This is a genomic window from Nocardioides gilvus (assembly GCF_003194605.1).
In the GTDB taxonomy this organism is placed as follows: domain Bacteria; phylum Actinomycetota; class Actinomycetes; order Propionibacteriales; family Nocardioidaceae; genus Nocardioides; species Nocardioides gilvus.
Genome location: NZ_QHKY01000007.1, coordinates 55,528 through 112,407, shown reverse-complemented (window position 1 = coordinate 112,407; position 56,880 = coordinate 55,528). Strand labels below are relative to the sequence as shown.

The window sequence follows — 56,880 nt, the reverse complement described above, 5'->3', positions numbered from 1 at the left end:
GACTCCGCATCGTCAGTTGGCAGATCCTGTTCTGCGCGGTGGGGATCAATGTCTACGCTGCGTTCGGGCACGGTCCCTTCGCGTGGTCGCAGGGCACGGCCACCGACCCCGTCGTCGTCGGCAGCCTCACCCAGGGCTACCTCGTCGCCATGACTCTGCTGTGCCTGCCCGTGGCCCTCTCGATGCACCAGAGCGACCGTCTGGCGAGGGAGCTGCGGGCCTCCCGAGACCTCAGCGACATGACCCTCGCCACGACCGGGTGCATGATCATGGTCAGCGACATGGCCGGCACCGTGCTCCGGGCGAACCCCGCGGTCAGCCTGATCCTCGGTCATCGCACCGACGACGTGGTGGGACGTCCCATCTGGGAGACCATCGTCTCGCCTGAGCACCGCGCGCAGGCTGCCGCGATGTTCACCACGATGGACGGGTCACTGATCCCCACCAGCGTCGACGGACGGGTCCGCGACCTCGAAGGCTGTGAGCACCGCGTCCTGTGGACCTCCGGCGTCGTCTGCGACGACACCGGCACCCCGACGCACGTGGTGATGACCGGGCTGGACATGACGGCCGAACGCAACGCGGCGGGGCTGATGGAGCACGTCCTGGGCGCCGCTCTCGACACCGCGATCATCGGTACGGACACCAACGGCCGGATCACCCTCTTCAACGCCGGGGCCCAGGCCATGCTGGGTCAGAGCACGTACGACGCCGTGGGCAGGCCCTTCACCGACATCCTCGACCCCGCGGGTTTCAGCGCGTGGGCAGCCGCCCATGACGCCCCCGCAGACTTCTCGTCGCTGGTGCAGCACCAGGTCGACGCGCCGCCCACCGACTGGGAGTGGCGGACCAGCCTGAACCGGGACGGCGCCCCCACCCGTCGGGTGTCGACGACGTTGAGCGGGATCCACGACCACGGGGACACGCTCATCGGCTACCTGTGCGTGGGCTCCGACGTCACCGAACTCCACCAGACCGCAGAGCTCCTGGTCACTGCGCTCGAGAAGGAGCGGCAGATCGTCGGACGGCTCAAGGACCTCGACACCGCCAAGGATCAGTTCGTCTCGACCGTCAGCCACGAGCTGCGCACCCCGGTGAGCACGATCATCGGGTACGGGGAGATGCTCGTCGAGGGCGACCTGGGTGACCTCTCCGCGGGTCAGGTGAAGGCGCTGGAGGCCATCACCCGCAACGGGGAACGGTTGGTGACCCTGGTCGACAACCTGCTCGCCCTCAGCGGTCTGGCCTCCAACACCCTGAGTTGGGACCGGGACCCGGTCGATCTGCGCGATGTCCTGGCCAAGGCCCGCGACGCCACCTCCGGTCTCGTCGAGAATCGCTCCCTCACGGTCACCTTCGAGCCGCCGGCCGACGAGGTGAGCGTGATCGGCGACCTCCCCACCCTGACGCTCGCCCTGACCAACCTGCTGAGCAACGCAGTGAAGTTCACCGAGGACGGCGGACAGGTGCGCTGTGTGCTCGACGTGAGCGAGGGCCAGGGCCGCTTCCTGGTGCACGACGACGGCCTGGGCATCGCAGCCGACGAGCAGGTGCACCTCTTCACGCGCTTCTGGCGCAGCACCACGGCACAGCGCCGCGAGATACAGGGCACCGGCCTCGGGCTCTCGACGGTCCAGTCGATCATCCTGGCCCACGGAGGCACGATCACCATCGACTCCGCCCACCTCGCCGGCACGACCGTGACCGTCCTGCTGCCACTGACCGAGTCGTCGAGGCGCAAACGGGAGACGAACTCCGGCGTTGAGCGCGCCTGACCCGGCGAACTTCTCCGCGATCAGGCGCGGTTGACCGCGCTGACGACTGCCTTCAGCGAAGCCGTGACGATGTTGGCGTCCAGGCCAACCCCCCACAGCACCTGGTCGCCCACGGCGCACTCGACGTACGCAGCAGCGATGGCGTCACCGCCGGCTGACAGCGCGTGCTCGGCATAGTCCAGGACCCGGACGTCGCCGCGCTTGTCGTACGCCGGGTTGCCGGCTGCCTGCTCGGAGGCGACGAGCTCGTTGAGCGCGTGGCTGAACGCAGCGATCGGTCCGTTGCCCTCGCCGGTCAGGGTCCGGGCGACGCCGTCCACGTACACGTTGACGCTCAACTGGTCCTTCTCGCCGGCGGCCGAGGACGTGTGCACCGAGTTGAGGCGCAGCGGTGACTCGCGCTCCAGGTACTCGGAGCTGAAGACCTCCCAGATGCGCTCCGGGGTGATCTCCCCACCTTGGGAGTCGGTGTGTGCCTGGATCACCCGGCTGAACTCGATCTGTGCGCGACGGGGCAGGTCCAGGTTGTGCTCGGCCTTCAGGACGTACGCGACACCGCCCTTGCCGGACTGGCTGTTGACCCGGATCACGGCCTCGTAACTGCGGCCGACGTCCTTGGGGTCGATCGGCAGGTAGGGAGCCTCCCACTCGATGTCCCGCACCGAGATCCCCTGCTCCTCGGCGCGACGCTCCAGGTCCTCGAGGCCCTTCTTGATGGCGTCCTGGTGGGAGCCGGAGAACGCCGTGTAGACGAGGTCGCCGGCGTACGGGTGCCGCGGGTGCACCGGCAGGCCGGTGCAGTACTCGACGGTGCGGCGGATCTCGTCGATCCCGCCGTCGACGGCGAAGTCGATCTGCGGGTCGATCCCCTGGCTGAACAGATTCATCCCCAGGGTGACCAGGTCGACGTTGCCGGTGCGCTCGCCGTGTCCGAACAGGCATCCCTCGACCCGGTCGCCCCCAGCCATCAGGCCGAGTTCGGTCGCTGCGACGGCAGTGCCACGGTCGTTGTGCGGGTGCAGGCTGATCGCCGAGTGCTCACGGCGGGTCAGGCCACGGCTGAAGTACTCGATCTGGTCGGCATAGGTGTTCGGCGTGGACATCTCGACCGTCGCCGGCAGGTTGAGGATGATCTCGCGACCCGCCTCGGGCTGCCACACGTCCGAGACGGCCTCGCACACGCTCAGGGCGAAGTCGGTGTCGGACTGGGTGAAGATCTCGGGGCTGTACTGGTAACCGAAGTCTTCGCTGCCGACCAGTGCACCCACGTGCTTCTCGGCGTACTTCATCACCATCTCGGTGCCCCGGACCGCGATCTCGATGCACTCCTGGGGGGTGACCCCGAAGACGACCCGCTGGAAGAGCGGGGCGGTGGCGTTGTACATGTGGATCGTCGCTCGCGGCGCCCCGGCCAGGGATTCGGCGGTGCGCTCGATCAGGTCCTCGCGAGCCTGGGTCAGCACCGAGATCTGGACGTCGTCGGGGATCCGGTCCTCTTGGATCAACTGGCGCACGAAGTCGAAGTCGGTCTGACTGGCGCTGGGGAAACCGACCTCGATCTCCTTGTAGCCCATCTTCACCAGCAGGTCGAACATCGTCAGCTTGCGCGCGGGCGTCATCGGGTCGATCAGGGCCTGGTTGCCGTCACGCAGGTCGGTCGAGAGCCAGCGGGGGGCCCGCGTGATCTTCTTCGAGGGCCAAGTGCGGTCCGGCACCGTGACGGGCTCGAAGGGCCGGTAGCGGCCGTACGGCATCGGGCTGTGCTTCTGCTGGTTGCTGGTGTTGCTCAGGTTGGTCATGGAGACTCCTCGTTCATCGGCGTAGGGGCGGCCGGCGCGCAGCATTCACTCCGCAACGAGGGGGCCGGATGTGCTTCAGGCCTCGCTGCGGCGGCGAAGGAGGAGAAAGAATCGCTTCATGACACGAGCCACGATACGCCCATCACCGCACTGACGCGACTTGAGGTGGGCACAGATCGCGCGACTCGTAGGCTGGGAGGCATGTCCCGACTGCTGGTAGTCCATCACTCCCCCACTCCTGTCTCGCAGGCTCTGACCGAGGCCGTGCTGGCCGGCACCCGGGCCCCGGAGTTGGCGGAGGCCGGCTCGGGCGATCTGGAGATCGTGTCGTGCCACGCTCTCGAGGCCGGCATCGACGACCTCGCCGCCGCCGACGGCCTGCTGCTCGGGACCACCGCAAACTTCGGGTACATGAGCGGGGCGCTCAAGCACTTCTTCGACACCGTCTTCCTGGCGGCCGGCGGAGCACTTGCGCCCGACGGCGGCGGTGACGGCGGCGCTCTCGGGTCGTCGGCCACCAAGTTGCCGTACGGGCTCTGGGTGCACGGCCGCTACGACACGACCGGCGCGACCCGGTCCGTGCTCAGCATCGCCGGCGCGCTGCCGTGGCGCCAGATGGCGCCACCGCTGGAGATCCTGGGAGACGTGGGCGACGTCGAGCGCGAGGCCGCGTACGAACTGGGCGCCACTCTCGCGGCGTTGACCCTGGAGGAGCGGTGAGGCACGCCTCAGTCTCCGCCCTGGCGTGCCTGACGATGCTCTTCGGCCTCAGCGCCTGCACCGACGAGGGCAACAGGGACGACGCGCGCTCGACGTCGACACAGCAGACGCCGGAGCCGGCCGTGTCCGAGAAGCCGAAACCGCCACGGCGACCCAAGGTGGGCGACTGCCACCGACTCACCTGGAACGATGCCTTGGCTCCCACCGCACCGGTGAAGAAGCGCGTGGGATGTGCCAAGAAGCCCACCGCCGTGACCTTCTACGTGGGCCGGGTCAAGCGGGACTCCGACGGGACGCGGCTCGCTGTCGACGCGCCGAGCGTCCAGAAGCAGGTCGCGAGGGTCTGCCCCGATCGACTCCAGAAACATCTCGGCGGCAACAAGGACCTGCTGCGCCGCAGTCTCCTGACCACGGTCTGGTTCACCCCGACCATCGAGCAGGAGGAAGCCGGGGCGGACTGGTTCCGGTGCGACCTCGTTGCCCCGCTCACCGAACGGACCCTGTTGGTGCTCCAGACCCCGGTGCAGGGACTGCTCGATGACCCGGGCCGCCGGGAGCGCTACGCCCTCTGCGCGAGCGGAGACCCCGGCAGCAAGTCCTTCAAGCGGACGACGTGCCGCGGCGCCCACGCCTGGCGGGCGGTGAGCACCGTCGACATCTCCGGCGAAGCGTACCCGGGTGCTGGGTCCATCGAAACCACCATGGACGACGCGTGCAGCGACGTCGCCACCGAGGAGGCCACCAATCCCCTCGACGTGAGGTGGTCGCAGGAAGGACCGACCCGCAAGCAGTGGAAGGCCGGTCGCAGGTACGGGATCTGCTGGGTCCCGGCCTGACTCGGCCGCGGTCCCAGCATCAACCAGACCCTCAGAAACCGAGCTTGCGCAACTGACGGGGGTCGCGCTGCCAGTCCTTGGCGATCTTGATGTGCAGGTCCAGGTAGACCGGGGTGCCCAGCAGTGCCTCGATCTGGAGTCGAGCAGTCTTGCCGACCTCCTTGAGACGGGCACCCTTGTGGCCGATCATGATCCCCTTCTGGGAGTCACGCTCAACGTAGAGACTGGCGTAGATGTCGAGGAGCGGCTTGTCCTCGTCTCGACCCTCCCGCAGCCCCATCTCCTCGACCACCACGGCGATCGAGTGGGGGAGCTCGTCGCGTACGCCCTCGAGCGCCGCTTCACGGATCAGCTCGGCAGCCAGGACCTGCTCGGGGGCATCGGTCAGGTCGCCGTCGGGGTAGAGCTGCGGGCCCTCGGGCAGCAGGGCGACCAGGAGGTCGGAGAGCAGTCCGACCTGATCGCCCTCGAGCGCGGAGACCGGGATGATCTCTGCCCACTCGGTGTTGGTCTCGACACCCAGTCTGGCGATCGCCAGCAGGTGGTCGGCGATCTGCTCAGGGGTCGCAAGGTCGGTCTTGGTGGCGATCGCGACCTTGATCGTGCGGCGCACCTTGCCGACCTCGTTGACGATGAACTTGTCGCCGGGGCCGACCTTTTCGTTGGCCGGGAAACAGACCGCGACGACGTCGACCTCCGACAGGGTCGTCCGGACCAGGTCGTTGAGGCGCTCACCCAGGAGCGTGCGCGGCCGGTGCAGCCCGGGAGTGTCCACGAGGATCAACTGGGCGTCCGGGCGGTGCACGATGCCGCGCACCACGGTGCGGGTGGTCTGGGGCTTGTTCGAGGTGATGACCACCTTGGTGCCGACCAAGGCGTTGGTCAGCGTGGACTTGCCCGCGTTGGGCCGTCCCACGAAGGAGACGAAGCCGCTGCGGTGCGCGGGGAGAGAGGGAGCCGAGTTGGGCGTCGGGTCAGGCATGGGCGATTGGTTCATGATTCCTCCCGGGCAGCGTCGTAGTCCGCCCAGATCTGTTGGTCGGACTTGCCGGAGGCCTTGCCGGCGCGGTGGATCGGGGCTGGATCGACAGCACGCGGCTGCCGCCCGGCGGTGCTGCGCCAGTAGCCCATGACGTCGTAGTCCGAGGACGGCATCTGCCGTACCCGCATCAGGTGCTTGCGGATCGCCCGCATCTGCGCGGACTCCCCTGCCATCCAGAAGTAGCCGCTGCCCTGCGGCCAGTCGATGGTCTCGACCGTCTCGGCCAGGGCGGAGCCGCCGGGAGGGGTATCGAGCCAGGTGACGTCGCTGCCGACCGGCAGGTAACCCGCGAGGTCATCAGGGACCTCGGCCCAGATTCGCGTGGGCACCTTCACGGACTCCGTGATCCGGGCCATCGCAGGCAGCGCGGTGAGGTCGCCCACCAGCAGCACCCACTGCGCTTCGTCGGGCATGGCGAAGGACGCCTTCGCCTCGGTGATCGTCACGGTCTCGCCGACACAGTCGCCGCGAGCCCACTCGGTGACCAGGCCCGTCTCGTGCACCACCACGTCGAGGACCATCTCCGAACCGTCCCACGAGCGCACCGTGTAGTAGCGCACCTGGAACTGCCCGGGCACCACCAGACCGACCCATTCATCGGGCAGGTCGGTGCTCACGAAGTCGCCGAGCCCCTCACCGCCGAGGACCAGACGGACCAGGTGCTCGCTGAGTTGTTCACGTCGCAGCACCTCAGCGGGGTACTGCCTGGCTCTGGTGCTCACCGGACAAGGCTAGTCACCTCGGCACGGAACGGAGAATCTCACCACTCCTCGCGCAGGGGCCACCCGTTCTCGCCGGACGCGGAGGGTCGCACCGTCAGCACCTGGTGCAACTGCACGTCGTTGCGTTCGAACCCCAACCGCGAACCAGCCATGTAGAGCCCCCAGACCCGGGCGGTGCCCACTCCGACCTCCTCGACGCAGTCGTCCCAGTGCTCCACCAGGTTGCGGCACCAGTCGCGCAGGGTGAGGGCGTAGTGGTGCCGCAGGTTCTCGACGTGAAGGACCTCGAACCCGACGTCCTGGGCCTCGGTGATGATCCGCCCGACGCCAGTGAGCTCACCGTCGGGAAACACGTACCGGTCGATGAAGGCGCCCGTCTCCTGGCGCCGGTTGTGCGGCCGGGTGATGGAGTGGTTGAGCAGCCGGCCTCCCCTGCGCAGGCGGGAGAGCAGGAAGAAGAAGTACTCCGGGTACTTCCCCACCCCGATGTGCTCGGTCAGGCCGATCGAGCTCACCGCGTCGAAGCCTGTCTCGGTGACGTGACGATAGTCCTGGTGCCGGATCTCGACCGATGGCGACAGTCCGGCACGCTCGACCTCCGCGCGCGCCCATGCCGCCTGCTCCGCCGACAGCGTCACTCCGAGCACCTGGACCCCGTACTCGCGCGCGGCATGGATCGCCATGCCACCCCACCCACACCCGACGTCGAGGAGTCGTTGCCCGGGACGCAGCGCCAACTTGCGCGCCACGAGGTCGAACTTGGCGGCCTGAGCCTCCTCCAAGGTCGCCCCCGGGTAGGGATAGAGAGCACACGTGTAAGCCATCGAGGGACCGAGGACGTGCTCGTAGAAGGCGTTGGAGACGTCGTAGTGGTGCTCGATGACGTTGGCGTCCCGGGCGATCGAGTGCCGCACCCCTTCCACGGCGCGACGCCAGCGCGGGAGGTGTTCCTGGGGCGGCGGGGGTGGCGGGAACAGGTGAGCGATCCCCAGACCCCGGAGCGCCTGCACCAGCTCGACAGGCCCCGGCGCCCGGAACCTGGTGCGGTCCATGAGGTCGACGAGCAGGTCGTAGGGGTCTCCGGGGTGCACCCCGACCATGTCGAGGTCTCCGGAGACGTAGGCCCGCACCATTCCGAGGTCACCGGGAGCGGTGAGCAGGTAGGACAGCCCGCGCTCGCTCTTGAGCTCGAGCCCGGTGCGACTCTGCGGCGGACCGGCGGTGCTGCCGTCGTACGCGGAGAAGCGCACCGGCATCCCGTCGCGCAGCAGGGACGCCATTGCTCCGGCTATCGACGGGGACCGGGTCGATTCGTGGTTGCGGGTCTGTTTCGGGATCTTGATCTCACTCATCGTCGAAGCACCGCCTTGTCGTAGAGGTTGCTCAGTCGGTCCTGCGGGTCATGCATGGCCTTCACCCGGGCCAGGTGCGCGCCTCCGTAGAGTCGATGGAACTCCTCGGGTCCGTAGTAGGCGTCGGAGTAGAGCGACTTGTGACCGCCCAGGTCAGTGACCCGCGCCTCGACGGCCCGGTTGAGCGGTGCTCCACCCGCAGTGGGTCCCACCGCCACCGTCCCCCAGAAGCCGAGGTTGACGTACGTCTCCCCCGGCCGCAGCGGATAGGTCGGCCAGGTCCGCTCGCCCCGGAGCCGCAACGGGCAGAGCCACACCGGACGCATCGAGACGTGGCGGTCGAACCACGCCAGGAAGTCGCCCAACGCATCCAGCGGCACCTCGACGTCCTGGATCACGCGCTCGCGTGCCGGACGTCCCCGCAGCCGGTCCAGACGATCCACCACATGATGGCGGCGTTCGGTGGCGACGATGCGCTGGTAGATCTCGGAATGCCGCCAGCGGCGGGGCCAGAACCGCCGCACCAACGGGTGCTCCAGGCCGAGGGCCTGTGCACACCAGAACCAGTCGGTGTCCCAGCGCCAGAGGTAGTCGTGCGCGGTGAGCAGGTCGGACTCCTTCTCCCGCACCGACCGGTGGTAGATCTCGGAGCCGGTGTAGTCCGAGACCGGGCCGGGCTCCGCCTCGAAGGCAGCCAGGCTGAGTCGCAGGTCGGTGGGTGAGAAGGCCACCCCGTCCATCGCATCCACCCGTGTGCCGAGCCACTCACCGGACCGGACGATCTTCTCGACGGCCTCCCCGAGAGCCTCGGCGCTGGTGAAGGGGACGTGGCGCAGCGCGACGTACTCCCCCACCGGGGTCAGCTCGACACGCAACCGGATCGCGTACCCCAAGGAGCCGTAGGAGTTGGGAAAGGCATCGAACAGCTCATCGCCCGGGCGGCACGTCACCACCTCCCCGGCACCGGTGAGGACGTCCATCTCGAGCACCGACTCGTGCGGCAGGCCATGACGAAAGCTCGTGGACTCGATCCCGAGGCCGCTGACCGCTCCACCGAGGGTGATGGTGCGCAGCTGTGGCACGACCAGCGGCATCAACCCGTGTGGCAGCGTCGCCTCCACGAGACGCTGGTAGGTGCACATGCCCTGCACCACCGCCTCGCGTCCGTCGGGATCGACTGCCAGGACCCCGTCGAGACCGGAGACGTCGAGGCCAGTCGTCGGCACGGCCCGCGGCCGGAAGAGGTTGCTGGTCCTCTTGGCCAGCCGGACCGGGGCACCGACCGGTAGGGCCGCGTACGACGCCCGCAACCGGGCGACGGCGGCCTCGTGGCGTTGGCCCTCCGCACGAGCCACGTGCACGCTCATGCCATCAACCGTAAGGCAGGCCGAGGACCGGCGCGACCCTCAGAACTGGTGAAGTCTCCCGCTGAAGGTGAGGCTCCCGCGCGGGTCGCCGAGGTGGATGACCACGTCACGACCGGCGAAGTCACCCAGCACCCCGCGGTCCGTGACCGGGAGCTCAGCGGTGGCTGCCAGTCGTACGACCGCCTCCAGACCTCGTGACCCCGACGCGTACGCCATGGCCACGCAGACCTGGACCGCGCTCAGGGTGAGGGAGGGCAGAGCGACCGAGGCGGCGGCGTACGTCCGCCCGTCGGTGTCGCGCACGGCTGCCCCTTCCGCCGCGTCCACCCGAGCGCGGGTGGCCTTGGCCAGGGTGACCAACTTGGCGTCCTCGGGCGAGAGGTCTGCGGGTGGTGTCATCGTTCGTTCTCCTCCTTGAGTCCTGGGGCGACCGGGTCCGATCCCTTGGGCTCGACCGGTCCGACCAGCACCGTGCCCACCTTGTTGCGGCGACCTGACGGACCCTCCGCCTCGAAGCGCAGGCCATGGACCTCCACGACCGCGCCGGCCAGTGGGACCTTGCCGAGATGTTTGGCCATCAGTCCCCCCACGGTGTCGACCTCGTCATCGATCACGTTGATGCCGAACAGGTCGACCAGGTCGTCGACGGCGTAGCGGACCGAGACACGCGTGCCTGCCTCGGTGACCTCGGACTCCGGCACCTCTTCGTCATACTCGTCGGTGATCTCGCCGACGATCTCCTCGAGCACGTCCTCGATGGTCACCAACCCCGTCGTGCCGCCGTACTCGTCGACCACCACCGCCACGTGCTGGCGCCGTGACTGCATCTCGGTGAGCAGGTCCCCGGCCGCCTTCGTGTCGGGCACGAAGTAGGCATCACGCATGACCTCGTCGACCCGCAGAGTGGTCTCGATCTGCGGATCCTCGAAGTCCCGCCGTACGACGTCCTTGAAGTAGGCGACCCCGACGATGTCATCGAGGTTCTCGCCGATGACCGGGATCCGCGAGTATCCGGACCGCAGGAAGAGACTCGTCACCTGGCGCAGGTTCTTGTGGCGCTCGACGTAGACCATGTCGGGTCTCGGCACCATCACCTCGCGACAGATCGTGTCCCCGAGCTCGAAGACCGAGTGGATCATCTTCCGCTCACCCTCCTCGATCACGTCGGACGCCTCCGCCAGGTCGACCAGTTCACGCAGTTCGGTCTCGCTGGAGAACGGTCCACGACGGAAGCCACGGCCCGGAGTGATGGCGTTGCCCACCAGGATCAGCAGCTGCGGCAGCGGGCCCAACACCCTGGTCATCGCGATGACCGGTCCGGCCAGGAAGGTCGCGCAGGCCGCGTCGTGCTGACGGCCCAACGTGCGCGGCGCGACTCCGATGATCACGAACGAGATCAGCACCATCACCGCGACGCTGGTCAACGCCGTGGGCCACCAGGCGCCGTCGTAGAAGTCGTGCCACCACAGGGCGACGCCGACGGTCGCTGCCATCTCGCAGGACAGCCGCAGCAGAAGGACGGTGTTGAGATAGCGAGCCGGCTCACCGAGGATCAGCAGGAGATGCCGAGCACCGGCCTTGCGCTGGGCCACGAGCTCCTCGGCACGAGCCCGGGAGAACTGGCTGAGGGCGGCGTCCGCGGCCGAGAACACCCCGGCCAGCAGCACGAGCACGACGGTCGTGGCCAGCAGCCATCCCCCGCTCATGGTCGGGCCTGCCCACCCGGGCGCAACGCGGTCATCCGGCGGGCAGGGCTCGCCAGCGGGCGAGCAGGTCGTCCTGCAGGCCGAACATCTCCTTGTGCTCCTCAGGCTCCGCGTGGTCATAACCCAGCAGGTGGAGGATGCCGTGGGTGGTCAGGAGCTCGATCTCTGCCCAGGTCCCGTGCCCGGCGCTGTCACCCTGTCGCTCCGCGACCGCCGGACAGAGCACCAGGTCACCCAGGACGCCCTCCTCCGGCTCCTCGTTGACCAGCCCCGGGCGCAACTCGTCCATCGGGAAGGCCAGCACGTCGGTCGGTCCCTCCTTCTCCATCCACTGTGCGTTGAGCTCAGCGATGGTCTCCTCGTCGACCGCCTTGATGCAGAGCTCCGCCTGTGGGTGGACGCGCATCTGCTCCATCACGAACCGACTCAACGCCGACAGGGCGGTCACGTCGATCTCGTGGCCGGACTCGTTGAGGACCTCGATGCTCACGGACGCTTCTCCTTGACTGGCGGGGTGACCTCGGCGGCGGTGGCGGCTTCGCGGCGGGCGTCGTGCTCGTCGTACGCCGCGACGATCCTGCCCACCAGGCGGTGGCGCACGACGTCGTCGCTGTCGAGGCGGTGGAAGGAGAGGTCCTCCACTCCTTCGAGGATCTGCTCCACGACGCGCAGACCCGAGCGCATCCCCCCGGGGAGGTCGATCTGGGTGGTGTCGCCCGTGACCACCATCTTGGACCCGAATCCGAGTCGCGTGAGGAACATCTTCATCTGCTCGGGTGAGGTGTTCTGGGCCTCGTCCAGGATCACGAAGGCCTCGTTGAGCGTACGGCCGCGCATGTAGGCCAGCGGCGCCACCTCGATGGTCCCGGCCGTCATCAGCCTGGGGATCGTCTCCGGATCCATCATGTCGTGCAAAGCGTCGTACAGCGGGCGCAGGTAGGGGTCGATCTTCTCGGTGAGGGTGCCCGGCAGAAAACCGAGGCGTTCACCGGCCTCGACCGCGGGCCGGGTCAGGATGATCCGGCTGACCTCCTGACGCTGCAGCGCCTGCACCGCCTTCGCCATCGCCAAGTAGGTCTTGCCGGTACCGGCCGGACCGATGCCGAAGGTGATCGTGTGATTGTCGATCGCGTCGACGTACTTCTTCTGGTTCAGCGTCTTGGGCCGGATCGTGCGGCCACGGTTCGTCAGGATGTGGTGCCCCAGGACGTCGGCCGGGCGCGCGTCGTCCTCCGCCTTGACCATGGCGATGATGCGCTCGACGGTCTCGGGCGTGATCCCGTGACCGGACCGCACGATCGTGACGACTTCGGAAAGAGCCTTCTCGACCGCCGCGACCTGGTGGATCTCGCCGCTCATGCTGATGCGGTTGCCACGCACGTGGACAGCCACGTCGAAGAGGTCCTCGAGGAGATCGAGGTGGACGTCGGCCGGGCCGAGCACGGCGACCATGTCAACGCTGGAGGGCACCACCAGCGTGTGCTTCGTGGTGAGAGGTGTCTGGGACATGGGGGCCCGGTGTGGGCGGCCTTTCGACGGTGGCGACTGGACCCCCATGTTACGGGAGGCGCTCGATAGCACCCACGGGGTTCGGAATCAGCCGGGCGGCCAGGCCAGCGATCGTCCACCGAGCAGGTGGAGATGGGCGTGGAAGACCGTCTGGCCGGCCCCGGCTCCGGTGTTGAAGACGAGACGGTAGTCGCTGCCCAGGCCGTCCTCGTGGGCCACCGCTGCTGCGGCGGTCACCAGGTCGGACATGGTGCCGGGCTCGACGTCCGCGAGCTCGGCGGCGTTGGCCACGTGCGTACGCGGCACCACCAGGACGTGGGTGGGCGCCTGCGGGTTGGCGTCGCGGAAGGCGACGGTCGTTGCCGTGCGGTGGACGACGGTCGCAGGAATCTCTCCAGCCACGATCCGGCAGAAGATGCAGTCAGCCTCTGTAGTGCTCATGGTCACACCCTAGGCGTGGCACGAGGGGATCGGCTCTTCGACCTTGGAGTGAATCACCCACACGAGGAGCGACCCTTGACTACTCTCGGGTACATGATGAACCTCCCCTCCCAGTCGCGCCGACGTCGCGGGCTCGCTGCCGTGGTGACGGCCACCTTCGTCCTGGCCGGGTGTGGCACCCAAGGGTCCGCCGAGAACGACCCCACCGCGGAATCCACCCCCGCCAGCCAGAGCCCCTCGGAGCCGGAGGAGAGCGAGGAACCCACCGTCACGGTCGCCGCCCCGATCTACTTCGTGGGCGAGGCAGGTGGCAAGGACCGTCTCTTCCGTGAGTTCCGGGAGGTGCAGGGAGTCACTCTCACGGAGGCCGCCCGGCTCGTCGACGGCGGCATGCCTCTCGACACCGACTACCGCACCCTGTGGCCCGGGGGGACCGTGCTCTCCGCCGAGGCTGGACGCAAGGTCATCACGGTCCAGCTCAACGGTGACATCTCCACCGGGCTCGCCCGCGGCATGAAGGAAGGCGACGCACAACTGGCCATCCAGCAGATGGTGCGCACTCTCCAGGGCGTCGAGCAGAGCCAGGCGCCCGTGCGCTTCGTACGTCCCGCTGCGGAGCCTGCTGCCGATGAGGAGGGCGCACCCGAGACCCAGCCCGGCGCTGAGCCGTCCAACACCCTCTTCGGGATCGACATCACGGAGCCGTTCCGCGCCTCGAAGTGGAACCAGAGCCTCGCCATGGTCAACGTCACCGTCCCCACGCAGGGTCAGGCAGTGAGCGGCGACGTGCTCGACGCGGAAGGGGTGGCCAGCTCCCCCGAGGCCAACGTGCCGTGGCAGATCCTGCGCGAGGACGAGGTCGTGCTCGAGGGCTACGCCACCGCCGACGGCTGGATGGATGCTCTCCACCCGTGGGCGACCAGCATCGACGTCTCGGAGTTGGCCCCGGGTGACTACACCTTTGTGGCCTCCACCGACGACCCCTCGGACGGCGAACGAGGAGCCAGGGTGACGAGCGACAGCAAGGACTTCACGCTCGACTGAGCCAGCTGGAGCTGACCGGTGACGTCAGGGCTGTTGGCTGCCCCAGCGGGGGGTACGTGCCAGCAGCGCGCCGACCGCGACGACACCCGCTGTCGACGTGCGCAACACTTCTGCACCCAGACGTACGGAGACCGCGCCCGCCGCAGTGAATGCCTCGAGCTCCTCGGGCGCGACACCGCCCTCGGGGCCCACCACGACGAGCACCTCACCAGAGATCGGCAGGGTGATCGCCGAGAGCGGAGCAGTCGCGTCCTCGTGCAGCACCAGGGCAGTGTCAGCGCCCGCGACCAGTGCGCAGACCTCCGCCGTGCTCGCCAGCGCAGTCACCTCCGGGTGCCAGACCCGGCGTGACTGCTTGGCCGCCTCACGCGCGGTGGCGCTCCACTTCGCACGCGACTTCAGGGCGCGCTCACCCCGCCACACGGCCACCGACCTAGAGGCCGCCCACGGCACGATCCTGTCGACCCCGACCTCGGTGAGGACCTCGACAGCCAACTCACCGCGCTCACCCTTGGGCAGCGCCTGGACGACGGTGACGCGCGGCTCGGCGTGCGCGACGCGGGACACCTCTTCGACCCCGACGCCGAAGACCCGCTTGCCGGTGGTGGCAACCGTTCCGGTCACCGCGCTCCCGACGCCGTCGGTCAGGACCACTCGCTCCCCCACCGCCAGCCGTCGCACGGCCACGGCGTGGTGCGCCTCGTCCCCGGTCACCTCCACCAGGTCCCCCACGCGGACGGAACCGAGCTCATCGACGAGGTGGACGGGCAGCGACATCGGTGGCTCCTCGGCTCAGTTGGCGCCGAAGGCGTCGCGAAGACGCCCGAAGACCGACTTCGACGCACTGCGCACGGTGCCTTCGGGCGCCTCCTCGCCACGCAGAGCTGCCAATTCGCGCAGCAACTCCTCCTGGCGGGCGTCGAGCTTGGTCGGGGTCTCGACGACGACGGTGACGATGAGGTCGCCGCGTCCGCCGCGCAGGCCGGGCACACCCAGCCCGCGCAGGACCTGCTCGGTCCCGGACTGCGTACCGGGCTTGATGTCGAGCTCGTGCGTGGTGGTGGTCTCCGGGTCGGCAGACTCCAGGTCAGCCTCCAACAACGCCAAGGTCACCGACGTGCCCAACGCGGCTGCGGTCATCGGGACCGAGACGGTGCAGTGCAGGTCGTTGCCGTGACGGACGAAGGTGGCGTGCTCCGCGACCCGGATCTCGACGTACAGGTCGCCGGCCGGGCCGCCGCCGGGGCCGACCTCGCCCTGCTCGGAGAGCTGGACCCGGGTGCCGTCGTCGACGCCGGCAGGGATCTTGACGTTCAGGGTGCGGCGGGACCGGACGCGACCGTCACCGGCGCACTCGCGGCAGGGGTCGGGGATGGTCGAGCCGTAGCCACGGCAGGCAGCACAGGGGCGGAGCGTACGGACCTCACCGAGGAACGAACGCTGCACCTGTGCGACCTCGCCGGCGCCGTGGCACTGCGCACAGGTCACCGGCTCGGTGCCCGGGGCGGTCCCGGCCCCCTGACAGGTCGCGCAGTGGACCGCAGTGTCGACCTTGATCTCCCGGGTGACACCGAATGCCGCCTGTGCGAGGTCGATCTCGATCGCGATGAGGGCGTCCTGCCCACGTCGCATCCGCGGACGGGGACCGCGGCCACCACCGCCGCCGCCCGGGGCCGCACCGCCGAAGAAGGCGTCCATGATGTCGGTGAAGGAGAACCCCGCCCCCTGGCCGAAGCCGGCGGCGCCGCCACCGAAGGGGTCGCCACCCCGGTCGTAGTGGGCACGCTTCTGCGGGTCGGAGAGCACCTCGTAGGCGCTCGTCACCTGCTTGAACTTCTCCTGGCTCTCCGGGTCAGGGTTGACGTCGGGGTGGAGTTGGCGCGCCAGCTTGCGGTAGGCCTTCTTGATCTGGTCGGCGTCAGCGTCGCGGGCGACACCGAGCAGTTCGTACAGGTCGTGGCTCAACGTAGGTCCTCGTGGTCGTTCGGTGTGGTGCGGTGCGGTGGATCAGTGATGTCTGGCTCGACGCCGGATCAGGACTCGTCGAGGATGCGCGAGACGTACCGGGCCACGGCTCGCACCGTGGCCATCGTGCTCGGGTAGTCCATGCGGGTCGGGCCCAGGACCCCCAGGCTGGCCGGTGAGTCACGCCCGGGTCCGTATCCCGAGGAGACGACGCTGGTGGCCGCGAACTGGCTGAACGGGCCCTCGGTCCCGATACGTACGGTCAGCGCACCGTGAGTGCTCGCCTCACCCAACAACTTGAGCAGGGTGACATGTTCCTCCATCGCCTCGAGCAGGGGGCGCACCGAGGTCTCGAAGGTGTCGCCGTACCGAGCCAGGTGGGCAGTCCCGGAGACGGCGACGCGGTCGTCCCGGCTGTGGTCGGACATGGCCTCGACGAGGGTCTCGACGACCGGCCCGAAGAGCGGAGCGGAGTCGAGCGGGATCTCCTCGAGGAGCCCACCGAGGGCCGTCGAGGCGTCCGCGATCCGCTGACCGGCGGCGACCCGGTTGACGCCGGTCCGCAGGTCGGCAAGGCGCGAGTCGTCCAACGTCTCGGTGCCGAGCTCGACCGCGCGCTGCTCCACGCGACCGTTCGAGAGGATCAGGACCACCAACAACCGGCTCGGTGCCAGCGCCACGAACTCGACGTGTCGCACCGTGCTGCTCGACAGCGTCGGGTACTGCACGACGGCGACCTGCTGGGTCAGCTGCGAGAGCGTACGGACGGATCGCTGCACGACGTCGTCCAGGTCGACCGCGCCGTCGAGGAATGTGGAGATCGCGCGCTTCTCCGCCGCCGACATCGGTTTCAGCGTGGCCAGGCGGTCGACGAAGAGTCGGTAGCCCTTGTCGGTGGGCACCCTGCCGGCGCTGGTGTGGGGCTGGTGGATGAAGCCCTCCTCCTCCAGCGCCGCCATGTCGTTGCGCACCGTCGCCGGGGAGACCCCCAGCCCGTGGCGTTCGACCAGTGCCTTCGACCCCACCGGCTCCTCGGTGGCGACGTAGTCCTCGACGATCGCGCGGAGGACGGCGAGCTTTCGGTCCTGCGACATCGGCTCCTCCTGTCCTGATGGAACTCACGTGATCGGACGACGGCCTACCCAGCACCTTCTTTGGCACTCAGACCAGACGAGTGCCAGTCTAACCACCGACCCCGAAGCCTGCGCACCCCGCGCGACTAGGCTCACACCATGACTGGCGCCTTCCACGAAGTGTCCGACCGGGTCTGGGTCTCGCGGCGCGAGTGGTTGGACACCACCGCCGCCGTCATCGCAGGTCAGGACGGAGTCCTCCTCGTCGACACCCACGGCTCGACCCGGGCCGGCCGGGCGCTGGTCGACGACGTCCGGGCCCTCGGCATCGGTGAGGTCACGGGCGTGGTGAACACCCATTGGCACTTCGACCACACCTTCGGCAACCGGGCCGTGCTCGACGCGTACGGCCCCGTGCCTGTGTACGCCCACGAGGAGGCCTGCGCCGAGTTGGAGAAGTTCGGTCCCGGCGCGCTGGCGACGCGGGCGGTGGTCGGCCACCCGGAGAGCGAGGGTCACCACGAAGAGGTGGGCGAGACCGAGATCGCGCTTCCCACGCACACCTTCTCCTCGGTCCGGATCCTCGACCTCGGCGACCGGCAGGTCGAGCTCGTGCACCCGGGGCGTGGGCACACCGCAGGAGACCTCGTGGTCAACGTCCCTGACGCCGGTGTCCTGATCGCTGGCGACCTCGTCGAGCAGTCCGGCGCTCCGTGCTTCGGTGAGGACTCGTGGCCCCTGGACTGGCCCCTCGCCCTCGACTTCGTACTCGGGATGTTGCGACCCGAGACCGTGGTCGTCCCCGGACACGGCGGCTCCGTCGACCTCGCGTACGTCCAGGAGCAGCGCGGCGCGATCGGCGTGGTCGCAGAGACGATCCGCGACCTGGCCGGACGCGGGGTACGCGTCGAGGACGCCCTGGGAGCCGCCCAGTGGCCCTACCTGCCTGAAGGACTCGGCCACGCCGTGGCGCGCGGCTACCAGCACCTGCCCCGCAGCCAGAAGCGACTGCCGCTGATCTGACGTCGGAGGCCTCGCCCCGTCCGCGATGATCCGCGGCACGCCGTGGGGCCTGACGGGTCCGGTCGGCGCTGCGCCCTAGCGTTGGCACGTGTCTTCTCCCACTGATCGCTACGGTTCCGACGTCCTCTCCGGCGACTGGCGCGCACCCGTGCGTGGCCGCGCGAAGGAGCAGCCCGCCGAGATCGGCCTGGTGGTCGAGGAGGTGACCACCGAGTGGTGCGGAGAGATCGTCGGCATCGACCGGGACCTGCGGACGATCACCCTCGAGGACCGCAAGTACCGACGACGCACCTTCCCGATGGGGCCCGGCTACCTGATCGAGGGGTCGCCGGTGATCCTCACGGCGCCGGTGCAGGTTGCGGCCCCCGCGAGGGCAACGCGCACCGCCTCGGGTTCGGTGGCCGTGCACGACGTCAAGGCCCGGGTGGCGCGACAGAGCCGGATCTTCGTCGAGGGACGACATGACGCCGAACTGGTCGAGAAGGTGTGGGGCGACGACCTGCGCATCGAGGGCGTGGTGGTCGAGTTCCTCGGTGGTGTCGACGACCTCGCAGAGCACCTCCGAGCGTTCAAGCCCGGCCCTGACCGCCGCGTCGGTGTGCTGGTCGACCACCTCGTGCCCGGTTCCAAGGAGAGCCGCATCGCGCAGTCGGTGATGCGCTCGGACGTGGGCAAGCACGTGCTCATCGTCGGGCACCCTTTCATCGACGTGTGGCAGGCAGTCAAGCCGGAGCGACTGGGCTTCGACCGCTGGCCGGACGTGCCGCGGAGCATCGAGTGGAAGAAGGGGACCTGCCAACTGCTCGGCTGGCCGCATCGCGACCAGACCGACATCGCGCGTGCCTGGAAGCACATCCTCGGCGGCGTCCGTGGCTTCCAGGATCTCGACCCGACGCTGCTCGGTAGGGTGGAGGAACTGATCGACTTCGTCACTGCGCAGTGACAGTCAGAGTTCCTAGGAGGGAACCATGACCCACCCCGAACAACCCGGTGTCCCCGATCCTCAGCAGCCGCCCCAGTACGGCGCACCGCAGTACGGGCAGCAGCCAGCCTCAGGGCAGCAGCCGTACGGCGCCCCCCAGTACGGGCAGCAGCCGTACGGTCAGCAGCCCGCACCGGGGCAGTCCGCGGGTCAACTCACACCCAACGAGGAGCGCTTCTGGGCCAGCGCCGCCCACTGGGGCGCGTTGGTCGCGGGATTCGTCACCGGCATCTTCGCGTGGCTCGTGCCGCTCGTCGTGATGCTGCTCAAGGGGAACGACTCACCCTTCGTGCGTCGTCAGGCGGTCGAGTCGCTGAACTTCCAGATCTCGATGTTCATCTACATCGCCGTCTCGGCGGTGCTGCTGTTGGCGCTGGTCGGTTTCATCCTGCTCCCGATCGTCGGCATCTGGTGGCTCGTGGGCACGATCCTCGGCGCGATCAAGGCGAACAACGGCGAGGAGAACCACTTCAAGCTGATCTTCAGATTCGTGAGCTGACCTCCACCTCACTCCGCCGGACGACCCGGTCGCTGTCGCGGCTGGGTCGTGCGGCCCCGGTGGCGGTTCAGTCGACGAGCAGGTCGCGCACGACCCCGTCCGCCAGCAGGCGACCCTGCTGAGTGAGGACCAGGCGGTCGTCGACAACTTCGACCAGACCCTTGGCGACCTGATCCGGAACTGCTGCGCGCCCATGGGCGTCCAGCACGTCGATCGCCAGGCCGTCCACCAGCCGCAACTCCAGGAGTACCCGCTCGACGTGACGTTCTGAGTCACTGAGCACTTCGCGCCCCTGGGCGGGGCTGAGACCTTCGAGGAGTCGCTGTGCATAGGCAGCCGGATGCTTGACGTTCCAGAAGCGCACTCCCCCGACGTGGGAATGGGCTCCGGGACCGACGCCCCACCAGTCAGTGCCTCGCCAGTAGCCCATGTTGTGCTGGCACCGGCTCTGCTCGCCACGGGCCCAGTTCGACACCTCGTACCAGCTCAGGCCGGCCGCCGTGAGGCGCTCGTCGGCCAGGAGATACTTGTCCGCCAGGTCGTCCTCGTCCGGCATGGGGAGCTCGCCGCGACGCACCCGTCGGGCCAGGGCGGTGCCCTGCTCCACGATCAACGAGTAGGCAGATATGTGGTCGGGTTCACTGCTGAGCGCGGCCTCCAACGACGTCGCCCAGTCGGCGGTCGACTCTCCCGGCGTGCCGTAGATGAGATCGAGGCTGATCTCCTCGAAGCCGGCTGCGCGGGCCCACTCCACGGCCTGGGGCACCCGAAGGGGGTCATGGGTCCGGTCAAGGGTCGCCAGCACGTGAGGCACTGCAGACTGCATCCCGAAGGAGAGTCTGGTGAATCCGCCCTCGCGCAGGACAGCCAGGCTCTGCGGCGTCACGGAGTCCGGGTTCGCTTCAGTGGTGACCTCTGCGCCCGGCGCCAGACCGATCTCGAGGTCGATGGAGCGCAACACGGCGACCAGGTCCGGTGCAGGGAGCAGTGTCGGAGTGCCCCCACCGAAGAAGACGGTCGAGACACCACCTTCCCTCGTCCCCATGACCCTGCGGGCCAACCGCACCTCTTCGATGGCGGCACCGGCGTACGTGGCGATCGAGGCACCAGCGACGTCACCGAGCTCGGGGGCCGTGTAGGTGTTGAAGTCGCAGTAGCCGCAACGCACCCGGCAGAAGGGCACGTGGACGTAGAAGCCGAGTTTACGCTGCTCCGCACCGTCCAGCGCGAAGGACGGCAGGGAGCCGTCGCGGGGGGCTGGATCCGTGTCGGGCAGGGCTTGGGGCACAGCTCATCTGACCACAACGCGGAGCCCGGTCAGAAATGCCGACGGACGTCGACACCCGGTGACCTGCACCGGTGTGTCGACGCCCGCGGAGCGCCGATGGATCAGGCGTACATCTCGTCGATCATGCCCTGGTAGTTGGCCTGGACGACGTTGCGCTTGACCTTCATGGACGGGGTCAGCTCGCCCGACTCGATGGTCAGGTCGTGGTCGAGGAGACGCCACTTCTTGATGGTCTCCCAACGGTTGAGCTGGGAGTTGGTCTCCTGCACGTACCCCTCGACCATCTCCTGCACCTGGGGGCTGGAGACGATCTCGGTGTAGGACTTGCCGCTCATCCCGTTCTCCTCGGCCCAGGCGCCGATGGCGTCGGGGTCGAGCGTGACTAGTGCGACGCAGTACTGGTGGCCCTCACCGAAGACCATGAACTGGCTCGCGTACGGGCAGACAGCCTTGAACTTGGCCTCGATCGCCGGCGGGGCGACGTACTTGCCGCCGGAGGTCTTGAAGAGCTCCTTGATGCGGCCGGTGATGGTGAGCAGGCCGTCCTCGTCGAGGGAGCCCTTGTCGCCGGTGTGGAACCAGCCGTCGGCCGAAAGCGAGCGCGAGGTCTCCTCGGGAAGGTTGTGGTAACCCTCCATGACGCCGGGCCCCTTGATCTGGACCTCGTCGCCGTCTCCGAGACGGACCTCGGTGCCCGGGAACGGCCGACCGACAGTGCCGAACTTGTTGGTGTCGGGGTGGTTGACGAACGCACCGGCCGAGGTCTCGGTGAGGCCGTAACCCTCGAGGATCTGGATGCCCGCGACGTTGAAGAACTGGGCGATGTCGCTGTTGAGAGCGGCTGCGCCCGAGATGAAGAAGCGCACGCGGCCACCGAAGCGGGCCCGGATCTTGGAGTAGACCAACTTGTCGAAGAGGTTGCGCTGGAAGTTGAGCCCGGCGGGGATCTTCTCTCCGGCCTCCTTGCGACGCTCGACCTCGCGACCGACCTCGAAGGCCTTGTTGAAGATCTTCTCCTTGAGGCCACCCTCGGCCTCCTGCATGGTGACGATGCGGCCGTAGGCCTTCTCGAAGATGCGCGGGGCAGCACCCATGAAGGTCGGCTGCACGACTGCGAGGTTGTCGACGATCTTGTCGACCCGGCCGTCGATGGCGGTCGCGAAGCCGCAGGCCATCTGCGTCGACATGAGGACCTTGCCGAAGACGTGGGCCATCGGCAGCCACAGGAACTGCAGGTCGTCCTCACTGAGGATGTTCATCGACTGGATCGCGGAGCCCTCGTAGACCCACGAGGAGTGCTTCAGTCGGACGCCCTTGGGGCGGCCGGTCGTGCCCGAGGTGTAGACGAGGGTCGCCAGCTGGTCAGGGCTGATGCTCGCGGCCTTCTGCTCCAGCAGTCCCGGGTTCGCAGCGAGGTGCGCCTCGCCGAGAGCCGCGAGCTCGTCCAGGCTGATCACCCAGTCGCCGTCGGTGGCACCGTCGAAGGTGATGACCTTGGCGACGTAGGGCAGTTCGGACTTGCGGTTGCGCAGCTTGGCGATCTGCTCGTCGTCCTCGGCGAAGACCAGGCGGCACTCACTGTCGGCGAGGATGTAGGCCGTGTCCTCCTCGTTGGTCGTCGGGTAGACAGTCGTGGTCGCGCCGGCTGAGGCGCCGATCGCGAGGTCAGCGAGGAGCCACTCGTAGCGGGTGCCGGACGTGATGCCGACGCGCATCTCGGGCTGCAGGCCCAATGCCAGGAGACCGCCTGCCAGCTTGCTGACCACCTCACCCGCCTGGGCCCAGGTGACGGACTCCCAGGTCTCTGCCTTCGTCGGGTAGCGGAACGCCTCCCGGTCGGCTGACTTGGCGACCCGGTCCCAGAACTGCACGGCCGTGTTCGGCAGCATCGTGTCCAAGAAACTGGTGTCATACGTGATGGGCATGCGTCTCCCCTGCAATCGTTGGTGCCTTGGGCGCACTCGACGCCCGCGCTGACCTTGTGGGACGTAACCTAGATCACTCTCGAACTCATCGGTAGCCTTTCCACACTCTGAATAAAAAGTCCAGACCGAAACGACCTCTGGGGAGAGTTCACGGCGCCGGACGGCGGCATGACTCAGCGCACCGACGTCCCGGTGGGCACCAGGGACGTCGGTGCGAGTGATGACGCCTACTTCTTGGGGTCGGTGCCGCCCCCACTGGTGGACAGGGCAGCCACGAAGGCCTCCTGGGGCACCTCGACGCGACCGACCATCTTCATCCGCTTCTTGCCTTCCTTCTGCTTCTCGAGCAGTTTGCGCTTACGACTGATGTCGCCGCCGTAGCACTTGGCAAGCACGTCCTTGCGAATGGCGCGGATGTTCTCGCGGGCGATGACGCGTGCGCCGATCGCCGCCTGGATGGGAACCTCGAACTGCTGTCGCGGGATGAGTTCCTTCAACTTCGACGCCATCATCACGCCGTAGTTGTACGACGCGTCACGGTGGACGATCGCGGAGAACGCATCCACGGGCTCCCCCTGGAGCAGGATGTCGACCTTGACCAGGTCAGCAGCCTGGTCGCCCTTGCGCTCGTAGTCGAGCGAGGCGTAGCCCTTGGTGCGCGACTTCAACTGGTCGAAGAAGTCGAAGACGATGTCGCCCATCGGCAACGTGTACCGCATCTCGACGCGGTCCTCGGAGAGGTAGTCCATGCCCAGCAGCGTTCCGCGCTTGGTCTGGCACAGCTCCATGATCGTGCCGATGTAGTCCGACGGCGACAGGATGGTGGCCCGCACGACGGGCTCCCGGATCTCGTGGACCTTGCCATCGGGGAACTCGCTCGGGTTGGTCACCTCGATCTCGGTGCCGTCCTCCATGATCACGTCGTAGACCACGTTGGGGGCGGTCGAGATCAGGTCGAGGTTGAACTCACGCTCCAGACGATCCCGCGTGATCTCCATGTGCAGCAGACCGAGGAAGCCACACCGGAATCCGAATCCCAGGGCGCCGGAGGTCTCGGGCTCGTAGGTGAGCGCGGCGTCGTTGAGCTGGAGCTTCTCCAGGGCCTCACGCAGGTCGCCGAACTGGTCGCCGTCGAGGGGGTAGAGCCCTGAGTAGACCATCGGGTTCGGGTGCTTGTAACCACCCAGCGACTCGGTGGCGCCGTGGTGCTGGGTCGTGATCGTGTCACCGACCCGGGACTGTCGTACGTCCTTGACCCCGGTGATCACGTAGCCGACCTCGCCGACCCCGATCTTGTCGGACTTGACGGCCTCAGGGCTGATCACCCCGAGCTCGAGGAGCTCGTGGGTGGCATTGGTCGACATCATCCGGATGCGGTCCCGGTGGGTGAGCTCACCGTCGATGACCCGAACGTAGGTGATGACCCCCCGGTAGGTGTCATAGACGGAGTCGAAGATCAGGGCGCGGGCGGGATTGTCCTTCTCCCCGACCGGCGGCGGGGTCTGCTTGACGATCTCGTTCAGCAGCTCCTCGACGCCGACACCGCTCTTGGCGCTGACTCGCAGGACGTCCTCGGGCTCGCAGCCGACCAGGCCGGCCAGCTCAGCGGCGTACTTCTCGGGGTTGGCGCTCGGCAGGTCGATCTTGTTGAGCACCGGGATGATGTGGAGATCGGCTGCCATGGCCAGGTAGAGGTTGGCGAGTGTCTGCGCCTCGATGCCCTGCGCTGCGTCGACCAGCAGGACGGCCGCCTCACACGCCTCCAACGACCGCGACACCTCGTAGGTGAAGTCGACGTGCCCGGGGGTGTCGATCATGTTGAGCACATAGGTGCCCGGTCCGGCATCGATGTCGTGGAGCCCTGCGGCTTCCTCGGTGACGGTCCACGGCATCCGGACGGCCTGGCTCTTGATCGTGATGCCGCGCTCGCGCTCGATGTCCATCCGGTCGAGGTACTGGGCCCGGGCAGCTCGCGCGTCCACGACCCCGGTCAACTGGAGCATCCGGTCGGCCAACGTCGACTTGCCGTGGTCGATGTGGGCGATGATGCAGAAGTTCCGCAGGATCGACGCGGGAGTCTCTCCGGGCTTCGGGGCTGAAGATGCAGACACAGATGACTTTCGGGTACGACGTGCACGACGGGTCGCGCCATTCTCCCATGCGCGACGTACGTAGCCGAACCCCCGGACCCCAGCAGACGCGCCGACGACGCGGCGGAGCGCGCTCGTCCGTGCTCTGCGTCGGGCAGGATGAGCCGGTGGTCTCCCCTCCCTCGTATCCGGTCCCACCCCTGGGCAGCGCCTGTCGCCTCGAGTGGGCCCATCTACCTCCCATGCTGCGCGCCGACATCGAGGCCCGGTGTGGGGCTCCGGTCACCGCGGCGCGGTCGATCGAGGCCGGGTTCACCCCCGGAATGGCTGCCGTCCTCACCTGCGCGGACGGCTCTCACCACTTCGTCAAGGCGGCGTCACACCGAGCACAGCGATCGTTCGCGGCCTCGTACGTGGAGGAGGTGCGCCACCTGCGGACCCTGCCGCGCGCGACCCCCGCCCCAGCGCTGCTGTGGGCGCTGGAGGACAGCGAGTGGATCGTCTTCTCGACCGAGTACGTCGCTGCACCCCCGGTGGCCCGTCCCTGGGCGCGGGAGGATCTCGACGCCTGCCTCGACGCGTTGGCCGACGTCGCCGAGAAGTTCACTCCGGCTCCGGCAGGGATGGGCCTGCGTACGTTCGCCGCGGAGACCGCCTCCTGGAGCCAGGCGTGGCAGACCGTACGCCTGCCGAGCCACCCCGGGCGCCGTGCGGAGGCGGCTGCGCTCGCCTCCCGGGCCGACGAGCTGTTGCGCGGCCAGACCTTGGTGCACGGCGATCTGCGGGCCGACAACGCCATGGTGACCCCCGCCGGCACCGCGATCTTCTGCGACTGGAACTGGCCGGCGACCGGTCCGGCGTGGCTCGACTCCTGGATGCTCCTGGTCGGCCCCTACGGTGACGGCCTCGACGTGGAGGCCGTCATCACCAACCGCCCGCTGCTGCGCGATGCCCCGTCCGAGGCCGTCGATTCGCTCCTGGCCCTGATGGCGGGGTACTTTCTCCGGGCAGGGTGTGGGCCGGTTCCGCCGAGCTCACCGCACGTGCGTGACCACCAGCACTGGACGGGAACGATCTGCTGGCTCTGGCTGGCAGAACGCCGCCGGTGGTGACAACCGTCGTTGCACCCGGACCGATTCGTCGGGACGTGAGCAAACTCCGCTGGCCCGTCTGGACCCGCCACACAGCATCGCCGCTCTTCCCGGAACGGCACGCCCAGGGACCAGGCACTCACCTTCCAGTTGACGAACGAGGAATCTCTCATGGCAAACATCAAGTCCCAGATTAAGCGCAACAAGCAGAGCGCGAAGGCTCACGAGCGCAACAAGGCCGTCAAGACTGGTCTCAAGAGCGCCGTCCGCAAGTTCCGTGAGGCCGTCGCCGCGGGCGACAAGGATGCAGCCGTCATTGCTGGCCGCGAGGCCGCACGCAAGCTCGACAAGGCCGCCTCGAAGGGTGTCATCCACCGCAACCAGGCTGCCAACCGCAAGTCCTCGATCGCGAAGCAGTCCGCCGCTCTCTGAGCCGGACCCGCCGTCGTCGAAGGCGTCGTACTCCCTCGTGGGGTACGGCGCCTTCTGCGTTCCCGGGCCGCTCAACGGGACGAGGTCGACCTCGCCGTCCACTGCCCGTCACGGGGTGGCCGAGAGGTCAGAGGAACCTGCTCACTGCCGCCGCAGTCCGGAGACCGTGAGGACGAGCCGTTCCAGGGTGTAGTTGGCGTCGTGGGCGGCGCCCTTGATGTCTGCATCAGCCCGAGCCACTGCACGCAACGCTTCGGAGATGCCTGCTTCGTCCCATCCGCGCGCCTGGGACCGGATGGTCTTGACCTTCCAGGGCGGGACACCGAGGTCGCGGGCCAGGTCACCGTCGCGGCCCCCACGCGAGTGTGCGCCGAGGAACCGCGCCACCCCCCGGACCGACCCGGCCACTGCAGAGGTCACCAACACCGAGGGGGTGCCGCCGTCGAGCGCCCACCGGAGCTCCTCCAGAGCCTGCGCCGTGTGCCCGGACATCGTGGCGTCCGCGACCGCGAACGACTTGGCCTCGGCCCGACCACCGAAGTACCGCTTCACGACGTCCACGGTGATCTGTTCGTCCGGGAAGTCGCTGGTCAGTTGCGATGCGGCCGCCGCCAGGGACCTGAGGTCCTGACCTACGGCCACCACCAGGAACTCCAGGGCCTCGGGGGTCACCCTGGCCCGGAGCTGGGCGAACTCGGAGGCCGCGAACTTCTGGAAGTCAGCTGCGTACTTGACCTCGTCCGCCTTGACCTCGGTGACAGAGCCGAGCTTGCGCAACTTGGCGAGCAGCCCGCTGCCCTTGGACCCACCACCGTGCATGAGGACCAGCGCCACGTCCTCGACCGGCGCTGCCGCGTAACGGAGCACCTGGTCGTACAACTCGTCCGACAGGTCCTCCAGCCCGCGCACGACCGCACACCGGGTCGCGGAGAAGAGGGACGGGGCCGACATCTCCTCGAGCGAGGAGGCGGTCAGCTCCGAAGCGAGTGAGTCCGAGAACTCGCCCTCGGGGTCGTGTGCCTGAACGGCCCGACGCACGGAGCCCACGGTCCGTTCGTTGAGGAACTCCTCCTTGCCGGTCACCAGCGTGACGCGACCGAGGACCTGCGATGCGTGGGGAGCCTGAGCCATGGTGGGTCCAGCCTGCCACATCCGGGGGGTGGGCGTTCTCCCTCATCCCAGGGTCGTGGTCGAGATCGACCCGTCGCGTTGGACGACCACCACGTCGGAGTCCCGGTCCGTCCGCAGCACGGCAACTGCCTCGTCGGCGAAGTGGTCGAGCAGGCTCGGAGCAGGATGCCCGTACGTGTTGTCCGCGCCTGCCGAGACCACGGCGACCTTCGGCTCCAGGGCAGCCAGGAAGCGCAGGTCCTGGTGACGGCTCCCGTGGTGCGGAACCTTGAGCACGTCCACCCGCACGTGGTCGATCAACCGTGCCAACTGCCGCTGGGCGGGGGGTTCGATGTCTCCGGTGAGCAGGATGCGTACGCCCCTCACCTCGGCCTGCAGGACGAGGCTCGCGTCGTTGGCCGACTCCCCTGCTCCCCTGCCCCTGCCCCTGTCGCTGTCACCGTCGCCGTCGCTGTTGCTGTCACCGAGAGGCCAGACCTGTCGCAGCGCCACGTCACCCACCACCCGGTCGACGAGGTGGTGTCCGACGGTCGGCTCCACGCCGTGCTGGGCCAGCACCCGATCGACCTCCCGCGCCCGATCCGGGGGGTCGTCGAGCGGAGAGACCAGGACGGTTCCGACCCGGCGCCCGGCGAGAACCCCCTCCAGCCCGTCGACGTGATCGGCATGGAAGTGCGTGAGCACCAGCAGCGGCACTGCGTCGATCCCGAGTCGGGCCAGACAGCGGTCGACTGCGCGTGGGTCGGGCCCGGCATCGACCACGACGGCCTGTGCCTCAGCGGCACGGAGCACCAGGGCGTCCCCCTGCCCGACGTCGCAGGCAGCCATCACCCAACCGTCAGGAGGCCAGCCCGGGGCAGGGGGACGCATCAGCACCACGACGAGGACCACGCTCACCAGAGGCACGGTGATCAGCGGTCGCGCCAGGACCGTCGGCGCGACGAGGGCAAGCAGGCCACTGAGGACCACCAACGCAGTCAGTGCCGCCGGCGTCGTCCCCCACTCCACTGCCGGGGTGGCGAGGCCCGCACCCCACTGGGCCACGGTGATGATCCACTGGACCGCCCAGGCACCGGGCAGGGCAACCCACTGTCCCAAGGGCACCCAGATCACCGCCAGGCAGCCCCCGAGCAGACCCAGCACGGTGACCGGCGCAACGGCTGGTGCCACCAGCATGTTGGCCAGCACCGCGACCAGACTGACCTCCCCGGAGAGGGCAGCCACCACGGGGGTGCAGGCCATCTGGGCGGCGGCCGGCACTGCCACCGCGTCAGCGGCCCACCGAGGCATCCATCGGGCCAGCGCCTCGCTCCATGTCGGCGCCAGCAGCAGGATGCCAGCGGTGGCCAGTACCGACAGTGCGAATCCAGCCGTCACGGCCAGCGCCGGTTGCCAGCAGAGCAGGACCACGACGGCCCCGCCCAGACATCGCACTCCGCGTCCCCGACCGTTGCGCGCCATGGCCAGGGCGCCGATGGCTCCCATGGTCGCGGCCCGCACGACGCTCGGCTCGCCCCGCGCCAGGAGCACGAACCCGGCAATGGCGGCGGCGGCCACCACGTACCGTCCACGGCCACGGACTCCGGACCATCGCGCCAGCGCCACCAGGCACCCCAGCATCAAGGTGAGATTGGTGCCGCTCACGGCGAGCAGGTGGGTGAGACCGGTGGTCCTGAAGTCTTCGGCCAACCCGCGATCCAGCCCGTCGTCGTCCCCCACCACCAACGACGGAACGAGGACTCGCTGGTCCTGGGTCCGCGTGGCGACCGCGTCCCTGATCCCAGCGCGCACCACTTCGGCGACCCGCCACCACACGTCCGGGGTCGCCTGCACCTCCGGGTCCCCGCGCGCCTTGAGCAGTGCCCCCGCTCCCTCGGCATCGGGTGTCAACGTGCCACGTCCCGCCACCCGAGAGCCCAGTCGGACCTCACCCCAGGAGGTGCCGGCGATGGCAACCACGCGCGTACGAACCCGCCAGGTGCGCTCACGCCACGAGATCTCGTCGACCCGGATGCGGACGACGACGGAGTCGGCGAAGGTTCCTTGCACGGTTCGTGGGTCGCTGACCACGATGCCGACGATCTTCACTCGCTCCTGCTGCGCAGCAAGCTCGACCACCACCCCGGCGGCAGTGTCCGCGGTCCGGAAGGCGGCCCCGGCGAAGGCCGTGCCGAAGACGAGGAGAACCGCTGTGGCCGTGACCAGGTCATGCAGACCGCGGCGCGCACGCTGCAGGAGTCCGAGTCCGGCCCCGACCACGCACATCCCTGACAGGGTGAGCAGTAGATCCCCGGGCCGTTGGATCCCCCAGAGCGCACCCAACCAGGCAGCCACCCCCAGGAGCGGCAGCCGCAGGTCGACCGCGGCCCTCGTGGACCGCTCCACGCCTCAGACCGAGACCAACGGAGCGAGGCGTTCGAGGGTCACCTCACCGATGCCGTCCACCTCGAGGAGGTCCTCGACGGCCGTGAATCCTCCGTGTCGCTCACGCCACTCGACGATGGCAGCGGCCGTCACCGGTCCGACTCCGGGCAAGGTCTCCAACTCCATCGGACTGGCACTGTTGAGGTTCACCAGCGCACCCGTGGGCGAAGGGGGTGTCCCGGGGGCCGGCGCTGCCCCCACGCCCGTGGCCGCCGATCTCCCGACCAGGATCTGTTCGCCGTCCAGGAGACGGCGCGCCAGGTTCAGGGAGGTGAGGTCGACTCCGCGCTTCGCGCCCCCCGCGGCGCCAATGGCGTCCACCACCCTGGAGCCCGCCGGCAGCACCACGATGCCCGGTCGACGGACCTTCCCTGCGACGTCGACCACGACCTCCTCGACATCCCCGGGCGGGGCGGCCTCTTCGGTCGGACTGCCCTCTGCATCGCGTGTGGCAGTGGGCTCAGCGGGCTCGGACGCACCCGGTGACCCACCGGGCTCCGAGCCTGCGAAGGAGGCCGAGACAGGGGTCAGGACGGCCGACTCCTTGGCTCCCAACATCCACCAGCACGTTGCGCCGAGCGCAACCGCGACGAGGACCGCGACCCAGGTCAGGTGAGCGCTGCTGAACCGCGCCCGCGCTCCGGCGACCGGGGAGATGAACCACCCCGGGACCGCTGCGCTGATTCTCGCCGGAGCACCCCGGAGTCCGCGACGGGCGGCGTGGCGACCCGGAGCCTGCACCAGTGGTGGCAGCTCGTCCTCCCCTGTCGCCGGCTCCTCCACCGCACCGAGATCCATCGCCCCGACCACCGCGACCGGCACAGGCTCGATCTGGACCGGATCGATCTGGACAAACTCGACCGGGGCAGGCTCGACCGGACCAGGCTCGACCGGACCAGGCTCGATCGAAACAGGGGGAAGTTCCACGGTCGCGCCCCTGCCAGCCACCCGGGTAGGGGGATTCCAGGGCGCCTTGCTGCCATCGTCCTGGACGCCAGCGGCCTTCGCGGTGTCCCACTCGGCGGCGAGCAGGGCGAGACGGCGGGCCACCGCCTGCTCGTGCTCCGGGGAGGGACGTCGATTGCGCATGACACGACCGTAGGGAAGATCGAGACCCTCGCGCTGGGAGTCGGTCCTCGCCTGTGGATAACTGCGTCAGGAACGGACGGCCAGAGAGCCGGAGACCATCCCGGGGCCGACATGGGCGCCCAGGACACCGCCGATCTCCAGGCAGGTCACCTCGCGCCCTGACAGGTTCTCCGTCAGGCGCTCGGCAAGGCGAGCTGCCAAGGTCTCGGCGCGCTCCGGGCTGGCGAGGTGGGAGATGCAGAGGTCGACCTGGGAGTCCCCGGCCGCCCGCACCAGGAGTTCCTCCAGACGAGCCAGGGCCTTGGCCGACGTACGCACCTTCTCCAAGGAGGCGACGCGGCCGTCCCTGATCTCCAGCAGGGGCTTGACCGACAGCGCCCCTCCCAGGAACGCAGCACCTGCCCCGATCCGTCCACCGCGGCGCAGGTACTCCAAGGTGTCGACGTAGAAGTACGACTTGGCCTGCGAGGCACTCTTCCGGGCGGCGCGGGCGGCGGCCTCCACGTCCGCACCTGCCGCCAAGGCGTCAGCAGCCGCCAGGGCAGCGAACCCGGTCGCCGCACCCACGTGCCGGCTGTCCACCGTGATCACCGGGACCGAAGCGTCCCTGGCGGCGAGCTGTGCGGACTCGTACGTCCCGCTCATCTCAGAGGAGAGGTGGACCGCGACGATCTTCTCCGCCCCCTCGGCGACAAGGGCCTCGTACACCTCGCCCATCGCGGCGGGCGAGGGACGTGAGGTCGAGACCGGCACGAACTCCCTCAGCGCCGCAGCGACCTGGGAGGGACGTGCCCCCTCACTGCCCTCGTCATAGACGTGGGAGCCGATGACGACCTGGAGGGGCACCACGAAGACCCCCCTGGCCTGCGCCAGGGCGGGCGGCAGGCAGGCGGTCGAATCCGTGACTACCACGGCACGAGCGGTCATGTGAGGACCCTAGTGCTTCACCAGGTCGTCACACGACGATGCTCACCAGCTTGGGCGCCCGGACGATCACCTTGCGCACCGTCTGACCGTCGAGCGCGCGTTGGACCGCGTCGTCGGCGAGGGCGAGGGCTTCGAGCTCGGAGTCGCTGATGTCGGGCGACACCTCGAGACGTCCCTTGACCTTGCCCTTGACCTGGACCACGCAGGTGACCGAGTCCTCGACCAGCAGCGCCTGGTCGACGACGGGCCACGTCACCCGAGCGACGGACGGCTGGTGGCCCAACCGCTCCCACATCTCCTCGGCCGTGTAGGGCGCGACCATCGAGAGCAGCATCGCCACGGTCTCGGTCGCCTCACGCACGGCCGGGTCCGCCCCACCGCACCCGGAGTCGATGGCCTTGCGCACGGCGTTCACGAGCTCCATGGTGCGCGCGACCATCACGTTGAAGCGGTGGGACTCCACCAGCGTCGACGCGTCGGTGATCACCCGGGCGGTGACCTTGCGCAGGGCCAGGTCGCCCGTCGTCACGTCGACCCCGGGCTCGGAGGTGACGTCCCCTGAGAGGCGCCATGCCCGCTGCAGGAAGCGCAGGGAGCCGGCAGGCGACACGTCTGCCCAGTCGATGTTGTCCTCGGGCGGGCTGGCGAAGACCAACGTCAGACGGACGGCGTCGACCCCGAACTCGGCCAACTGGTCACCGAGGTTGACGCCGTTGCCCAGCGACTTGCTCATCTTGCGGCCCTGGTTGAGGACCTTGCCCTGGCTGAGGTACGAGGTGAAGGGTTCGTCCCAGGTGATCAGGCCCAGGTCGCGCAGCGCCTTGGTGAAGAACCGCGCGTAGAGCAGGTGCAGCACGGCGTGCTCGTCACCACCGACATACAGGTCGATCGGGCCCCAGGCATCTGCCAGCTCGGAGTCGAAGGCCCGGGTCGCGTCGTGCGGGGAGACGTAGCGCAGGAAGTACCAGGAGGAGTCGACGAAGGTGTCCATCGTGTCCGTGTCGCGCTGCGCCGGGCCGCCACAGGTCGGGCACGTGGTGCTGACCCAGTCGGTCGCACCGCCCAGGGGCGAGGTGCCCTTCGGCTTGAGGTCAGCGCCCTTCAGCTCCGGCAGGAGGACGGGGAGCTGCTCGACGGGCACGGCGACCTCGCCGTCGACCGCGCAGTGGACGATCGGGATCGGGGCACCCCAGTAACGCTGCCGGCTCAACAGCCAGTCCCGCAGGCGGAAGTTGACGGTGCCGGTGCCGCGCTCGTCAGCCTCCAGGAGCTCGATCGCCCGGCGGATGCCTTCGCTCTTGTCGGCCAGACCGTCCAACGGGCCGGAGTTCACGTAGACACCGTTCCCGGTGGTCGCGACGTACGTCTCCTCCGGGTTCTCCTCGCCCGTGTCGACCACTCGACGTACGGGGAGGCCGAACACCTTCGCGAAGTCGAGGTCACGCTGGTCGTGCGCCGGGACGGCCATGATCGCGCCGGTGCCGTAGTCGGCGAGCACGTAGTCGGAGGCCCAGACCGGGATCTGCTCCCCGGTCACGGGGTTGGTGGCCGTGATGCCCAGGTCGACCCCGCTCTTGGGGCGGTCGGTCGCCAGACGGTCGATGTCGGAAGCCTTGCGGACCTCGACGAGGTAGTCCTCGAGCGCCTGGCGCTGCTCGTCGCTGACCAGGTCCGCGGCCAACTTGGCGTCCGCGGCCACCACCATGAAGGTCGCGCCCCACAGCGTGTCGGGCCGGGTCGTGAAGACCTTCACCGGCTCGTGCCCGGCGATGTCGAAGCTGACGTGGGCTCCTTCGGAGCGACCGATCCAGTTGCGCTGGGCGTTGATCACCTTGGAGGGCCACGTGGGCGCCAGGTCATCCAGCCCGTCGAGGAACTCCTGGGCGTACGCGGTCGTGCGGAAGTACCACTGGGTCAGCTCGCGCTTGGTGACCTCGGCGCCGCAGCGCTCACAGGCGCCGTCGACGACCTGTTCGTTGGCCAGCACGGTCTGGTCGACCGGGCACCAGTTGACCGGGGAGTTCTTGCGATAGGCCAGACCCTTCGCGTACAGCTGCGTGAAGAGCCACTGGGTCCACTTGTAGTACTCGGGATCGGAGGTGTTGAAGCGCCGCGTCCAGTCGAAACTCACGCCGTAGCGGCGGAACGACTCGTACTGGGTCTCGATGTTGGCGTAGGTGTAGGTCGCCGGGTGCTCGTCGTTCCTGATCGCGGCGTTCTCCGCGGGCAGCCCGAAGGAGTCCCAGCCCATCGGGTTGAGCACCTCGTAGCCCCGGAGCCACCAGTAGCGCGCGATCACGTCGTGCAGCGCCATCACCTCGGCGTGGCCCATGTGCAGGTCCCCGGAGGGGTAGGGGAACATCGTCAGCGCGTACTTCTTCTCCCGCGGCGACTCGTCGTCGGCGACGAAGAGCTCGAGCCGGTCCCAGACGCCACGCCACTTCGCCTCCATGGCGCTGGCGTCGTACGTCGCCTCGGTGCTCTCGGGCGCGGTCGTAGCGGCGTCGGTCTGCGGGTGCTCGCTCATCGTGTCTCCTCGTCAATGGCTGCGCGTCGCCTTCCGGCACAAAAAAACCCTCCGGGCAGGAGGGTCGCCACGTCGATCGCCGTGATCAACGTGGCTGGCCGAGAAGGAACGTCGTACGCATGGCCTCATCGTAGCCCCGCACCCGCAGGCCTGACGATCCGACCGACTCAGGCGAGCGTGGGGTCCTCTCCGACGCGGATGAGGACCTTGCCGAAGTTGCGTCCGACCAACATCCCGCGGAAGGTCTCGGCGGCGTTCTCGAGCCCCTCGACCACGTCCTCGCGATACCGGACCGATCCGTCGGCGATCCAGGCGGCCATCTCCCGCTCGAACTCGGCCTGGTGCTCGGACACGAACTCGTCCTGGATGAATCCACGCACCGTGAGGCTCAGCGAGAGGACCCGGCTCATGAAGCCCGGCAACCGGTCAGGTCCTTGGGGCGCCTCGGTGGCGTTGTAGTTGGCAACGAGCCCACAGACCGGGATCCGGGCGAACTTGTTCAGCCGGCGGGTCACGGCCTGGGCGACGTGCCCGCCCACGTTCTCGAAGTAGACGTCGATCCCCGCCGGTGTCGCCGCAGCCAGGTCGTCGACGAACGTCTTTGAGCGGTGGTCGACGGCAGCATCGAAGCCGAACTCCTCGACCAGGGCACGACACTTCTCCGGACCGCCCGCCACCCCGACCGCGCGTGCACCCTTGAGCCGAGCGATCTGGCCGACTGCTGATCCGACCGGCCCGGTGGCGGCGGCCACCACCACCGTCTCACCCGGCTGTGGGCGTCCGATCTGGAGCAGCCCGGCGTACGCCGTGAACCCCGGCATCCCGAGCACACCCACCGCGGTCGACAACGGGGCCCTCGCCGGATCCAGGAGCCTGGTGTGCCGCGCGTCAACCACCGCGTGCGTCTGCCAGCCCGTGTAGGCGAGCACGAAGTCACCAGGGGCGCTGTGTGGCGAGCGTGACTCGAGCACTTCGCACACGCAGGCACCGACCATCACCTCGCCCAGTTCGACCGCGGCTGCGTACGACTTCGCCGCGCTCATCCGGCCCCGCATGTACGGGTCCAACGAGAGGTAGACGGTGCGCAGCAGCACCTGCCCGTCCTCGAGGTCTGGCAGGTCAACGACGCGGGTCTCGAAGCACGCATCGTCGGGTTCCCCCACCGGACGGGCGGCCAGGATGATCTGGGTGCTCTGCATGGGAGGGAGGCTACGCCGGGCCCCCTAGAGTGGGGCGGGCAACACCGATTCACCGATCACACTCCACGAGCGAGGCTCACATGACCGTTGGACGAGACCGCGACGAGACTGGCCGCGCCCGTCAAGCCCGGCCCCGAGACGGTCTTGGCCGGCCGCTTCCATACGGTCAGCCAGGAGTTGAGCCGATCGACGAGACCCCCCTCCCCCCGGCCGAGACCTTGGCTCTGGCCCGAGACCTCCTGGCACAGGGTCGTCCCTTTTCGGCACACGAGACGCTGGAGGTGCGCTGGAAGAGTGGCCCGGCCGAGGAACGCGAACTGTGGCAGGGATTGGCCCAATTGTGTGTCGGCCTGACTCACGCGGGCCGCGGGAACCACGTGGGAGCCGAGCGACTGGTGGAGCGGGCCGCAGGGCATCTGGAGAGCTATCACGCGCGAGCGGGGACGACGTACGGGCTGGTGCTCGACGACCTCATCACGTGCGCGCGCGCCCGAGTCCGGCAGGAATGAACGCACCCGGTTCGACCGGGGCGTCAGGTCTGCGACACGCGACCTGACGGTGCCCCCATGCAGAAAGGCCGCCCGGAGGCGGCCTTTCCAAGATGTTGTGGAGCTGCGGGGACTCGAACCCCGGACCCCCTGCATGCCATGCAGGTGCGCTACCAGCTGCGCCACAGCCCCATCTCGCGTTTCTCAGCCTGTCGGCCGGGCAACGAGGAAGACATTAGTACATGGTTTCCGGCGAAGGGAAATCGGGGTGCGTTTTGCTGGAGCACCCCGGAACACGGCTCAGACGTGCCGGTTGAACGCCACCAGACGCCGCACTCCGGCCTGTCCTGAGTCGTCGACCAGGGCCCAGTGGCAGTTGCCGAGGGCGTGCAGTGTGGTGGCCGTCTCGGGAGCCCAGCCGAGCCACGAGGCCAACGACACCTTGATCGCGGCGCCGTGGGCCACGACGACCCCCAGCTCCCCCGGCGCCAGAGCCCTCAACGCCTCGGTCAGGGCGGGGACGAACCGCGCCACCACGTCCTCGCGCGACTCCCCGCCCGGCACGACGTCATAGTGACCTGCTCGATAGGCGGCGAACTCGTCCGGGTGGGAGGCGGCGTAGTCGCTCAGGGTGGTGCCGGAGCGTTCCCCCAGGTCGAACTCGCGCAACCTGGCATCGACCACGAGCGGCACTCCCGCAGCCGCAGCCACCCGCTCGGCCGTGGCGGAGGCTCGGACCAGGTCGGAGGACCGGACGAACGCAGGTCGCATGGCCGCGAGGACCGGCGCCACCTGCTCAGCCTGCACGACGCCGGTCTCGTCCAGCGGCACGTCGATCTGCCCCTGGACTCGCTGCGTGTGGTTCCAGGCGGTCTGACCGTGACGCAACACGAGGAGTCGTCGCGGCTGGCCGAGCAGTTCAGTCAACGGTGTCCTGGTCCTGGCCCGCGAGCTCCGCGACCGGAGTCTCGTCGGCCGCCCGCTCGGCAACCTCGGTCGGCGGAGCGATGTCGTCGGAGAGCTCGATCTCGGGGCAGTCGCGCCACAACCGCTCCAGGGCGTAGAACTCCCGCTCGTCGGAGTGCTGGACGTGGATCACGACGTCGGCGTAGTCGAGCAGCACCCAACGCCCGCCGCGATGGCCCTCCCGGCGCAGCGGCTTCTCCTCCATCTGCTCGCGCAGTTGGTCCTCGATCTCGTCGACGATGGCACGCACGGCACGGTCGTTGGGAGCCGAGGCGAGGACGAATGCCTCGGTGATGGCCAGGGTCTCACTCACGTCGTACGCGACGATCTTCTGGCCGAGCTTGTCGGAAGCTGCACGCGCAGCCACCTGGACGACATGGAGGGCGTGCTCGGTGACGCTCACGGGGATTCCTTCTGCTCCGCGGAGGACGTCCGGGAGTCGGTGTAGAGATGATGCTTGGCGATGTACTGCACGACGCCGTCGGGCACCAGGTACCAGACGGGCTCGCCGCGGGCGGTGCGCTGACGACAGTCGGTCGACGAGATGGCGAGCGCGGGAATCTCGATCATCTGGACACGATCAGCGGGGATCGCGTCGAGGGTGGCGGGGTCCATCTCGTAGCCCGGCCGGGTGCACCCCACGAACTGCGCGAGCTCGAAGAGCCCGCCCACGTCGCGCCAGGTGAAGATGTCGGCGAGGGCGTCGGCCCCGGTGATGAAGAACAACTCCGCGTCGGGCATCTCCGCACTCAGGTCACGCAAGGTGTCCATCGTGTACGTCGGCCCCTCGCGGTCGATGTCGACCCGGGACACCCGGAAACGCGGGTTGGAGGCCGTGGCCACCACGGTCATCAGGTAACGGTGCTCTGCGGGCGAGACCTCGCGGTCCGCCTTCTGCCACGGGTCCCCGGTCGGCACGAAGACGACCTCGTCGAGGTCGAACCACGCCTGCACTTCCGAGGCAGCCACGAGGTGGCCGTGGTGGATGGGATCGAACGTCCCGCCCATCACGCCTACGCGACGGGGACCACTCACTCAGCTGTGCTCGCGCCCGGCGCCGAAGGCCACCAGGATGGCCATCATCCCGAGGAAGAGCGCGAGGACCACGACGCCCACCACGTACGGGTTGACGCCGGCCCAGGTCTCGGACTCGGCAGCGGCCAGGACGATCTCGTTCAGCGACATGGGTCGATCCTACCGGGTCCTCGCGGTCTCAGCGGACATGCCCGTCACCCGTCACGACGTACTTGCTCGACGTCATCGCGGGCAGACCCATGGGTCCCCGGGCGTGCAGCTTCTGGGTGGAGATGCCGATCTCCGCACCGAACCCGAACTCGCCGCCGTCGGTGAAGCGGGTGGATGCGTTGACCATCACGGCAGCCGAGTCGACCGAGGCCGTGAACTGACGGGTGGCGGACAGGTCCTCGGCCACGATGGCGTCTGTGTGCCCACTGGAGAAGGTGCGGATGTGAGCGATGGCTTCATCGATCGAGTCCACGACCCGGGCCGAGATGTCCAGCGAGAGGAACTCGGCCGCGTGGTCCTCGGGCGTCACTGCCACGACCCCGTCGAAGTCGGCGAACGACTCGTCGCCGTGGACGGTCACTCCCGCGGCCTGAAGAGCCTCCACGACGCGGGGCAGGAAGAGCCCCGCCACCTCCTGGTGGACCAGGAGCGACTCGGCGGCGTTGCAGACGCTGGAGCGGTGGGTCTTGGAGTTCAGGACGATGGCCAACGCCTTGTCCAGGTCGGCTGACCGATCGACGTAGACATGGCAGTTGCCCACACCTGTCTCGATGACCGGCACCGTCGACTCCTCGACGACCGAACGAATCAGGCCAGCACCACCCCGCGGGATCAGTACGTCGACCAGTCCCCGGGCGCGCATCAGTGACTTGACGCTGTCGTGGGTGTCCCCGGGCACCAGCTGCACGACGTCCGCGGGCAGACCTGCCCGGACCACGGCCGACCGAAGGGCAGCGACGATGGCCGCGTTCGAACTCCGGGCACTGGAGGAACCGCGCAGCAGAACCGCGTTGCCGGACTTGAGACAGATACCGGCTGCATCGGCCGTGACGTTGGGCCGAGCCTCGTAGATCATGCCGACCACGCCGAACGGCACGCGCACCTGCCGCAGCTCCAGCCCGTTGGCCAGGGTGGATCCGGAGAGCACCTCGCCCACCGGGTCCGGAAGGCCCGCGACGTCGCGAAGTCCCTGGGCCATGGCCTCGAGCCGCGACCCGTCCAGACGAAGCCGGTCAATGATGTTGGGCGCAGTGCCGGACTCCTCGGCCCGGGTCACGTCCTCGCCGTTGGCCGCGAGGATCGAGTCGCCGGACTCGATCAACTCCTCCGCCATCGCCAGCAACGCAAGGTCCTTCGTGGCTCGGGTCGCCTGGGCGAGCGCGTAACTCGCCTCACGGGCTCGCAGGGCTACCTCGGTCACGTCGGCGTTGCTCATGTTGCCAAGCCTATGTCCAGGCCCGTGCCAGACCGGCAGGTGTCTTGCCGCCGACGGGTCCGGACATGACGAACGCCTCGCCACCGAGGTGACGAGGCGTTCGTACGGGTAGTGCGGTTCAGCCCTTGCGCGCCACGATCTGCTCGGTGGCTGCGGGCAGCACAGCGTGGAGGTCGCCCACGACACCGAAGTCAACCAGCTCGAAGAGGGGTGCCTCTTCGTCCTTGTTGACGGCGATGATGGTCTTCGAGGTCTGCATGCCGGCACGGTGCTGGATGGCACCGGAGATGCCCGCCGCGACGTACAGCTGCGGCGAAACGGTCTTGCCGGTCTGACCGACCTGGAACGTGTGCGGCTTCCAGCCGGAGTCGACGGCCGCACGCGAAGCGCCGACAGCGGCACCGAGCGAGTCAGCAAAGTTGTCGACGGGCTCGAAGTTGCCCCCGGTACCACGACCACCGGAGACCACGATGGCAGCCTCGGTGAGCTCGGGACGACCGGTCGCCTGACGCGGCTGCGAGGCCACGATCTGGGCGGTCTTGGCGGCGTCCGAGATCACCGGGGTGAACTCCTCGACCGCACCGGCACCGGCCGACTCGACCGGGGCGGCCGAGTTGGGCTTGACCGTGATGATCGGCGTGCCCTGCGTCACCTTGGCGGTGACCGTGAAGTTGCCGGCAAAGACCGACTGGGTGGTGACCGGGCCGGGCTGGACGTCCACCGCGTCGGTGATCAGGCCGGAGGAGGTCTTGATCGCCAGGCGACCGGCGACCTCCTTGCCTTCTGCGCTGGACGGGATCAAGACCGCCGCGGGGCTGGTCTTGGCGATCAACTGCTCGAGGGCCTCGGCCTTGGGAGCGACCAGGTAACCCTTGATCTGGGCGTCGTCGACGACGTAGACCTTGGCGGCCCCGTACCCCTTGACGGCGTCCGCGACCGCAGCACCCTGGTCAGCCGAACCGATGAAGACCGCGGACGGCTCCCCCAGACGGGCGGCCAGAGCGAGCAGTTCGTAGGTGGGCTTCTTGACCGCGCCGTCGACGTGGTCGACGAGAACGAGAACTTCAGACATGGATCAGGCTCCTCAGATGAACTTCTTCGAGGCGAGGAACTCGACCAGCGCCGTGGCGCCCGAACCGTCCTCGTCCTTGACGATCTCGCCGGCGGTGCGCGGCGGGCGGGCAGCCGTCTCCTCGACAGCGGTCCACGCCACCGAGAGACCGACCTGACCGGCGTCGACACCCAGGTCGCTCAGCGACAGGGTTTCCAACGGCTTCTTCTTGGCGGCCATGATGCCCTTGAAGGATGGGTAGCGCGCCTCGCCCGACTGGTCGGTGACCGAGAGCACGAGGGGCATGGTGCCGCCGATGACCTCGGTCGCGGCGTCGCCGTCGCGCTTGATGCGCACCTGGTCGCCCTGGGTCTCGACCACGGCGGCCTGGGTGACCTGGGGCAGACCCAGACGCTCCGCGAGCATCGCGGGAACGACACTCATGGCCGCGTCGGTGGAGGCGAGCCCACACACGACGAGGTCGACCGGACCGATCTTCTCGATCGCCTTGGCGAGCACCAGCGAGGTGGCTGCGGCATCAGAGCCGGCGATCGCGTCGTCCACGACGTGAACGCCCTTGTCGACACCCATCTGCAGCGACTTGCGCACGGCGTCGACGGCCTTCTCGGGACCGACACAGAGTGCCGTCACCGTGACGTCCTCGCCGTCGCGCTTTTCCTTGATCTGGAGGGACTGCTCGACGGCATATTCGTCGAGCTCTGACAGCAAGCCGTCGACACCCACTCGGTCGACGGTGTTGTCCGACTGGAACTGCCTGTCGGCAGTTGCGTCGGGGACATACTTCACGCAGACAACAATGTTCATGGCGGTGTGCCCGAAGGCTCCTCCTGTGCACTCGGATGTGTTCGCGAGGTTACAGGCGAACGACCCCACCGTGGAACACAGGTCCACGGTGGGGTCGCTCACACTGTCGGGACTCGAGGCCCCGTGCGCGTGTTCAGGTGTGACTACCTCTTGAAGAGGTTGCCCAACAGCTTCTTCAGCAGCGCCAGGATGGAGCTGATGACGGTCTGGATCGGGTTGGGCTTCGTCACCGGGGGCGTGGTCGGCTCCGGGCTGACGGTCGGGTCCGGGGTGACAGTCGGCTCGGGGTCAACGGTCGGGTCCGGGGTGACGGTCGGCTCGGGGTCAACGGTCGGCTCCGGGTCAACGGTCGGCTCCGGGACGACGTTGACGGTCGCGACGACGGTGCCGGGAGCCTTCGCGGTGCAGGTGACGGCAACCGACGACTCGGCGCCGCTGGAGTTCGTCATGGTGAGGGGAGCCGAGAACCCGTCGATGGTGACGTTCTGGGCACCGACGGTGCTGGCCACGAAGGACCCGCCACCCGTGGTGGAGAGCTGGAAGGCGCCTGACGTGGACGGAATCGGAGCGCGGGGCAGGTCAGCCTCCAGCACGATGGGAGCCGTACCGAACTTGCCGTTGATGGTGGCGACGCCCTCGAGGAAGCGTCCGCCGAGCAACCCGTACGCGGCACTCCGCGTCGACTCGGGGACGGTCACCGAACCGGTGAACGTGGGGTTGATCGTCGAGCCGACCTCGACCTCGGCCGGAACGGTGATCTCGGCGTCGAAGACGAACTCCTGGTTCGTCAGGATCGACGCTCCACAGTTGAACTTGAGTGAGGTGCTCGCGGCGTTGGCCGACGAAGCCAGGCCGACGAGGCCTGCGGTGCTCATCGCAACGGTGGCAACAACTGCTACCGCGCGACGGTTCATGAATGAACGCATGTGGGTTTCCCTCCCTAGGAATGTGCGCTACGTCTTCGTAAGTTACGCTCTCGTAACGCTCCGTGTGACGGTAGCCACAGTGCTGGTGATGGCCCCCACGCTTCTCGAATGATGGACTCCCCAAAATCGGTGAAGACTTTGAGGCCTTGGGTGGCGACAGAGAGGCCGGGAGCCTGGTTCAGCGACGCGGGGGCCGCAGGATCCACTGCGCAACAGCACCCGTGCCCAGCGCGGCCAAGGCTGCTGAACCCCACCTGAGCACCGTGTCCCGCTCCGTCGGCTCGCCGGCCCACGCGCCTTCGGGCCGGGCGAACCAGCCAAAGGTGACCGCGTCGGCGCCCTCGAGCCACCAGCGCCACAAGGGCTCTGCGGAGTCGGCCTTGAGTGCCACGAGCAGCGCGGCGCCCGCCATGCCCAGCGCGAGCAGGACGCTCAGCCCCCACACCACGTACGCGGTCGTCACGCGAAAGGCGCGCACGGAAGCCATGACAGGTCCTGGTGCCGTCGTCCTCAGTGGCCCACGAATTCGGCCCTGCCGGGGCCGTGCTCCACGAAGGAGTCCATGCCGATCGTCCTGTCGGCCGTGGCGAAGAGTGCCGCGAACTGCTGGCGCTCGATCTCCAGACCTGTCTCCAGGTCGACCTCCAGCCCCCGATCGATTGACTCCTTGGCCGCGCGCACGGCGAGCGAGGCCCCCTGCGCGAACTGGGAGGCCCATTCGACGGCCTGGCCGTAGACCTCGTCGGCGGCGACCACCCGGTCGACCAGACCGATCGCCAGCGCTTCCTCGGCCTTCACGAAGCGACCGGTGAAGATCAACTCCTTCGCCCGGGACGGGCCGACGAGACGCGTCAGGCGCTGGGTCCCTCCACCCCCCGGGATGATGCCGAGCAGGATCTCGGGCTGCCCGAGGACGGCGTTCTCGGCGGCGAACCGGACGTCGGCGCACAGTGCCAGCTCGCAACCACCGCCGAGGGCATAGCCGTTGATGGCCGCGACGACCGGCTTGGGGATCCTTGCCACCGAGGTGAAGGCCGACTGGAGCCCGGCGGAGCGCTTGACCATGTCGGCGTGCGACATCTGGGCCATCTCCTTCACGTCCGCGCCCGCGGCGAAGACGCGCTCGCCTCCCCAGACGACAACTGCCTTGACGTCGTCCCGCTCGGTCGCCTCGGCGGCGGCGGTGCGGATCTCCTCCTGCACCTGCTTGTCCAGAGCGTTCATCTTGGGCCGGTCCAGGCGGATCGTGCCGACTCCGTCGCTCACCTGAAGACTGACGAACTCACCCATGACCACTCCTGCACGTCGACTGAGGCCGGACGTCGGTGCCGACCTGCGGGCGAGCCTAGCCCGAGCGATCTGGGCGCCGGTTGCACCCGTGTCCCCTCGCGCAGGGACAACTGCGGAGCGCCGGGTGTGTGCATCACCGTCCATCGGGGTAGGGAGGGGGCATGGCCATTTCACGACGCGTCGCCCGCCCACTCCTCAGCAGCGCCTTCCTCGTCGGAAGCATCCAGGTACTCAGGGATCCCCGCCCCGCCGCCGAGGAGATCCGCCCCCACGTGGATCGCCTGGTCGCCGTGGCGCAGAGCGCTGGACTCCCCCTCCCCCAGGACCCGACGGTCCTGGCCCGCATCGCGGCCGCGGTGCAGCTCAGCGCCGCCGGTGCCCTCGCGCTCGGCAAGGCACCTCGACTCTCGGCCGCCGTGTTGGGCGCCACCTTGGCGCCGACGCTCCTCGCCAGCCGTAGGTCCGGCGGCGGCTCCGGAGCCGGGGGCATCGATGTGGCGCACGCGGCCCGCAGCGCAAGCCTGGTGGGCGGACTCCTGCTCGCCTCCGTGGACACCGAGGGCCGTCCCGGGTTGGCCTGGCGGGCTCGCAGGGCCGCCTCCGACGTACGACGCGAAGCCAAGCACCTCACCAAGGAGGCGACGCTCGAGGCCAAGTTGGCTGCCAAGTCCTTGGGGTGATTCCTCTTCCGGACGCCGCAGGAGGCGGTGGGCTCGGTGGATAGGGTGGAGCGGTGACCCTGCCACCCAGCCTGACCACCACCCGTCCCGGGGTGGCTCGCGTGTGGTGGCCTGCCGACATCGCCCACGAGGGTTTTCGTGAGGCCACTGCCCACGTCGCCACGCTGGTGGCGAGAGGGCTGCATGACCACGGTCGGGTGGAGGCCTTGGTCGACCCCGAGGACGAAGTCGCCCAACGGATCGCCACGTGGGCGGGACTGCAGCGCGAGGGCCTGATGCGCGGGGGCCACGTCGAGGACGGCCACCACCACGACCGAATCATGTACGCCCGACTGGCCACGGATCCCCCGATCAGCGAGCCGGGAGGGTTTCGGGCCCTGCTGAACTCCTTTCTACCCCGCAAACGTGCCATCGGGCAGATGCTCGTGCGCGACCCGGATGACCGGGTCCTGATGTGCGAACTGACCTACAAGCCTGACTGGGACCTTCCCGGGGGTGTCGTCGAGGTCGGCGAGTCCCCCCGCACGGGCGTGACCCGTGAGATCCAGGAGGAGCTGCAGCTCGACCTTCCCGCCGGACGCCTGCTCGTGGCCGACTGGTTGCCGGCCTGGAGCGGGTGGGACGACGCTGTGTGCTTCGTCTTCGACGGCGGGGTCCACGACGCCTCGCTCCTGCAGCGCATCGTGCGTGAGGAGCGGGAGATCCGTGCGATGAGGTTCTGCACGATGCAGGAGGTGCGTGACAACACTGCCGACTTCACCGCCAGGCGGGTGGCGGCAGCTCTTGAGGCCGTTGCCAGCGGAGCCTGCTTCACCGAGTCCGGGCATCGTCGCCCCGAGGTGGACCGGTCGCTCGACGCCCCTCTCCCACAGCCCTGACCCGACACCCGAGAGGTGCTGTTCGGACCGGACTGGGGTTACATAGGTCCATGATGTGGGTCACAGATTTCGCGGACGGCAACAAGGACCAGAAAGACCTGCTCGGTGGCAAGGGAGCCAACCTGGCGGAGATGACCAATCTCGGCCTCCCCGTCCCACCCGGCTTCACGATCTCGACGGAGGCCTGTCGCGCCTACCTGCGCCAGGGTGGCGACCCCGAAGGGCTTGAGGACCAGGTGACCGAGCGCCTCGCCGCGCTCGAGGCCGCCATGGGTCGACGTCTCGGCGACCCGACCGACCCGTTGTTGGTCAGCGTACGGAGCGGTGCGAAGTTCTCGATGCCGGGCATGATGGAGACAGTCCTCAATGTCGGTCTCAATGACCGCTCCGTGGAGGGGCTGGCCGACCTCACCGGGGACCGGCGTTTTGCGTACGACTCCTACCGTCGTCTCCTCCAGATGTTCGGCAGCACGGTGCTGGGTGTCCACTCGGACCACTTCTCCGACGCTCTGGACGCACTGAAGAAGGCCCGACGCACCGAGGACGACCTGGCTCTGGCCGCTGAGGACCTCGAGGAGCTCGTCGAGACCTTCCAGGGCATCATCCGCGAGCAGGCCGAGGTCGAGTTCCCCCAGGAGCCCCGCCGCCAGCTGGACCTGGCCGTGCACGCGGTCTTCAACTCCTGGAACACCGACCGTGCCGTGCTCTACCGCCGTCAGGAGCGCATCCCCGAGGACCTCGGCACCGCCGTCAACGTCCAGGCGATGGTCTTCGGCAACGGTGGCATGACCTCAGGGTCCGGCGTTGCCTTCACCCGTGACCCCGCGAGCGGGGACCAGGGCGTCTACGGCGACTACCTGCAGAACGCACAGGGCGAGGACGTGGTCGCGGGAATTCGCAACACCGTCTCGCTCGCCGACTTCGCGGAGATCGACCAGAAGTCGCACAACGAGTTGATCGCCCACATGGAGAAGCTCGAGAAGCACTACCGGGACATGTGTGACATCGAGTTCACCGTTGAGCACGGCAAGCTCTGGATGCTGCAGACCCGGGTCGGCAAGCGCACTCCCGAGGCCGCCTTCAGGATCGCCGCCCACATGGCTGACGAGGGTCTGATCGACTGGGACGAGGCGGTCCAGCGTGTCACCGGCGACCAGTTGGCCTCGCTCATGTTTCCGCGTTTCGATGCGACGGCCGAGCGCACCCTGCTGGCGACCGGGATGAACGCCTCCCCCGGCGCAGCCGTCGGCCGGGCCGTCTTCGACTGGCGGACTGCCGTCGAGTGGGCCGATCGGGGCGAGGACGTGATCCTGGTCAGGAAGGAGACCTCACCGGAGGACCTCCACGGAATGATGGTCGCCAAAGGCATCCTGACCAGCCGCGGTGGCAAGACCTCGCACGCAGCGGTCGTCGCCCGCGGCATGGGGCGTACGTGTGTGTGCGGCGCCGAAGCGCTCGACGTCGACACGAAGACCGGTCAGTTCACCGTCCGCGACTCGAAGACCATCCGCGAGGGTGACCTGATCTCCATCGACGGCTCCACCGGCGAGATCTTCGACGGGGCTGTCCCGGTGAGCCCTTCGGCCGTGGTCCGCCACTTCGAGGGTGAGGACGTCGAGGGCGAGCTGGTCGATGCCGTGGCCCGGATCATGGCGCACGCCGACACGCTGCGCCGGATGCAGGTGCGTACGAACGCCGACACCGGCGAGGATGCCGAGCGGGCGCGCCGTTTCGGCGCCCAGGGCATCGGTCTGTGCCGCACCGAGCACATGTTCCTGGGCGACCGCCGCCAACTGGTGGAGGACCTGATCGTCGCGGAGAGCGCCGAGGAGCAGCAGGAGGCGTTGGCCGCGCTCCTGCCTCGGCAGAAAGGTGACTTCGAGAAGATCTTGGAGTCGATGGACGGTCTGCCGGTCACCATCCGCCTGATCGACCCGCCACTGCACGAGTTCCTGCCCGATATCACCGAGCTGTCCGTGGCACTGGCCATCGCCGACACCCGAGGACACCGCAAGAGGCACGAACGCAAGTTGCTCGCCGCCGTCCAACGCCTCCACGAGCAGAACCCGATGCTCGGCCTGCGCGGTGTCCGGCTCGGCATCGTCATCCCGGGCCTCTTCGAGATGCAGGCCCGTGCGATCCTCGAGGCCGCCGCCGCCCGGACCCGGGCCGGGGGTTCGGCCCGCCCCGAGATCATGGTCCCGCTCGTGGGCTCTGTCCGCGAGCTCGACCTGATCCGACACCGCATCGAGCAGGTGGCCCGTGAGGTCAGCGACGAACTGGGCGTGGAGATCGACTACAAGGTCGGCACCATGATCGAGTTGCCCCGGGCCGCCCTGACCGCTGACGAGATCGCCCCCTCGGCCCAGTTCTTCTCCTTCGGCACGAACGACCTGACCCAGATGACCTGGGGATTCTCGCGCGACGACGTGGAGGCGTCCTTCTTCTCCACCTACATCGAGCACGGCGTCTTCGGGATCTCTCCCTTCGAGTCACTCGACGTGGAGGGCGTGGGCCAACTCGTGCGGACTGCTGCCGAGAAGGGCCGGGCCGCCAATCCGGCCCTCCATCTCGGCGTCTGCGGTGAGCACGGCGGCGACCCGCACTCGATCCACTTCTTCGACGAGGTCGGCCTCGACTACGTCTCCTGCTCGCCGTACCGGGTGCCGGTGGCACGCCTCGAGGCTGCCCGCGCCTCCTTGGCCAACGACTGACTCAGAAGAGCGCGGACGCCAGGTTCTGACGCCCTCGAAGCACCCGCGGGTCGTCGTTGCCCACCGCACCGAAGAGGCCGATGAGGTGGTCACGCACGCGCGTACGGTCGTCGCCCGTGGTCCTGGCCACGAGCCCGACCAACCGGTGGAAGGCGTCCTCGACGTGGCCGCCCAGCATGTCGAGGTCAGCCACCATGATCTGGGCGTCGAGATTGTCCGGTGCAGCGGCGGCAGCTGCGCGTGCTGTGTTCAGATCGACACCTTGGGTGCGCAGCAGCAGTTGCGCCATGGCCAGACCCGCGGCAGCCTCGACGTCGGCCGGATTGGCATCCACCAGCTTCTGGTACTCCGACACGGCCAACTCGATGTTGCCCTCTCCCAAGGCGTCCTGGGCCGGGGCGTAGCGGGGGTCCACGACCGGCTCGCCGTCCTCGCTAGCGACCACCGTGCTGCGGGGCTGGTGCCGGCCGGTGATCCCTTGACCGGTGAGCTGCTGGCCGACCTGGGTCAGGGCTTCACGCAACTGGTCGAGGGGGGCCAGGTCCTGAAAGAGCGGCATGGGACGTCCGTCGATCACCGCGATCACCAGGGGGATCGACGGGATCTGCATGGCCTGCGCGATCTGGGGCACTGCGTCCACGTCGACCAGGCCCACCAGGAAACGTCCTTCGAACTCGTCCGAGAGAGTCTGCATGTCCTCGGCCAGCCCGACGCTCTGGGGCATCCGGGACTGCGAGTAGAAGACCAGGAGCACAGCGGCACCCATGGACGCCTCGAGGATCCCCTGGAAGTTCTGCTCGTCCACCAGGACCGCGTACGCCGATCCACCCACACCGCCCGTGCCACCCTGGGGCCCCGCCTCACCGGAGGTGGAACTCCCACCCGGCGGCTGGGCCGGCGTCGGGCGCTTGAGCGCGGAGAGGTCGATGGCACCGGGACGGGAGAACGGCTGCTGCGTCATGGGACACATTGTCGCGGATCGCTCCACGCGCGCACACCCAAGGTGGGGCGGACCCCGCAAGAACGCCACCGATCCGCGCCAGATCGAGGATGATTGAGTCGTGGAAACTCGGAACCGGCGCGCTGCCCGCCTCGCCAGCATCCTGGCCGGGCCACGCTCCCGGACCGAGACCGTCCTGCGGGCGCTCGTCTACCTGGCCGTCTACCTGACCACCAGCTGGATCGCCATCGCCTCCAGCCTCCCCGGCAACGCGGTCAGCCTTGTGTGGCCCTCAGCCGGGGTGGTGACCTTGTGGATCGCAACGGCGACGAAACGATCCCTTCCGCTGGATCTCCCCGTCCTGGCGGCAGCCGCAGTGGTCGTCCCGGTGACCACGGGAGCCGACTTCGACTACTCGCTCGGCAGAGCCATCGGTGCCATCGTCATGGCGCTCGTCTTCCGGTGGATTCTGCACCGGTGGACGAGCCTGGGCAGCGCCCCGTTCGCCGGGACCGCCGTGCGGTCGGTCTCGACGTTCGCGACGATCGGTGCCGCTGCGGTGGTCGCCAGCCTGGTGGACACCGTGATCAGCCTCGCCGCTCTGGACACCCTCACTGACCTCTCCCAGTGGCACACGGTCATCCATCGATGGTCGCGCGGAGTCACTGCGATCTTCGCGGTCGTCAGCACCGGCTACCTACTGCTGGCCTCGCTGGGCCGGCAGGCCTGGGGAGGTTCCTCGCACCAGGACCGCTCCACACACCCCTTCTATCTCCGGCGTCGGGCTCTCGAGGTGTCGGGCGTGGGCGCCCTGACCATCGCCCTGATGGTGCTCTCCCAGGTGAACTCCCCCGACCTGCCGATCTCGTTCCTACTCTTCATCCCCGCCACGTGGGTCGGTGCCCGCTTCGCTCCCCTGCCTGCTGCCACGTACGCGCTCGCGACGGGGCTGGTGATGATTGGTTTCACGCTCAACGGCTACGGCCGGTTCGCGCAGGTCGACACCGCGGTGATGGCCGCATTCCTGGCCCAGACCTTCTTCACGGTGCTCTTCGCCACGACTCTCTTCCTGTCTCTGCTGAGCACTCGACTCCGGATCGCCGAACAGGAGGCCCACGGCCGGGCCGAGCTCATGAACCGGCTGCTCGCCACCAGCACCGCCGGGGTCCTGCACCTCAAGGAGTCCGGCGAGATCATGGTGGCCAACGCCGCAGCACTCCGACTCCTGGACGTCGCCAGCACCGTGGCGACGGTGGAGGACCTGCACCTCGAGCGAGTCACCTCCCCCGATGGGACCGAGTTGGATCCGGCGGCTCTGCCCCATGTCCGTGCCCTGGGCGGTGAGCACGTCACCGGCGAGGAATTCCGTGTCATCGATGAGGACGGGGCCGGCGAGCGGTTTCTCCGTGTCACCGCCCACCTGATGGCCGGTGGCACCGATGGACGCGAAGTACTGCTGACGCTGGCAGACATGACCGAGGAGCATGCTCACACCACAGCCCTCTCGGCCTTCGCCGGTGAGGTGGCCCACGACCTGAAGAATCCCCTCACGGTGATCGAGGGGTGGTCCGAGATGCTGGAGTCCGAGCTGGCAGAGCACGCGGAGGTCGAGTCCCGGCAGGTGCTCCCGATGGTGCACCGCATCAGCACTGCCGCGCACACCATGCGGACCCTGATCACCGAGCTCCTCTCCTACACGATCGCTCGTGACCACACCCTGCGGCTGGCCCCGGTGGATCTGGGCACCCTGGTCAACGAGGTCGCGGGGGCCCACACGTCGGCGGCGCGGAACGGCCAGACAGCACCTCACATCGAGGTGGCGGCCTCACACATGGTGCTGGCGGACGTAGTGCTGCTGCGCCAGCTCCTCGACAACCTCGTCGCGAATGCCGTCAAGTACGTGGCCCCGGACACCGTCCCGCACGTACGGGTCACCACCACGCCCCACCAGGGACGCATCCGGGTGGACATCACGGACAACGGCCTGGGCATCCCGCGGGAGTTCCGCAAGCGCATCTTCGACAGCTTCTACCGGCTCGACCGCCCCGGATACGCAGGAACGGGACTCGGCCTCTCCATCTGTGCCCGAGTGGTGGAGCGGCACGGGGGGCACATCACCGTCACCGACGGGCCGGACGGGGTGGGCAGCACGTTCAGCTTCACTCTGGCCACACCCGTCCCGCGCAGCTGACGCAGCCCCACCAGCGGTGGTCTGGACCCCTGCTCGAAACAGGTTCAGTGGCTGACACGACCCTTCACATCGGCACCCCACGGTGATAGAAATAGGTTGTCCGCTACCTGCCGCCAGCGGACGCAAAACTCTTGCTGAGCAGGCCTGAGCAACCTGCCCGGCGACCTTCCTTGGGGGGAAGAATGTCAGCGATCGACTTCGGGTTCGACTTCACCGGCCGTCACGTCCTGGTCAGCGGGGGCACGCGCGGCCTCGGGCTGGCCGTGGCTCAGGGATTCGTCTCTGCGGGCGCCCGGGTCTCCGTCACCGGCACCAAGATCCTTCCGTCGCTGTACGACGCCGATCTGTCACCGTTCGACTACCACCAGCTGCAGTTGGCCAACAGCGAGGCCATCGACTCCTTCGTCGATCGCATCGGCTCGGTCGATGTCCTGGTCAACGCCGCTGGCGCCCGCCTGTCCACCAGCCTGGACGCTCATGAGCGTGAGTTCCTGTGCCACTCGGCCCGGCTCGGGTTCGTGGGACCCCAACGACTCACCCAGCAGCTCCGCCACCGTCTCTGCGCCTCCCCGACTCCGGGCGGTGGCGCTGTCATCCACACGTCCCACTCGCTGGCGTGGCTGGAGCTCACGCTGAGCGCGGCCGACGCGGAGAGTGAGTTGCGCGCCCAGACCGCCCAAGCCGGACGCGCCTGGTCCCGCATCGGCGCACGGGTCAACACCGTGCTCTCCCCCACCCAGGTCACCGTGCCGTCCCAGCAGAAGGGCGAGATGTTCGAGTCGGGGGTCTCCCCTGACACCGGTGCTCTGCTGACCAGGCTGCGCGTAGCCCGCGAAGTCGCCGACGAGCAGATCGCCCCGGTCGCACTGTTCCTGGCCAGCGCGGGCGCCTCGACGCTCAGCGGCCAGACCCTGCACGCGTCGGTTCGTCGCTGATCTGCTGGGGGCGTGGTCTAGTTCGGCCTCGGGCCACGGAGGCCCGAGCGCTGCACGACTCGCTGGATGGCTTGGTCCCGCTCATTGGGTCGACTCACGAAACGGATGTCGCGCAGCCCCTGCTCCTGCGCAGCTGACTCGAAGCAGAAGTGGCCGTAGCCGGTCAGACGCCCCAGAATCGGTTTGCTGACCGTGATGTCGAGGATCCTCGACAGCGGCATGGTGGCCGCCTGACGGTCCAGCACACCCTTGACGCGAAACACCCGCATGTTGGTGATCACGAAGCGATCCATGTGCACCCCCAACGCCAGCCAGGTGGCGTGGCTCCAGAGCAGCAGCCACAGCACCATGGGCAACCAGGCGATGTCGACGTGCGCGAAGGGCACGAGGAGCAGGAGCAGCGCTCCCGCGAGGTACTCCAGGGACGCGCGCACGTATGCCACCCAGTGGTGTCGCACCTCGTCGACGACGACTTCGCCCTCCTCTCGCAGGAGGTACTGACCGATGTCGGGATCGATGAGTCCTGAGATCAGACCCACGACGCACACGGGGCGGTGGCGCCCCTTCCCCCAGCGGCCCCGGACCCCATGGTCACCCCAAGGCCCTCACGAAGTCGAGGATCGCCTCGAAGAGAGAGATCAACAGGTCCCACGCGTCCGCCGCCAGCGACTCCCCTGAGTTCGCCAGACCCGTCGGGTCCGAGAAGAGCCAGAAGATGAGGAAGCCGAGCAGCACGAGGAGAATGACTTTCTTGGCCTTCATCCTCAAAGCTCCCTTCGGTCAGGTCACAGGTCCAGACATTTCTATCAGGTGGCACGGCCCGCACCCAGCAGGCGCGCCCGCCGCTGCCGCGTGTCTGCTCGTGGGGCGAGGAACTGGGGAGGATCACTCCGCCAGCAGCCGCTGCGCCGCCGTGTGCGAGTCGAGTCGTCCTTGGGCCACCGCCAGCGAGAGCTCCTCGAGCATGTCCGCCTCCCCCACCCGGGCCCAGCGCGAGCGCAGGGACTCCATCGCCACGGCCTCCACCTCCCGCCGTGCTCGGGCCGTACGCCGCCGAACCAGGTCGCCACTCGAGTCCAACCAGGCGCGGTGCTGGTCGAGGGCGTCGACGAGGGCCGCCATGCCGTCCCCGGACCGGGCAACCAGTTTGAGCACCGGTCGCTTCCACGCTCCTTCGGGGCGAGCGGCCATCGACAACATGGTGCGAATCTCGCGGCGCACGACGTCGGCCCCGTCGCGATCCGCCTTGTTGACCGCGTACAGGTCCCCGATCTCCAGGATGCCGGCCTTGGCCGCCTGGATGCCGTCACCCATGCCAGGAGCCAGCAGCACGATCGTCGTGTCCGCCAATCCTGCGATCTCGACCTCGCTCTGCCCCACACCCACGGTCTCGACGAGGACCACGTCGAAGCCCGCCGCGTCGAGGACTCGAATGGCCTGGGGTGCTGCCCAGGAGAGCCCTCCGAGGTGACCGCGCGAAGCCATGGAGCGGATGAACACATCCGGGTCCTGGGCATGGTCCGCCATCCGCACCCGATCGCCCAGGAGCGCACCGCCGGAGAAGGGGGACGACGGGTCGACAGCCAGGACCGCTACACGCAGACCCCGTTGACGCAGCTCTCCCACCAACGCATTGGTGGTGGTCGACTTCCCCACACCCGGCGACCCCGTGAGCCCCACCACGTGTGCGTGGCCCGTGAGCGGTGCCACGGCGGCCATCACCTCTGACAGGGCCGGAGAAGCCTGCTCGACCAAGGAGATCAGGCGCGCCACTGCAGCCTGTTGGCCCGCTCTCGCCCTGGAGACGAGATCGGGGACCGACACCTCGCGGCGTCGGCCCCCGGTCTGCACGTTCATTGGTGCGATCAGGCCTTCGGGACCCGGACGATCAGGGCGTCGCCCTGACCGCCTCCACCACACAGAGCAGCGGCACCGACGCCGCCACCACGGCGCTGGAGCTCGAGCGCCAGGTGCAGCACGATGCGGGCACCGGACATGCCCACGGGGTGTCCGAGGGCGATTGCGCCACCGTTGACGTTGACCTTGTCCTCGGAGACGCCGAGCGCGCGCGCGGACTCGATGCCGACGGCGGCGAAGGCCTCGTTGAGCTCGAAGAGGTCGATGTCCGCGACGGCGATGCCCTCCTTCTCGGCAGCCTTCTTGATGGCGTTGGCCGGCTGCAACTGGAGCGTGGAGTCGGGCCCGGCAACCTGGCCGGAGGCGCCGATCTCGGCGAGCCAGGTGAGGCCCAGTTCCTCGGCCTTGGCCTTGCTCATCACGACGACAGCGGCAGCGCCGTCGGAGATCTGCGACGAGGAGGCTGCGGTGATGGTGCCGTCCTTGGCGAAGGCCGGACGCAGACCGCTCAACGACTCGGTCGTGGTGTCGCCCCGCACGCCCTCGTCGGTGGAGACGACCGTGTCGCCACGGCGTGACTTGATGGTCACCGGCACGACCTCGTCGGCGAAGACGCCGTTCTTCCAGGCCTCTGCGGCACGCTGGTGCGACTGGGCCGAGAAAGCGTCCTGCTCCTCGCGGGAGAGGCTGGCGCCGGCCTGGTTGCAGGACTCGGTGAGGTTGCCCATGCCCTGGTCGGTGAACTGGTCGAAGAGCGCGTCGTAGGCCATCGAGTCGACCAGAGCGGTGTCGCCGTACTTGAAGCCCTCACGGGACTTCTGGAGCAGGTGCGGGGCCTGGGTCATCGACTCCATGCCACCGGCCACGACGATCTCGTGCTCGCCAGCACGGATCAACTGGTCGGCCAAGGCGATGGCGTTGATGCCGGAGAGGCACACCTTGTTGATGGTCAGGGCCGGGACACCCATCGGGATGCCGCCCTTGACCGCGGCCTGACGAGCGGTGATCTGGCCTGTGCCCGCCTGGATGACGTGACCCATGACCACGTACTCGACCTGCTCACCGGACACGCCGGCCTTCTCGAGCGCGCCTGCGATGGCCACGCCACCGAGATCTGCGGCGCTCTGGTCCTTGAGCCCTCCAAGGAGTCGACCGATGGGGGTGCGCGCGCCTGCAACGATGACTGAAGTGATGCCTGACATGGGTGATGGCCTCCTGGTGGACAAGCTGATGGACCGAGCCTAGTCGCCACCCCCGCGCCCCCTTCGGGTGTCCCGGATGTGGACCCGGTGTCCGTGTCCACCGGGGCGGGGCGAACATGTAGCCATGAACGCATCGTTGGAGATCCCCGCCCACCTCTTCACCGCCATCGACCACGTCGGCATCGCGGTCCCTGACCTCGACGAGGCGATCGCGCTCTACCGCGATGTCTTCGGCATGGAGGTCGCCCACAGTGAGACCAACGAGGAGCAGGGCGTCCGAGAGGCCATGGTCGCGGTGGGCGAGTCCGGCTCATTCATCCAGCTGCTCGCTCCCCTCAACGAGGAGTCGACCATCGCCAAGTTCCTCACACGGTCCGGGCCGGGCCTGCAGCAGCTGGCCTACCGGGTCACCGACGTCGACGCCGTCAGCGCCATCCTGCGCGAGCGCGGCGTCCGACTCCTGTACGACGCCCCCAAGCGCGGTACCGCGAACTCGCGCATCAACTTCGTGCACCCGAAGGACGCCGGCGGCGTGCTGGTCGAGCTGGTCGAGCCGGCTGCGCACGCGGCCCACTGACTTTCACCCCGCCGACACCCGCCACGCCCTGGGCGCTCAGGGTGTGAAGTGGCGCACAGCCCTTCCCGACAGGGTTACTGACACGTAACCTTCACCGGAACGCCCTGAGCCTCCTAGGAGACACCCCGTGCAGAAGATCCTCGAAGCCATCCAGTCCGACAGCGCGACGTCCGATGACTTCGCCAACCTCGAACTGCCCGACCACTACCGTGCCGCCTTCGTGAAGAAGGAGGACGCGAACATGTTCGAGGGCATGGCGAGCCGCGACAAGGACCCGCGCAAGTCCTTGCACATCGACGACGTCGCGATGCCGGAGCTCGGCCCCGGAGAAGCCCTCGTCGCCGTGATGGCCTCGGCCATCAACTACAACACCGTGTGGACCTCGATCTTCGAGCCCGTCTCCACCTTCGGCTTCCTCGAGCGCCTGGGACGGAGCTCCGACCTCGGCAAGCGCCACGACCTGCCGTACCACGTGGTCGGTTCCGACCTCTCCGGCGTGGTCCTCCAGACCGGACCCGGCGTCCAGCGCTGGAAGGCCGGCGACCGCGTGGTCGCGCACTGCCTCTCGGTCGACCTCGAGGGCCCCGACGGCCACAACGACACGATGCTCGACACCGAGCAGCGCATCTGGGGCTTCGAGACCAACTTCGGTGGACTCGCTCATGTGGCCCTGGTCAAGGCCAACCAGCTCATGCCCAAGGCTGAGCACCTCACCTGGGAAGAGGCCGCGGCCCCCGGCCTGGTCAACGCCACCGCCTACCGCCAGCTCGTCTCCGCCAACGGCGGCAACATGAAGCAGGGCGACAACGTCCTGATCTGGGGCGCCTCCGGTGGCCTCGGCGGTTTCGCCACCCAGTACGCCCTCAACGGCGGTGCCAACCCGATCTGCGTGGTCTCCAACGAGGAAAAGGCCAACATCGC

General features: G+C 68.5%; 54 protein-coding genes and 1 tRNA gene (2 of these 55 cut by a window edge). 17 read left to right on the top strand and 38 right to left on the bottom strand.

Annotated elements, in window-relative coordinates; genetic code table 11:
* Positions 1-1,775 carry the 3' portion of an ATP-binding protein gene (locus DNK52_RS15795; RefSeq protein ID WP_110242000.1) on the top strand. Its footprint begins 673 nt before the window's first position, so 1,775 of the gene's 2,448 nt are visible here — the last part of the coding sequence; its start codon lies beyond the left edge, outside the window; it ends in the stop codon at positions 1,773-1,775.
* Positions 1,776-1,795: 20 nt separating this feature from the next.
* On the opposite strand, the gene leuA is transcribed toward DNK52_RS15795, so the two are convergent.
* Positions 1,796-3,574, bottom strand: a complete 1,779-nt coding sequence (leuA, locus tag DNK52_RS15790) for a 2-isopropylmalate synthase (protein WP_110241999.1) — start codon at positions 3,572-3,574, stop codon at positions 1,796-1,798.
* Between the two features lie 201 nt (positions 3,575-3,775).
* Between leuA and DNK52_RS15785 the strand changes: the two genes are divergently transcribed.
* Complete coding sequence (locus tag DNK52_RS15785) at positions 3,776-4,294, top strand: flavodoxin family protein (protein ID WP_110241998.1); 519 nt, start codon at positions 3,776-3,778, stop codon at positions 4,292-4,294.
* Complete coding sequence (locus DNK52_RS15780) at positions 4,291-5,130, top strand: septum formation family protein (protein WP_110241997.1); 840 nt, start codon at positions 4,291-4,293, stop codon at positions 5,128-5,130. Before DNK52_RS15785 ends, DNK52_RS15780 begins: the two co-directional genes overlap by 4 nt.
* A 31-nt stretch (positions 5,131-5,161) precedes the next feature.
* Here DNK52_RS15780 and era read toward each other — a convergent pair whose 3' ends face one another.
* The 9 genes from era to DNK52_RS15735 all read right to left on the bottom strand — a co-directional run bounded on the left by era (position 5,162) and on the right by DNK52_RS15735 (position 13,269).
* Complete coding sequence (gene era, locus DNK52_RS15775) at positions 5,162-6,127, bottom strand: GTPase Era (RefSeq protein ID WP_239455754.1); 966 nt, start codon at positions 6,125-6,127, stop codon at positions 5,162-5,164.
* Positions 6,124-6,894, bottom strand: a complete 771-nt coding sequence (locus DNK52_RS15770) for a siderophore-interacting protein (protein WP_110241995.1) — start codon at positions 6,892-6,894, stop codon at positions 6,124-6,126. Before DNK52_RS15770 ends, era begins: the two co-directional genes overlap by 4 nt.
* Positions 6,895-6,932: 38 nt before the next feature.
* Positions 6,933-8,246, bottom strand: a complete 1,314-nt coding sequence (locus DNK52_RS15765) for a class I SAM-dependent methyltransferase (protein ID WP_110241994.1) — start codon at positions 8,244-8,246, stop codon at positions 6,933-6,935.
* Complete coding sequence (locus DNK52_RS15760) at positions 8,243-9,613, bottom strand: FAD-binding oxidoreductase (RefSeq protein ID WP_110241993.1); 1,371 nt, start codon at positions 9,611-9,613, stop codon at positions 8,243-8,245. Before DNK52_RS15760 ends, DNK52_RS15765 begins: the two co-directional genes overlap by 4 nt.
* Positions 9,614-9,652: 39 nt before the next feature.
* The gene (locus DNK52_RS15755) at positions 9,653-10,012 is read right to left on the bottom strand and encodes a cytidine deaminase (RefSeq protein ID WP_110241992.1); all 360 of its coding nucleotides are present in this window, start codon (positions 10,010-10,012) and stop codon (positions 9,653-9,655) included.
* Positions 10,009-11,319 carry a hemolysin family protein gene (locus DNK52_RS15750; RefSeq protein WP_110241991.1) on the bottom strand — a complete coding sequence of 437 codons (1,311 nt, stop codon included), beginning with the start codon at positions 11,317-11,319 and terminating at the stop codon, positions 10,009-10,011. The genes DNK52_RS15755 and DNK52_RS15750 overlap by 4 nt, the downstream gene beginning before the upstream one ends.
* A 31-nt stretch (positions 11,320-11,350) precedes the next feature.
* Positions 11,351-11,809, bottom strand: a complete 459-nt coding sequence (gene ybeY / locus DNK52_RS15745; protein ID WP_110241990.1) for an rRNA maturation RNase YbeY — start codon at positions 11,807-11,809, stop codon at positions 11,351-11,353.
* The gene (locus tag DNK52_RS15740; protein WP_110241989.1) at positions 11,806-12,828 is read right to left on the bottom strand and encodes a PhoH family protein; all 1,023 of its coding nucleotides are present in this window, start codon (positions 12,826-12,828) and stop codon (positions 11,806-11,808) included. Before DNK52_RS15740 ends, ybeY begins: the two co-directional genes overlap by 4 nt.
* 87 nt (positions 12,829-12,915) lie before the next feature.
* Positions 12,916-13,269: a histidine triad nucleotide-binding protein gene (locus tag DNK52_RS15735; RefSeq protein ID WP_110242033.1), complete on the bottom strand. Its 354-nt coding sequence runs from the start codon at positions 13,267-13,269 to the stop codon at positions 12,916-12,918.
* 93 nt (positions 13,270-13,362) lie between these two features.
* Here DNK52_RS15735 and DNK52_RS15730 point away from each other — a divergent pair, with 93 nt between their 5' ends.
* The gene (locus DNK52_RS15730) at positions 13,363-14,313 is read left to right on the top strand and encodes a Gmad2 immunoglobulin-like domain-containing protein (protein ID WP_110241988.1); all 951 of its coding nucleotides are present in this window, start codon (positions 13,363-13,365) and stop codon (positions 14,311-14,313) included.
* Between the two features lie 24 nt (positions 14,314-14,337).
* Here the strand turns inward: DNK52_RS15730 and DNK52_RS15725 are convergent, their stop codons facing one another.
* From DNK52_RS15725 to hrcA, 3 genes are all read right to left on the bottom strand, one after another.
* Entirely contained in the window at positions 14,338-15,090 is a 753-nt protein-coding gene (locus DNK52_RS15725) for a 16S rRNA (uracil(1498)-N(3))-methyltransferase (protein WP_110241987.1), read from the bottom strand.
* Between the two features lie 15 nt (positions 15,091-15,105).
* Positions 15,106-16,278, bottom strand: coding sequence for a molecular chaperone DnaJ (dnaJ, locus tag DNK52_RS15720; RefSeq protein WP_110241986.1), 1,173 nt, complete (start codon positions 16,276-16,278; stop codon positions 15,106-15,108).
* A gap of 68 nt (positions 16,279-16,346) precedes the next feature.
* Positions 16,347-17,372, bottom strand: coding sequence for a heat-inducible transcriptional repressor HrcA (hrcA, locus tag DNK52_RS15715; protein ID WP_110241985.1), 1,026 nt, complete (start codon positions 17,370-17,372; stop codon positions 16,347-16,349).
* A 138-nt stretch (positions 17,373-17,510) separates the two neighbouring features.
* Between hrcA and DNK52_RS15710 the strand changes: the two genes are divergently transcribed.
* From DNK52_RS15710 to DNK52_RS15700, 3 genes are all read left to right on the top strand, one after another.
* Positions 17,511-18,374, top strand: coding sequence for an MBL fold metallo-hydrolase (locus DNK52_RS15710; RefSeq protein ID WP_110241984.1), 864 nt, complete (start codon positions 17,511-17,513; stop codon positions 18,372-18,374).
* An 88-nt stretch (positions 18,375-18,462) separates the two neighbouring features.
* Positions 18,463-19,317: a DUF3097 domain-containing protein gene (locus DNK52_RS15705; RefSeq protein ID WP_110241983.1), complete on the top strand. Its 855-nt coding sequence runs from the start codon at positions 18,463-18,465 to the stop codon at positions 19,315-19,317.
* 25 nt (positions 19,318-19,342) lie between these two features.
* Positions 19,343-19,855, top strand: a complete 513-nt coding sequence (locus DNK52_RS15700) for a DUF4870 domain-containing protein (RefSeq protein WP_110241982.1) — start codon at positions 19,343-19,345, stop codon at positions 19,853-19,855.
* Between the two features lie 67 nt (positions 19,856-19,922).
* Here the strand turns inward: DNK52_RS15700 and hemW are convergent, their stop codons facing one another.
* The 3 genes from hemW to lepA form a co-directional block, all read right to left on the bottom strand.
* Positions 19,923-21,143: a radical SAM family heme chaperone HemW gene (gene hemW / locus DNK52_RS15695; RefSeq protein ID WP_110241981.1), complete on the bottom strand. Its 1,221-nt coding sequence runs from the start codon at positions 21,141-21,143 to the stop codon at positions 19,923-19,925.
* Positions 21,144-21,244: 101 nt separating this feature from the next.
* A complete protein-coding gene (locus tag DNK52_RS15690; RefSeq protein WP_110241980.1) occupies positions 21,245-23,068 on the bottom strand; it encodes an AMP-dependent synthetase/ligase in 1,824 nt (607 codons plus the stop codon).
* A 227-nt stretch (positions 23,069-23,295) separates the two neighbouring features.
* A complete protein-coding gene (gene lepA, locus DNK52_RS15685; RefSeq protein ID WP_110241979.1) occupies positions 23,296-25,179 on the bottom strand; it encodes a translation elongation factor 4 in 1,884 nt (627 codons plus the stop codon).
* A 146-nt stretch (positions 25,180-25,325) separates the two neighbouring features.
* Here lepA and DNK52_RS15680 point away from each other — a divergent pair, with 146 nt between their 5' ends.
* Together DNK52_RS15680 and rpsT are read left to right on the top strand one after the other, a co-directional pair.
* Positions 25,326-26,270 carry a phosphotransferase gene (locus DNK52_RS15680; protein ID WP_239455744.1) on the top strand — a complete coding sequence of 315 codons (945 nt, stop codon included), beginning with the start codon at positions 25,326-25,328 and terminating at the stop codon, positions 26,268-26,270.
* Between the two features lie 150 nt (positions 26,271-26,420).
* Positions 26,421-26,681: a 30S ribosomal protein S20 gene (gene rpsT / locus DNK52_RS15675; RefSeq protein ID WP_110241977.1), complete on the top strand. Its 261-nt coding sequence runs from the start codon at positions 26,421-26,423 to the stop codon at positions 26,679-26,681.
* 141 nt (positions 26,682-26,822) lie between these two features.
* Here rpsT and holA read toward each other — a convergent pair whose 3' ends face one another.
* The 6 genes from holA to DNK52_RS15645 form a co-directional block, all read right to left on the bottom strand.
* Complete coding sequence (gene holA, locus DNK52_RS15670; protein ID WP_239455742.1) at positions 26,823-27,812, bottom strand: DNA polymerase III subunit delta; 990 nt, start codon at positions 27,810-27,812, stop codon at positions 26,823-26,825.
* A gap of 42 nt (positions 27,813-27,854) precedes the next feature.
* Entirely contained in the window at positions 27,855-30,197 is a 2,343-nt protein-coding gene (locus tag DNK52_RS15665) for a ComEC/Rec2 family competence protein (RefSeq protein ID WP_110241975.1), read from the bottom strand.
* A gap of 3 nt (positions 30,198-30,200) precedes the next feature.
* The gene (locus tag DNK52_RS15660) at positions 30,201-31,325 is read right to left on the bottom strand and encodes a ComEA family DNA-binding protein (RefSeq protein WP_204163583.1); all 1,125 of its coding nucleotides are present in this window, start codon (positions 31,323-31,325) and stop codon (positions 30,201-30,203) included.
* 66 nt (positions 31,326-31,391) lie between these two features.
* Positions 31,392-32,252, bottom strand: coding sequence for a DegV family protein (locus DNK52_RS15655; protein ID WP_110241974.1), 861 nt, complete (start codon positions 32,250-32,252; stop codon positions 31,392-31,394).
* Between the two features lie 28 nt (positions 32,253-32,280).
* Positions 32,281-34,779 (bottom strand): leucine--tRNA ligase, encoded by a 2,499-nt coding sequence (leuS, locus tag DNK52_RS15650; protein WP_110241973.1) that lies wholly within the window; start codon positions 34,777-34,779, stop codon positions 32,281-32,283.
* A gap of 167 nt (positions 34,780-34,946) precedes the next feature.
* Positions 34,947-35,978, bottom strand: coding sequence for an NADP-dependent oxidoreductase (locus tag DNK52_RS15645; RefSeq protein WP_110241972.1), 1,032 nt, complete (start codon positions 35,976-35,978; stop codon positions 34,947-34,949).
* 80 nt (positions 35,979-36,058) lie between these two features.
* On the opposite strand from DNK52_RS15645, the gene DNK52_RS15640 reads away from it, so the two are divergent.
* Positions 36,059-36,487: a DUF309 domain-containing protein gene (locus tag DNK52_RS15640; protein ID WP_110241971.1), complete on the top strand. Its 429-nt coding sequence runs from the start codon at positions 36,059-36,061 to the stop codon at positions 36,485-36,487.
* Positions 36,488-36,585: 98 nt separating this feature from the next.
* Here DNK52_RS15640 and DNK52_RS15635 read toward each other — a convergent pair.
* The 11 genes from DNK52_RS15635 to DNK52_RS15590 all read right to left on the bottom strand — a co-directional run bounded on the left by DNK52_RS15635 (position 36,586) and on the right by DNK52_RS15590 (position 43,985).
* Positions 36,586-36,658 (bottom strand) — tRNA-Ala (locus tag DNK52_RS15635).
* 108 nt (positions 36,659-36,766) lie between these two features.
* Positions 36,767-37,393 (bottom strand): histidine phosphatase family protein, encoded by a 627-nt coding sequence (locus DNK52_RS15630; RefSeq protein ID WP_162598810.1) that lies wholly within the window; start codon positions 37,391-37,393, stop codon positions 36,767-36,769.
* A complete protein-coding gene (rsfS, locus tag DNK52_RS15625; protein ID WP_110241970.1) occupies positions 37,386-37,835 on the bottom strand; it encodes a ribosome silencing factor in 450 nt (149 codons plus the stop codon). The genes DNK52_RS15630 and rsfS overlap by 8 nt, the downstream gene beginning before the upstream one ends.
* Entirely contained in the window at positions 37,832-38,467 is a 636-nt protein-coding gene (gene nadD / locus DNK52_RS15620) for a nicotinate-nucleotide adenylyltransferase (RefSeq protein WP_275426163.1), read from the bottom strand. Before nadD ends, rsfS begins: the two co-directional genes overlap by 4 nt.
* Positions 38,468-38,617 carry a hypothetical protein gene (locus tag DNK52_RS16070; protein ID WP_162598809.1) on the bottom strand — a complete coding sequence of 50 codons (150 nt, stop codon included), beginning with the start codon at positions 38,615-38,617 and terminating at the stop codon, positions 38,468-38,470.
* A gap of 28 nt (positions 38,618-38,645) precedes the next feature.
* A complete protein-coding gene (locus DNK52_RS15615; RefSeq protein WP_110241968.1) occupies positions 38,646-39,893 on the bottom strand; it encodes a glutamate-5-semialdehyde dehydrogenase in 1,248 nt (415 codons plus the stop codon).
* Positions 39,894-40,011: 118 nt separating this feature from the next.
* Positions 40,012-40,965, bottom strand: a complete 954-nt coding sequence (locus DNK52_RS15610) for an electron transfer flavoprotein subunit alpha/FixB family protein (protein WP_110241967.1) — start codon at positions 40,963-40,965, stop codon at positions 40,012-40,014.
* Between the two features lie 12 nt (positions 40,966-40,977).
* Positions 40,978-41,751, bottom strand: coding sequence for an electron transfer flavoprotein subunit beta/FixA family protein (locus tag DNK52_RS15605; protein ID WP_239455735.1), 774 nt, complete (start codon positions 41,749-41,751; stop codon positions 40,978-40,980).
* Positions 41,752-41,912: 161 nt separating this feature from the next.
* A complete protein-coding gene (locus DNK52_RS16400) occupies positions 41,913-42,695 on the bottom strand; it encodes a DUF6801 domain-containing protein (RefSeq protein WP_239455733.1) in 783 nt (260 codons plus the stop codon).
* A gap of 178 nt (positions 42,696-42,873) precedes the next feature.
* Complete coding sequence (locus DNK52_RS15595) at positions 42,874-43,182, bottom strand: hypothetical protein (protein ID WP_110241965.1); 309 nt, start codon at positions 43,180-43,182, stop codon at positions 42,874-42,876.
* Positions 43,183-43,205: 23 nt separating this feature from the next.
* On the bottom strand, positions 43,206-43,985 hold the full coding sequence (locus DNK52_RS15590; RefSeq protein WP_110241964.1) for an enoyl-CoA hydratase/isomerase family protein: 780 nt from the start codon (positions 43,983-43,985) through the stop codon (positions 43,206-43,208).
* Positions 43,986-44,146: 161 nt separating this feature from the next.
* Here DNK52_RS15590 and DNK52_RS15585 point away from each other — a divergent pair, with 161 nt between their 5' ends.
* From DNK52_RS15585 to ppdK, 3 genes are read left to right on the top strand one after another with little or no spacing between them, the layout of a single operon-like run.
* Entirely contained in the window at positions 44,147-44,665 is a 519-nt protein-coding gene (locus tag DNK52_RS15585; RefSeq protein ID WP_110241963.1) for a DoxX family membrane protein, read from the top strand.
* 53 nt (positions 44,666-44,718) lie between these two features.
* Positions 44,719-45,543: an NUDIX hydrolase gene (locus DNK52_RS15580; RefSeq protein ID WP_239455731.1), complete on the top strand. Its 825-nt coding sequence runs from the start codon at positions 44,719-44,721 to the stop codon at positions 45,541-45,543.
* 50 nt (positions 45,544-45,593) lie between these two features.
* Positions 45,594-48,257: a pyruvate, phosphate dikinase gene (gene ppdK / locus DNK52_RS15575; protein ID WP_110241962.1), complete on the top strand. Its 2,664-nt coding sequence runs from the start codon at positions 45,594-45,596 to the stop codon at positions 48,255-48,257.
* A gap of 1 nt (position 48,258) precedes the next feature.
* Here ppdK and DNK52_RS15570 read toward each other — a convergent pair whose 3' ends face one another.
* Positions 48,259-49,218, bottom strand: coding sequence for a tetratricopeptide repeat protein (locus tag DNK52_RS15570; protein WP_110241961.1), 960 nt, complete (start codon positions 49,216-49,218; stop codon positions 48,259-48,261).
* Between the two features lie 100 nt (positions 49,219-49,318).
* Here DNK52_RS15570 and DNK52_RS15565 point away from each other — a divergent pair, with 100 nt between their 5' ends.
* Both DNK52_RS15565 and DNK52_RS15560 read left to right on the top strand, forming a co-directional pair.
* Positions 49,319-51,388 carry an ATP-binding protein gene (locus DNK52_RS15565; protein WP_110241960.1) on the top strand — a complete coding sequence of 690 codons (2,070 nt, stop codon included), beginning with the start codon at positions 49,319-49,321 and terminating at the stop codon, positions 51,386-51,388.
* Between the two features lie 182 nt (positions 51,389-51,570).
* Positions 51,571-52,323, top strand: a complete 753-nt coding sequence (locus tag DNK52_RS15560; RefSeq protein WP_110241959.1) for an SDR family NAD(P)-dependent oxidoreductase — start codon at positions 51,571-51,573, stop codon at positions 52,321-52,323.
* Between the two features lie 17 nt (positions 52,324-52,340).
* Here DNK52_RS15560 and DNK52_RS15555 read toward each other — a convergent pair whose 3' ends face one another.
* The 4 genes from DNK52_RS15555 to DNK52_RS15545 all read right to left on the bottom strand — a co-directional run bounded on the left by DNK52_RS15555 (position 52,341) and on the right by DNK52_RS15545 (position 55,382).
* Positions 52,341-52,862 carry a PH domain-containing protein gene (locus tag DNK52_RS15555; RefSeq protein ID WP_338036731.1) on the bottom strand — a complete coding sequence of 174 codons (522 nt, stop codon included), beginning with the start codon at positions 52,860-52,862 and terminating at the stop codon, positions 52,341-52,343.
* 52 nt (positions 52,863-52,914) lie between these two features.
* The gene (locus DNK52_RS16065) at positions 52,915-53,085 is read right to left on the bottom strand and encodes a hypothetical protein (protein ID WP_162598808.1); all 171 of its coding nucleotides are present in this window, start codon (positions 53,083-53,085) and stop codon (positions 52,915-52,917) included.
* A 123-nt stretch (positions 53,086-53,208) separates the two neighbouring features.
* The gene (meaB, locus tag DNK52_RS15550) at positions 53,209-54,180 is read right to left on the bottom strand and encodes a methylmalonyl Co-A mutase-associated GTPase MeaB (protein WP_110241958.1); all 972 of its coding nucleotides are present in this window, start codon (positions 54,178-54,180) and stop codon (positions 53,209-53,211) included.
* Positions 54,181-54,188: 8 nt separating this feature from the next.
* Complete coding sequence (locus DNK52_RS15545) at positions 54,189-55,382, bottom strand: acetyl-CoA C-acetyltransferase (protein ID WP_110241957.1); 1,194 nt, start codon at positions 55,380-55,382, stop codon at positions 54,189-54,191.
* A 124-nt stretch (positions 55,383-55,506) separates the two neighbouring features.
* Here DNK52_RS15545 and mce point away from each other — a divergent pair, with 124 nt between their 5' ends.
* Together mce and ccrA are read left to right on the top strand one after the other, a co-directional pair.
* A complete protein-coding gene (gene mce / locus DNK52_RS15540; RefSeq protein WP_110241956.1) occupies positions 55,507-55,959 on the top strand; it encodes a methylmalonyl-CoA epimerase in 453 nt (150 codons plus the stop codon).
* A gap of 127 nt (positions 55,960-56,086) precedes the next feature.
* Positions 56,087-56,880: the 5' portion of a crotonyl-CoA carboxylase/reductase gene (gene ccrA / locus DNK52_RS15535; protein ID WP_110241955.1), read on the top strand. It continues 547 nt past the right edge of the window; 794 of the gene's 1,341 nt are visible here — the first part of the coding sequence; the start codon lies at positions 56,087-56,089; its stop codon lies beyond the right edge, outside the window.

What these genes read in the sequence shown, in the direction of transcription:
- DNK52_RS15740 (WP_110241989.1), bottom strand. Translation starts at nt 12,828, where the DNA reads ATGTCCCAGACACCTCTCACCACGAAGCACACGCTGGTGGTGCCCTCC.
- DNK52_RS16065 (WP_162598808.1), bottom strand. Translation starts at nt 53,085, where the DNA reads ATGAAGGCCAAGAAAGTCATTCTCCTCGTGCTGCTCGGCTTCCTCATC.
- DNK52_RS15755 (WP_110241992.1), bottom strand. Translation starts at nt 10,012, where the DNA reads ATGACACCACCCGCAGACCTCTCGCCCGAGGACGCCAAGTTGGTCACC.
- DNK52_RS15710 (WP_110241984.1), top strand. Translation starts at nt 17,511, where the DNA reads ATGACTGGCGCCTTCCACGAAGTGTCCGACCGGGTCTGGGTCTCGCGG.
- DNK52_RS15615 (WP_110241968.1), bottom strand. Translation starts at nt 39,893, where the DNA reads ATGAGCAACGCCGACGTGACCGAGGTAGCCCTGCGAGCCCGTGAGGCG.
- DNK52_RS15610 (WP_110241967.1), bottom strand. Translation starts at nt 40,965, where the DNA reads ATGTCTGAAGTTCTCGTTCTCGTCGACCACGTCGACGGCGCGGTCAAG.
- meaB (WP_110241958.1), bottom strand. Translation starts at nt 54,180, where the DNA reads ATGAACGTGCAGACCGGGGGCCGACGCCGCGAGGTGTCGGTCCCCGAT.
- holA (WP_239455742.1), bottom strand. Translation starts at nt 27,812, where the DNA reads ATGGCTCAGGCTCCCCACGCATCGCAGGTCCTCGGTCGCGTCACGCTG.
- DNK52_RS15700 (WP_110241982.1), top strand. Translation starts at nt 19,343, where the DNA reads ATGACCCACCCCGAACAACCCGGTGTCCCCGATCCTCAGCAGCCGCCC.
- DNK52_RS15725 (WP_110241987.1), bottom strand. Translation starts at nt 15,090, where the DNA reads ATGTCGCTGCCCGTCCACCTCGTCGATGAGCTCGGTTCCGTCCGCGTG.
- rpsT (WP_110241977.1), top strand. Translation starts at nt 26,421, where the DNA reads ATGGCAAACATCAAGTCCCAGATTAAGCGCAACAAGCAGAGCGCGAAG.
- era (WP_239455754.1), bottom strand. Translation starts at nt 6,127, where the DNA reads ATGAACCAATCGCCCATGCCTGACCCGACGCCCAACTCGGCTCCCTCT.
- DNK52_RS15545 (WP_110241957.1), bottom strand. Translation starts at nt 55,382, where the DNA reads ATGTCAGGCATCACTTCAGTCATCGTTGCAGGCGCGCGCACCCCCATC.
- DNK52_RS15730 (WP_110241988.1), top strand. Translation starts at nt 13,363, where the DNA reads ATGATGAACCTCCCCTCCCAGTCGCGCCGACGTCGCGGGCTCGCTGCC.
- DNK52_RS15590 (WP_110241964.1), bottom strand. Translation starts at nt 43,985, where the DNA reads ATGGGTGAGTTCGTCAGTCTTCAGGTGAGCGACGGAGTCGGCACGATC.
- leuA (WP_110241999.1), bottom strand. Translation starts at nt 3,574, where the DNA reads ATGACCAACCTGAGCAACACCAGCAACCAGCAGAAGCACAGCCCGATG.
- mce (WP_110241956.1), top strand. Translation starts at nt 55,507, where the DNA reads ATGAACGCATCGTTGGAGATCCCCGCCCACCTCTTCACCGCCATCGAC.
- DNK52_RS15785 (WP_110241998.1), top strand. Translation starts at nt 3,776, where the DNA reads ATGTCCCGACTGCTGGTAGTCCATCACTCCCCCACTCCTGTCTCGCAG.
- DNK52_RS15570 (WP_110241961.1), bottom strand. Translation starts at nt 49,218, where the DNA reads ATGACGCAGCAGCCGTTCTCCCGTCCCGGTGCCATCGACCTCTCCGCG.
- DNK52_RS15690 (WP_110241980.1), bottom strand. Translation starts at nt 23,068, where the DNA reads ATGCCCATCACGTATGACACCAGTTTCTTGGACACGATGCTGCCGAAC.
- DNK52_RS15655 (WP_110241974.1), bottom strand. Translation starts at nt 32,252, where the DNA reads ATGACCGCTCGTGCCGTGGTAGTCACGGATTCGACCGCCTGCCTGCCG.
- DNK52_RS16400 (WP_239455733.1), bottom strand. Translation starts at nt 42,695, where the DNA reads ATGCGTTCATTCATGAACCGTCGCGCGGTAGCAGTTGTTGCCACCGTT.
- DNK52_RS15560 (WP_110241959.1), top strand. Translation starts at nt 51,571, where the DNA reads ATGTCAGCGATCGACTTCGGGTTCGACTTCACCGGCCGTCACGTCCTG.
- DNK52_RS15645 (WP_110241972.1), bottom strand. Translation starts at nt 35,978, where the DNA reads ATGCAGAGCACCCAGATCATCCTGGCCGCCCGTCCGGTGGGGGAACCC.
- ppdK (WP_110241962.1), top strand. Translation starts at nt 45,594, where the DNA reads ATGATGTGGGTCACAGATTTCGCGGACGGCAACAAGGACCAGAAAGAC.
- DNK52_RS16070 (WP_162598809.1), bottom strand. Translation starts at nt 38,617, where the DNA reads ATGTCGCTGAACGAGATCGTCCTGGCCGCTGCCGAGTCCGAGACCTGG.
- hrcA (WP_110241985.1), bottom strand. Translation starts at nt 17,372, where the DNA reads ATGTCGCAGGACCGAAAGCTCGCCGTCCTCCGCGCGATCGTCGAGGAC.
- DNK52_RS15765 (WP_110241994.1), bottom strand. Translation starts at nt 8,246, where the DNA reads ATGAGTGAGATCAAGATCCCGAAACAGACCCGCAACCACGAATCGACC.
- DNK52_RS15640 (WP_110241971.1), top strand. Translation starts at nt 36,059, where the DNA reads ATGACCGTTGGACGAGACCGCGACGAGACTGGCCGCGCCCGTCAAGCC.
- DNK52_RS15595 (WP_110241965.1), bottom strand. Translation starts at nt 43,182, where the DNA reads ATGGCTTCCGTGCGCGCCTTTCGCGTGACGACCGCGTACGTGGTGTGG.
- DNK52_RS15660 (WP_204163583.1), bottom strand. Translation starts at nt 31,325, where the DNA reads ATGCGCAATCGACGTCCCTCCCCGGAGCACGAGCAGGCGGTGGCCCGC.
- leuS (WP_110241973.1), bottom strand. Translation starts at nt 34,779, where the DNA reads ATGAGCGAGCACCCGCAGACCGACGCCGCTACGACCGCGCCCGAGAGC.
- DNK52_RS15760 (WP_110241993.1), bottom strand. Translation starts at nt 9,613, where the DNA reads ATGAGCGTGCACGTGGCTCGTGCGGAGGGCCAACGCCACGAGGCCGCC.
- DNK52_RS15735 (WP_110242033.1), bottom strand. Translation starts at nt 13,269, where the DNA reads ATGAGCACTACAGAGGCTGACTGCATCTTCTGCCGGATCGTGGCTGGA.
- DNK52_RS15750 (WP_110241991.1), bottom strand. Translation starts at nt 11,319, where the DNA reads ATGAGCGGGGGATGGCTGCTGGCCACGACCGTCGTGCTCGTGCTGCTG.
- DNK52_RS15585 (WP_110241963.1), top strand. Translation starts at nt 44,147, where the DNA reads ATGGCCATTTCACGACGCGTCGCCCGCCCACTCCTCAGCAGCGCCTTC.